Origin of the sequence: Embleya sp. NPDC050154, from assembly GCF_044460165.1 — a bacterium.
Taxonomy (GTDB): Bacteria; Actinomycetota; Actinomycetes; order Streptomycetales; family Streptomycetaceae; genus Embleya.
Map to the genome: position 1 here is coordinate 1 of NZ_JBITJP010000016.1, position 57,522 is coordinate 57,522.

Genomic DNA, 57,522 nt, shown 5'->3' on the forward strand with positions numbered 1-57,522 from the left:
TCGAGTACGAGCAGGCGTACCGACAGTACCCGCAGCAACAACAAACGAAGACCGCCTGAACAACCGCAACACTCTACGAAACCCGGGTCAGCTCACTGCGCCGGAACCACCGTCATTTCGCACGAGAGGGACTGAAAGCAGGGCGAACCACTCATCCGGCCGACTCAAGCACAGGCACAATTCGTGTGGTCGGCGCTCAAGTCGGCGGATGAGCGCTTCGGTTGGCGAACGGCCCGGCACATCCGTCGGCCACGTCTTCCACTCTCTCAGCCATGCGCTACCTGGCAGAATCCTTCGCCTGCGGCGCTTTGCGCTGCGGGCGGCCCGTCGAGCAGTTCCTCGGTCCGGTTCGAGTCGCCGACCGCTTGGGCGTCCACTACGTCGAGGTCCGACCCGTCCGGCATCGATACGAGGTCATCCTTCACGCGTGTGAGGACGTCGACCACGAGAGCGGGGCGACCCGAGGCCACACCGCTCACCTGGTCAGTGGCGAAACGGTAGTTCGCGGTCGGGTGTCTCGTACCACGGTCGTTGCTCCACCCGAACATCTCCGCTCGCGGTGACGGTGAGCCCGAAGCGGTCGACGGCCGGCTTCCCCGCGTCGTTCCAGCGGTGGTAGGCCGACTGGACCTCGGTCCACAGGTCTCGGGGTCCGGCTTGGACCGCCTGGGGGGTGTAGCCGTCTCCGAATGCGGCCACCGCAATGGATTCGCCGTCCCCGGTGTCGGCACCGTAGAGCCACAGGTTCACGCCGTCGGGGTCGACCACGCGCGCAGGGATGCAGCCGGGGACGTGGAGTCCGATGACGAACTCGACGGGCTCGTACAGTGCGCCGGTGATGTCGGCGATCTCGATATCGGGCTTGGACTGGCGTGCGTTGTCCATCCAGTCGTCCGGGAAGGTTGTTCCCGACCAACGGCGGCGCTGGTCCCGGATCTTCATGAAGGCCACGGGGTCGGTGAAGGGGCCGCTCGCATGGCGGGAGTCGTGGACCGTGAGGACGGTGGTCCAGTCGGAGCCGGTGTAGTAGGTGCCCCAGGGCATGACAATGAGGCCGCCGGGGCGGGTCTGTTCGAGCCACGCGGGAGGTGTGGCGCGTACTGCGGCGGTGACGTGGACTCGGTCGTACGGTCCGCCGGCGGGGTGGCCTCGGGCACCGTCGCCGGCGATGACGACGACGTCGGGGTACCCGGCCCGGGCGAGGTTCTTGCGGGCTTGGTCGGCGAGTTCGGCGTCCACCTCGATCGTGGTGACGCGGCAGCCGCGCGCGGCCAGGAGCGCGGCGGTGTAACCGGTTCCCGTGCCGACCTCGAGGACGTTTTCGCCGCCGGTGATATCGAGGTCGTCGAGCATCCGGGCGACCGCGGCGGGGGCCGATGCGGACGAGGTGGGAGTGTCGCCTGGTTCGTCGCCGGTGTGGTGGCCGTCGTCCCACTGGGTGACAAGGACGTCCGCACCGTGGGCGGCTCGGTTCCAGGCATCGCGGCCGTGGTCTCCGGTCGCGTTGCGGTCGGCGAGGGTATAGCCGCTCGTGCCGTCCCAGACCCAGACGCGATCGGGGACGAAGACCGCACGATCGACGGTCTCGAATGCGGTTTCCCAGCCGGAGGGAAGGCCGCCCGCGTCCGCGAGGACGCGAGCGAGCGAGGTCACTTGTCGTCCTTGCGGCGCCTGCCGGGCCCGGGGGGCGAGCTGCCGTCGGGGTGCTTGTCGGGATCGCTCGGCACGGGCGGTGCTTGGCCCGGCTTCAGTGGCTTGAGAGGAGCGTTGCCGCCGTCGTGGTCGCCCATGTCGGTCCCTCCCTTGGTCACGGCGTTCCGAACTCCTCGGGCGCCGTACGGGTGTGGCTTATCGCAACGTACGGGCAACGCACACGGGCGTCAATCACGATCAGCTAGGAAGTGGCGACCCAAAGTCATCTGTTGCCACGGCTGCGACCTCTCGGATCCGTGCCTGTCGGGTCGGACGCGAGTACTACCGTGAAGCAAATGAGGCCGCCCCCACTCACCGGGGGCGGCCTCGCTGTCGCGTCCTGCACGGCCTTCGGGTCACCGTCAGACACACACGGGACTCCGGATGGCAACGGCGTGCTAGTTCGCCAGAGCCCTCACAGCTTGCTCGAACGCCTTGCTGGGGAACATGAGAACGGGACCGGTCCGCCGCTTGGTGTCGCGTACGGCGACGGCACTCGGCAGCGGTCCGACCTCCACACACTGCCCGGTGTTGCCAGTGTAGGTGCTCGTACGCCAGGTGGGTTCTACCGTGGTCGTCGCACGGATGGATTCCATTTGATCATCCTTCTCTAGAGGTATTTCCGGATCAAGTCAGCGCTTGGTCCGGGTTCCAGGGACACCCGCGTCAGCGTCTTGGACAATCGGTTCATTCGGCGTAGATCCAGCCCCGATTTGAACACGGAGCCGCCGGAAACTGATTCGCTGAACCCGACGTCAGGCTCTGGCGGGCAGCGGTAGATGTTGAAGGCACCTGTTTGAGTGCCATCTTCGCCGGCGTCGAACGGGATGATGCGGACGGTGATGTTCGGATACTTCTTCGGTGCCTCGATCAGGCGTACGAGTTGGGCCCGGTGCACCTTCGCGCCCCCAACGCGGAAGCACAGCGCCGCCTCGGTCAGGACAACGCTGAGTTCCAGCGGCCGCTCGTGGGTGAAGACTCGTTGTTGACGACGCATTCGGACCTCGACCAAGGCGTCAACCTGGCTGGGGCCCACCTCTCCGAAACCGACTGCCGTCACGGCCCTCGTGTAGCCCTCGGTCTGGAGCAACCCGGTGACGAGCACCGTTTGGTAATCGAAGCAACTCGTGGCTGTGGACTCCGCGTCGAGTAGGCGTGCGTATCGCGTGTTGATGGCATCGCCGTAGTCGGACCACCACGGTTTCTCTGCGTCCCGGGCCTGGTCTGCGAGCACTTCCAGTTCGTCGCGCTGGACGTCCGTAACGCGGTAGACCTCCATCAACTTTTCGAAGTGTGCCACGCCCACTACGCGGGTGGCGGTCTCGTAGCGGCTGATCTGCGAGGCGTGGCAACCCACTTCCGCGCCCGCCTGTGCGGCCGTCAAGCCTCGCTTCTTACGAAGAGTGCGCAGGAGTTGACCCAGCTTCTTGGCGTTGGCGAGTGCGCCGTCGGCTGCCAGTTCGTCCACGGAGTCCCCCATCACTCGAACACTCCTAGCGTGCCCATCAGAGGGCCGGCTTGAGCGTACTTGGATGGTCGCTTGTGCCGGCAAGTTTTGGCAATGCCCGGCAATGCCTGGCATGCGCTTGACTGGCACCTTTGGCTGGATCCAACCTGAATCGCGTGACGGAGTGCACATCTCCGCCTACGCAAGATCATCTCGATCGGCGCGGTAAGTCACCGTCTGCCGCTTTTCGACATGCCCTGAGCACCATTCAGCAAGGGGAGTTCCCGCCATGTCCACCCAGTTCGAACTGTCGGACCAACCTGCATCCTTGGTCAAACTGCCGATGTCGCGGCAAGCGCCGGGGCTGGCCCGCGTACACATTCGCGGCGTATGCCACGCGGCCCGCATGGACGACGAGCAGACCAATGCCGCAGTGCTGGTGATTTCCGAGTTGGTGACCAACGCGGTCAGCCACGTAGGTTCGGGCATGGTGACGGTGGAGTGGATACGGCGTGACGATCTTCTGCTCATCGAGGTCGGGGACGAAGCACCGCACAAACCCCCGCGCCTTCACCTGATGACCGGCGATGATGACGAGCACGGCCGTGGACTGCCGCTGGTCATGATGCTGACTCGGCAGTTCGTCGTGCTCCGTCGTGACCGAGAGCCGGGCGTCGCCTCGCAAAAGATCATTCGCGTCGCCTTCGATTGCCCGTAAACGGGGAACGATTGCTGCCTCGCGCAGCCGGCCTGGGTCGGCGAGTCGTGAGCCGGCGACCGAAGCGCCCGACAGTCTCAACATCCCCCCGACTACGAGCCGGTCATCGCCGGTACCGCTCACCCCGGGCGGTACCTGCCCGTTCCTGTGTCGCGCGTTTCCGAGGGGCGCGCGACACGACCCGGCCTCCGGGGATGGGCCAAAGCATTCCCGGCGGCCAACCACCGGCCTTCCCGGCCGGGATGTGCGGCAGCACCGCGAAATCCGCGTGTGGCCACCGCAACGACTTCCGCACCCGACGCCCTCCGACGATGCAGGGCGCACGGGTCGCGGGCTCCTCACACACCCCGGGTGAGGATGCGCCAAGTCCCCGGCCGGGAAGGGCCTTTGGGGCACGGCGCGGCCGGGTGATGCGGTCTTGAGGATCGCCCGCATCGCCCGCCTCGCCCGCATCGCCCGCACCACACGCGAGCCGCGCGTCCGGTTCCGACGCGCGTCCGTTTCCCCGGCCACCCCCGCTGCCGGTGCCCGTCCGTCCCATCCGTGGATGCCGCCGGCGCAGGCCGGGCCGTTGTCCGCCTTGGCCGAGGTGGGCAACCGGCGAACGTCACCGCCACCGGCCCGGCCGTGGTGTTCGCCGTCCCAACCATCAGTCCGTGATTCGTCTGGAGTGTCATGAACCAGCTCAACCCGCCGGAGAAGTCCGGCCGAAGGAATGTCCGAGCGGCGAGGAGGTCTCCCCTGGCCACCACCCTCGCCCTGCTCCCCCGCCTGCGTGCATGGGCCGACGGCGGCGCCTTGTCCGACGCGCGTGTGGCGCGGGTGTCGTCCGTGTTCGGTGAGGACTGGCTGGGCAACCTCGCGCCCTTCGAGTGGACCACCGCGGCGCCCACCGTGATGGTGGGCGCGACCACCCTGAACCTGGGCGCCGAGGGGATCGGCCGCCTCGACGGGGCGTTTCGCCTCGCGCTCACCGTCGAAGCGATCAACGACAGCACGGCAGTGCTCGCCCGTTCGCGCGAACTCGCGCTGGAGTTGCCGGTGTTCGCCGATCAGCGCCGCGCCGGCCTCACGTGTGCCGCCCATCTGCCCGCCGACCACCCCGACCGGTCGTTGATCCCCCCGGGCAGCGTCGAAGCCGCCTTGGCCCTGCCCGCCGAAACGGTGGTGTGGTCGATGGGGCCCATGGACATGCGTGTCGAAGAGTCGGGGATCCCGTGGCTGCTGGGATGCGGAATGGTGCCGGCCTACGGGCCGTTCGGGGCGAACCTGGCCGATGTCGTCACCCTGCTCGGACGCCACGAACTCACCTGCGACGCGCTGCGCGAGGCCGTGCGGCACTACAACAAGGGCCTGACCGCCGTTCTCGGTGACGGCGCCCCGTACCTGACCGAGGGCAGGTTCGCGGTCCTGCTGGAGATGGCCGCGACCGGCCCGGTCGCCTCCGACGCCTGCGCGTCGGAGAGGTGGACCGCCCTGCGACCGGACGGATTCAACGTGCTCGTCCTTCTCGGTCTGACGAACCTGCCGACGCCCGGGGGCCCGTCATGAGCCACCCGAACGCCGTCGAACCCGACGTGCGGATCTCCAAGTATCCCAAGCACGGCAGGCGTCACGCCGGCGACGCCAAGCAGTACCACGTGTCGGTCCCCACCGGCCGCGGAACCATCCACGGCCTCACCGAGGTGCTGAGCCTGAACCCGGCGGAAGCCGAGGCGGCCGTTCTCGGGCTGCTGTGCGAGTTTCCGGTCGCCGCCGCGGGCCGGGTCACCGCCGAATACCTGGCCCGACTCCCCGACATGCTGGAGACGACGCCTCTCGACGGCGACGAACTGATCCAAGCCGCCATCCACGCGGTGAACGTCGCGGCCAGGCTCGTGCCGCCCGGGAGCAGTCGCCGCTTACGGGAGGCCGTGGCCTCCACGCTCGGCATGCCCCCGCTCCCGGCACCGAGCGGGAGAACACGATGAGCGCCCCCGGGGCCCGGCCGTACCTCGCGGAGCACCCGGAGTTCGTCCCTCGGGAGACGTTCCGTCCGTTCCTTCCACTCGCCCACTCGGTCAACGCCGTGTACGTCCCGCACCCCGCCAGGCCCATCGTGGTGGCGTGGCGGCACAACATGTTCGACGCCTCGGGCCAACACATGATCCTGTCCGAGCCCCGTCACCTGACGAAGCCGGAAGCCCTGCACTTCTTCCGGGAGTTGCGGGACTCACTGGCGGCCGCGGGCTTCACCCCCGAAGAACTCGGACTCTCGGCATGATCGTGACCAGCGGGAAACCCGCGAGCACCACCGCCTCGGCAGCCTCCTGGCCCCACCACGGATTCAATCGGCGCCGCCGACGGCTGATCGCCATCGAGGGCGGCCCCGCCTCCGGCGTGACCTCGGTCGCCACCCGCGTCGGGAGGGCTCTGGGCATCACGACCATGGCGTGCCCCGACCCCCGGTTCACGGAACTGGCCTGGGATCACAGCCTGCTCAGCCCCACCGCCCGCACCCGGATCTGGCAGGCGGCCCTGACCTGCGCGGCGGAAGACCAGGAACTGCTCACGTACGACACCGTGGTGATGGCCGGCTACACCGCAACCGCGATGGCGGCCCTGTGCACCGATCTCGCCTGGGACACCGACGACCCCAGCAACCGGGTCGCCCACATCCGTGACCACCTTCCACCCGCGCACCTGACGATCCACCTGCGCGTGAGCCCGAACGTGGCACGCCGCCGTATGCGCACCGCCGCCGACCCGTCCGCGCGCTACCTGCACCTCGTGGCCTCCACCCCGGCCCTGACCGAACGCCTACAGGCCCAGGCCCGGATCGCCGAACTCTTCCCCGGCCCGGTCGTCGACACCGACGAACTCACCGCCGAGGAGGCCGCCGCAGCCGTGGCGTCCCTCATCCGCGAATGGCCCGGCCACACCCCACCGGCCCCAGTGGAGGCACAGTGAACGCGCAACCACGTGCACCGGAGCCGATTCGCTGCGTCTCGTACAACATCCGCGACGGCGGCGGCGACCGACTCGCGGCCCAGATCGAGCTGCTCCGGGTCATGTCCCCCACGCTCCTGTGCATACAGGAGGCCAAGGAGTGGGACGCCGGCATGGGCAGGACGATGTACGCGTTCGCGAACGCCTTGGGCCTGGTCGCGGCCCCGCTCGCGTTGTCCGACAGCCACCGCTGCCACCTGGCGATGTTCTACGACCCCACCCGGCTGCGGCCAACGGCGTACGACCCCCGTGCCGACCAGGGGACCGCCCATCACCGCTTGGTGAAGGCCGAGTTCGAGACCACGGGCGGGATCGCGTTCACCGTGCTCCACACCCACCTGGGCCCGTTCAGCCCGGCCAAACGACTCGAAGAGGTCGGCTGGTTCACCGAGGCCGGCGGCACTGGCCACCGCACCGTCCTCCTGGGGGACCTCAACACCCGCCCCCTGCACCGGGGCCGCCTCGACTGGAGCCTGATGCCGCGCCACCTGTGGTCACGACATCGCTCCGCCCGAGGCAACCGCTTCGCGGATCGGCTGGTGCGCCGGTGGTCCGGAGACGACCATCGCGCCATCGCCGAGCTGACATCGGCGGGATTCCGCGACCCCTACGACATTCTCGGCATCCCCCACCCCGTGACCGTCGGCCATTGGTCCCCGGACGAGCCCCAACGCAGACCGGTGGTCTACGGCCTCGTGGCCCAGGACATTGCCGACTGGGTCGAAAACGCCTGGACCGACGACTCCCCGGCCGCGCAAGAAGCCTCCGATCACCTGCCCTTCGTCCTCGACCTGCTGATGCGAGCCCACACGTGACGCCCACCCGCCGACCGCGCATCGGCCCTCTCGCCGTAACCGGCGCCGTCGCCCTGACACCGCGGGGTCGAAGGGGCACGACAAGTGCACTCCGGCCCGGCCGCCGCCCCGCTTGCCGAAACCACCACGAACCGGTCCCCGAAGCGAGAGTCTGAACCCGGGGCATGGGTCATCGAACCCATCACCCCCGAAAGGCAGGAGCGCACCATGGCAACCGTTGTGGAATGCCCGACCCACACCGCCGAACACGGACTCCGCTTTCTCTGGCTCGACATCACCCGCCGATGTCAGGCCGGCTGCGGCCACTGCTACAACTCGTCCGGACCGAGCGGAACCTCGGGCGACATGACCCGCGAGGACTGGCTGAACGTCTTGGACCAGGCCGCCGAGATGGGCGTGCAACAGATCCAACTCATCGGCGGCGAACCCCTGCTCCACTCCGACCTGCCCGAACTGGTGGACCACGCTCTCGACCTGGGTCTGACGACCGAAATCTTCAGCAACCTCATCCACGTCCGCAAGCGAATGTGGCCGGTGCTCCGCAGGCGCGGCGTAACCCTGGCGACGAGTTTCCACAGCGACGACCCCGCCGAACACCGGGCGATCACCCACCACGGATCCCACGGGAAGATCGTCGACAACATCGCGAAGGCCCTCCGCCTCGCCATCCCCCTGCGCGTGGGCATCATCAGGACCCGCGACGACCAACGGATCGCCCAGGCCGAGGCGATGCTGCGCGCCATGGGCTTGCAAAGCATCGGCATCGACCATCAACGTGCCATCGGCCGCGCCGCCGAAGGCGACACCGACGTCGCGTCCCAACTGTGCGGACCCTGCACCCGGCGACAAGCCGCGGCCCTGCCCGACGGAACCGTCGCAGGCTGCACCATGTCCGCCGGGCTCGGCAACGGCGGCAACGTGCACACCTCACCCCTTACCACGATCCTCCACAGCCGGCCTTGGCAGGCCATCGCCGAACGCGCTCCGCCGCCGCGCGCGAATGCCTGCGCGCCCGAGACCTGCACGCCCAAGGAAGACTCCTGCCAACCCTCGCCCGGCATCGACCCGTTCGACGCCCCGGGCGGCGAAGCGTGCGTGCCCCAGACGTGCACATCCAACGAAGACTCCTGCCAACCGTCGCCCGGCATCGACCCGTTCGGGCCGTCGCATGGAAAGAGGACCACATGAACTGGCGACCCCACGCCGCGACACTGGCCGAACGGGTGACGCGCCCCTCCTCGCGCTGGCACCAGCCGATCGCCTGCACACCCCGCCACGTATTCGCGCCTCGCTGGTGGCAGCACATCCCCGACCGGGGATGGACCCTGCGCGACGGTGCCGCACACCCCGACCTGTGGCCGCGCCTGTACCAGGACCGCACGTTCGTCACACGCATCGGCCCCCTGCACGCCGACCACGCCGCCGAAGACGACCACCCCACGGGTCTTCCCACCTCGTCTTCCACACTGCCGACCCTGGTCGTGGCGATGTACCGCCACGCCCTGATCGACGACGGGAACGACGTCCTGTGCGTGACCGGCACCGGCTACGGCACGGCCCTGCTCACTCGGCGCCTGGGCGAGGGTCACGTCACGAGCGTCGACGTGGATCCGCACCTGGTCGACGCGGCCCGGGGCCGGCTCGCCTTGGTGGGAGCCGCCCCCACGATGCTCGTGTGCGACATCACCGGGCCCCTGCCCGGCCGCCACGACCGCATCGTGTCCACGGTCGGCCTGCCCGGCATCCCCTCGAGTTGGCTCGCCAACCTCAAGGAGGGCGGCCGACTGGTCACCAACCTGGCCGGAACCGGTCTGATCGTCGCCGCCGACAAAACCCCCGACGGAGGGGCCAAAGGCCAAGTCCTCCCCGACCGCGCGGGCTTCATGGCGACACGCACCGGCCACGACTACCCGCCCCTACCCGACACCGGCCCCGCCTGGACCGCCGACGCCGACGACGTCACCACCGGCCGATACCCCGTCGTCCGCGTCGACGAGTCCTGGGAACTGAGATCCGCTCTCGCACTCGCGGCCCCCGGCATCGAACACGGCTACGACGAGGACACCGACGGCGTACGCACCGCGGTCATGGTCCACGAGGACGGCTCGTGGGCACGAGCCACCGGCCGACGCGGCGAAGCCCCCACTGTCCACCAAGCCGGCCCACGACGCCTGTGGGACGCCCTGGACGACATCCGCCACCGCTGGCTCTCCGACGGAGGGCTCCCGGAGTACGGGGCCGGTGTGACCATCGCCCCCGACGGCACCATGAACATCTCCCGCGGTCGGTGGAGCACGACGATTCCACCGGCCCCGCAGAGCACAACGGCCGTGTAGCCGCGCCCTGTTCGGGAAAGGAGAGGCGACCTGGAAATATCCCCGAACGACCACCTCGATCGTCCCGACAACCACGTCGGAGACCGAAGAACCCGTCGCCTCTCCTATCCCCACCCACAGTCGGCGGACACTCCCGCGCCACGCCCGCTCGTCATCGACGTCACGCTCATCCTCGACCGCGAGGACGACGCGATCCTGCTGGGCGAACGCCACGGTGAACATCACCCGCTCCCGCCTCGGCCGCTTCGGCCGCTTCGCCCGCCAAGGCGTCCTCACTCAGCCCGGACGCGGCCTGTACCAGAGACGGATGTAACGGCCTCTCAGCGGGCTGGGATCGGCACGGTCGGCGGCCGCCACTCTCGCCTGATCAACCCGAACACCCACGTGTCGGATACCTCGCCGTTCACGATGCATTCTTCCCGCAGCGTCCCTTCACGCACGAATCCGATCTTCTCCAGGACCCGGGCAGATGCCACGTTGCGCGTATCGGTCTCGGCCTGAACTCTATTCAGGTCCAGTGTGTCGAATGCCCACTGCAGCAAGGCGTGCGCGGCTTCCGTCGCGTAGCCGTGGCCCCACACAGCATCGTCGAGGCAGTACCCCAACGACGCGCTGCGGAAGTCCGGATTCCAGTTGGTCAGACCGCACCAGCCGACGAACGCCCCGTCAGAAGCACGGTCGATGGCCACCCGCGCCCCGGCGCCTTCGTCCGCTATCTTCCGGCACATAGCGATGAAGCGGTCAGCGCGGGCCCGTTCGATCCACGGTGCGGAATCCCAGAAGCGCATCACGAGGGTGCTGCTGTGCAGCGCGAAGAGGAGATCCGCATCGGCGTCGGTGAAGGGTCGCAGTCGCAGGCGAGCGGTGTGCAGCGAGGGAGTGGCCAAAGTCATGCGCACCATCGTGCGTCCTCACGGGCCGCGCAGAACACCGAATATCCGACCCCGCTCCGGTCCTCACGACCAAGGCACCACCCACAGGAAGCGGACTCAACGCCCTCGCAGGGGCGAACCGTTTGCGGTCCACGGCTGGTAGGACGGCTTCGACGGCGGGTCGTGGTTCTCACCGACCATCCGACTTCGCGTCGCAAGGACGCCGGATGTCGAAGTCATCGGAACCGCCCGCGCCGCCCCGGCTGCGTGGATTTCACGCTGAGCGCCGATCTGCTGGAGCCCGGCTGCTGGAGCCGGGCTGCTGGAGCCGGGCTGCTGGAGCCCTGCTGCTGGAGCCGGGCCGGATCAACGTCCATGAACGCCGGGAATCGGACGCTGCGCCGGAGCGGTTCCGCGCGTCGGGCCCCAGTAGGGAGCAGTCGGCCGCGGATGTTGGTGTCAACTCCCGGAATCGGTTGTCTCCTTGCGGACGCGGAAGCGGAGCATCGTCACGGCGCCCGACCTGATGGTGCTGAAAGGTTCCAGGTCGATCCTGCCGAGGCCCGGGGGTGAGAAGCGGACACCGTCGCCGAGCAGGACCGGCAGGACGTACACCAGGACCTCGTCGACGAGTCCGCGCTGCAGGCACTGGGCGGCGACGTCGGCACCGAGGATCTCCAGGTTCCCGCCGCCCGCGGCACTGCGGGCCGTGGCGACGGCCTCCTCGATGTCACAGGTGAGGAACGTGACGGTGGGGTCCGGCTCGGTGGGAGGTTTGTGCGTCAGGACGAACTGTGGTCCGCCGTCGTAGGCGGTGTCCTCGTCGGACATGCCCTTGGCGACGTCGTACGTGCCCCGCCCGACAAGCATGGCTCCCGTGGCCGCCATGACCTCCGGGAACATGTCGTCGGACAGGTGCTCGAAGATCCAGTCCATCGCGTGGCCGGGACCGGCGATGAAGCCGTCCAACGACATCGCCCTGTTCACGACCACTTTGTTGGCGCTGGTGCTGGTGTCGGTCTCAGCGCCGGTGCTCACATCACCCATGCGTCTTCTCCAAGGATTCAGCAGGCTTGAATCTGGATCGTAGTCCGGCCGACGACTGTTGGGGGGCCGGTCCGGACCGCAGGCGGCGAGATCGGCGCCGGCAGTTCGTACCCCGACCGACACTGCGTGTGGGCCGAGCGAGCGGGACCGCCGGCGTCTCGAACAGCGCCTTCAACGGGGCGATGCCGATCCGCCGACGCAGGTCACGCAGCGCCTTCTCCGATGGGAAAACACCGCCGACCCTCCGGACCGCGAGTCGACTTCCGCCGGACCAAGCCCGCGCCGACATGCCCGAACGGTCCCAGCACGGGGACGAAGTACACCCTCGCTCGCGACGGCAGTATCCGCAGCCGGTCAGGCCTGTGGGAGTGGGCGCCGCGCAAGAGGTCAGTGATCGTCACGGCGGGGGTTGAAAAACACCCCGGCAGGCTTCGGGCGGAGACGGCGCGGCTCTTCTCACCAGGGAATCGGCCCGTCCTCGGCCAGAAGGGCGCCCGTCGGGCCATCCTCGCCCGCCGTCGCCAGGTCAACCGCGACGGCCGCGCCCTCCTCCGCCGTGCGTATCCCGGTGTGGCGGTTGAGGTCGGTCGCGCAGTAGCCGGGACTCACCGCGTTGACCAGGATTCCTTCGGCGCGCAGTTCATCGGCGTAGAGCACGGTGATCGCGTTCAGCGCGCTCTTCGAGGTGCAGTAAGGGAGGAGGATCGAGGAGTAGGCGGACCACGGGCTGCCCGGGTCGGCCAGGTGGGTGAGGGAGCCGAGTTCGCTGGACATGTTGACGATGCGTGCGGCCGCGGAGCGACGCAGCAGGGGGAGCATGGCGTGGGTCACCGCGATGACGCCGAATACGTTGGTTTCGTAGACCTGCCGGACGGTGGCGGCCGGGGTTTCACTCGGTTTTTGCGGTCCGGCGGCGATCGCGGCGTTGTTGACGAGGATGTCGAGGCGGCCGAACGTGGCGTCGATGTGCTTGGCGGCGGCCTGGATTGAGGTCTCGTCGGTGACGTCCAGCGGAACGAACCGTACGTCGGCGCCGCCCGCGCGAAGCTCCTCGGTCGCCGCCTCGCCACGCTCGGCGTTGCGGGCGCCGATCAGCACGGTGATGCCCAGGGCCGCGAGCCTGCGCGCCGTTTCCTTGCCGATGCCCTTGTTCGCGCCGGTGATCAGAGCAGTCTTCTGCGAAGTCGTCATGGCACCCAGCCTCCCCTCATCCACGAGCGGCAGGGAAAGACCGGAAGACTCTGGATCTATAGTCCACAGATATGAGTGAGCTGGAGGTGCGGGAGCTGAGGTACTTCATCGCGGTCGCCGAGGAACTGAACTTCAGCCGGGCCGCGCAACGCCTGGGGATGGCGCAGCCCCCGCTGTCGAAGGCGATCGCTCGGATGGAATCCCGGCTCGGTGTACGCCTGCTGGAGCGCACGACCCGGCAGGTGAGGCTGACCACCGCCGGTCAGGTGCTGCTCGACCAGGCTCGGATCGCGGTCGACGCGGTGCAGGCGGCGGCCCGGCGTGCACGCCGGGCCGGTCAGCCGACACCCCAGCTCGTCGTGGCGGTCAAGCCGGGAGGCGATGCCGGGCTGTTGCGGGAGATTCTCGCCGCCTATCGGGGAACGGGTTCGCATCTGCCGCCGCCTGAAGTCGTCGTCGGCGGCAGCGGAGAGCCGATCGCCATGCTGCGGGACGGCCGTGCCGATGTAGCGCTGCTGCGCAGCCCGTTCGACGATCGAGGGCTGGATACCCAGACGCTCGTGGTCGAGCCGCGACTGGCCGTTCTCCCCGCCGCGCACCGCCTGACCGGACGCCGGCGACTGCGGCTGACCGACCTCAGGGGCGAACCGATCCCACGCTGGAAAGGGGCCGCCCCCTCCACCACCGCCTACTACACAGGATGCGACGGAGCGGAAGCAGGCGATGGCCACACAGGCCTGGCGCCGGCCGACACTCCTGAGGGGCCGCTCGTGGCGAGCGTCGAGCAACTCCTGGAGGTGGTCGCGCTGGGCCAGGCGGTGGCGTTCCTGTCACTCTCCACCACCAAGCGGCACCAGCGCCCGGACATCGCATACCGGCCTGTCACCGGCCTCAGCCCCAGCGCGGTCATGGTCGCCTGGCCGGAGACCTCGCGATCCGCAGCCGTCGCCGCCTTCGTCCAAGCCGCCCACGACGTCGCCACCCACCACCTCGACCACATGACCGCAGTGGCCCACTGACCGGGGCACTCACCTACGTGTGTGGACGCGGTTCGGCAACGGGTGACCGCGCCGGATCCTCGGGCCCCGACATCCTTGTGGGCCCGGGTGTCGCGGGTGTGTACCGGTGCGGGTCTTCGCCGGACACGCCACGCGGCCCGGTTCCACCGTTGTGCCTTCCTGGCAGTGTCACGAGGGGGATCGTCGTGGAGATCGAACTGGCGGACGCCGTGGCCGCGTTGCAGGACGAGTTGCCGGCAGCCGCGGCGCAGGCGACCGGGGCGGGGGCACGGGCGGTGGAGTTCGCGGTGGGCCGATCGAGTTGGAGTTCGCGGTCGAGTTGAGGCGTGACACCATCGTGAAGGCGGGCTTCAAGGCATGGGTCGTCTCCGCCGACCGCGTAGGCCGGGCCGCCGCGTTGCCTCGGGTTTCCTTTCAACTCCGGCTCCGCTGCGCCCGCCGAGCCACATCGCCTTCCGCACATGCTGTTTCGTGCCGACGCGCCCGACACGCAGGCGGGTAAAGCGTGTTACCCCGGGTAACGCTTCTCGTTACCCTCGCAGGTCACCGCCGCCCCGGGGCGCCGAGGGAGGGCCGTTGAGCGGGGCGCGGAGGTACACCGTGCCCGCGCGGACGCAGGGAGCCGCGCACGTCACGGCGGAGGTGCACCGCCCCCGCGCCGTCGCACGGTGCCGCGCACGTCACCCGCTACTTCGCCCCACGCGTCCTCCGGGCAGCACAGCGACACGATCCGAACTCCCGCCCGCCACGGAAGTGTCGCCGTCTGGGACGGCCGACGTGGCGTGATGGCGGATCCGCAGCCGGCGCAGCGGATTCCACGACGTGACGGGTTCACCCGACACGACACGACACGGGCATCGGCCCGCCGCGGACGCCCCGCCACCCCACGGCGGCGTCAGCCGACCCGACACGATCCGCCATGGGGCCGCCATGCCACGGCCGTTCCACCCCGACACGACACGCGTCGGTCGGCAATGCGTCGACCGGACACGCGGCGACACACCGCGAGGTGTGCGTCACCCGCACGGCGTGCGGTCGCTTCGTGTGACCCGGGTTGGATAGGACGAGGGAACCTCGGCCTTGCGTCCGGGACTTCCCGCGTGGGCGGCTCCGGCTCGCCTTCCACTTACGTCCGGACGTCGCCGACGGCCGTCTCGCGTCCGCACCGTACGACTCTCCGATGTCCCTGCGGGTCCTGCGAGTTACAGTGGCGAACCTGGTCGGGGGAAGGGAACGCCGGTGGAAGAACTGGTCGGGTGGCTACTCGCCGCGACGCTCGGAAGGTTTCTCGAGATCGACGAGGACAAACACTGGGCCAAACAGCTGACCGCCTTCGACCAGGGACACGAGGTGCAGGCCCGCGGCTACGCCATCGGGGATCCGGGCTCCGGACCCTCCTTTCCCAAGCCGCCCGAAGGCCACCTCGGACTGTCCAAGAGACAACTGGCCGTGTACCCCTTCGCGGCGTCACCGCTGCTGCTGCGCCGGACGCTGCCCCTCGAGGGATTCTGCGTCGACGTGCTGCGCGACCGGACCGACGCGGACCCCGCCACCTGGACGCGCGAGTGGCAGGCCGCCGAGTGCACCACACAGGGACGACCACTGCTGCTCCTCACCGACGCGAGGTTCCTGCGGCTCCTTCGGCAAACGGTCACCGCGCCGCCCGGTCAGGACTGACCGCTGTCGAGCGTGTCGGGGCGGGTGCTCGCATGGCGGCCCGCCAGGGCCCGCATGAACTCGCCGACCGCCCACCGTCGTTCGGGTTGGCGCCTGGCGTATCGCGCCGCCCCGCACTCCCGCATCGACCATCGACCATCGACCATCACGCTCCACCACCCGCCACGGACGTGCCGCCGTCCGAAGACGGCCGACGTCTGGATCGTCATCGCCGTCCCCACGGGGCTCTTCATCGCGCGCCCGCCCGCCGACGTCCTGTGGCGGCCCTCGGAGGACCTGCCGCGCCGAATCGGCTCATCCCGACCAAGCCGTGGCAGACATGGGACTTCCGTGGTTCCCGGCCCGAGGTCCGGGAGCGGCGTGCCGGGCGGGGGTGGGGCGCCGGGGAGGCGCGGCGCGCCGCGGTGCGTGCCGTGGGCGATCCGCGTCCGCCGGCCGGCGCTGTGGGAGTTGGGAACCGGCCGGCGGTGTTGGCGGACCGGCGGTGTCAGCGGGCCGTGCCGAAGTTCTGCGTCCAGTAGGAGTTCGGGCCCGCGAGGCCGACGCCGATCTCCTTGAAGGCGCAGTTGAGGATGTTCTGCCTGTGCCCGGGGCTGTTCATCCAGCCGGTCATGACCTGCTGGGGCGTGCTGTAGCCGTGGGCGATGTTTTCGCCGTAGGTCGTCCAGCTGTAGCCGGCGCGGGTGATGCGCTCGCCCGGGTCGGAGCCGTCGGAGCCGGTGTGCGACATGTTGGCGTGGGCGGCCATGTCCTGGCTGTGTTGCAGGGCGGTGGCCGTCAGTTTCGTGTTGACGGTGAGTGCCGAGCATCCTGCCTTGGCGCGCTCCTGATTGACGAGACTCACCACCTCGGCGGCGGGACCCGAGGGCGGAACGGCCGGGGTGGTCGGCTTCTGCGTGTCAGTCGGGGTAGTCGGCTTCTGCGTCTCAGCCGGCGTGGTCGGCTTCTGCGTGTCGGCCGGGGTGGTCGGCCTCTGCGTGTCGGCCGGCGCGGTCGGCCTCTGCGTATCGGCCGGCGCGGTCGGCCTTTGCGTATCGGCCGGCGCGGTCGGCTTCGTCGGGGTGGGGGGCTTGCTTGCCTCGGTGGTCGGCTTGCCGACCGGGTTCGTCGGCCGGGTCGGGGCAGGCTGTGTCGGTGTCGTCGCGGTGTGGGGCTTGGTCGTCCAGGTGGGCTTGCGCCAGTGCGGAGTGTGAGTGGTCTTCGCGGTCGGCTGGGTTCCCCCGGCCGGATCGGCCGCACTGTCCGTCCAACTGGGGACCGGTGTGCCGGGGAGGGACCGGCTGGAGGAGGGGTGCGTGCTCTGGTTGCCGACGTTCCTCGTCGCGCCCGCGACGTTCTTCGACGCGCCCGGGCCTTGGGCTATGCAGGCCATGGCGGCGGTGGGTACGCCGATGATGCCCAGGGTGGCGGCGGCTATGGCCATCTTCTTTTTGTATCGCGTTCTACGGTGCTTCCGCATGCGTGACCTCACTTGGTTTCGGCGTAGCGTCCTGTTTCCGGGGCTGTCGGACGCCGGCGGGCCGCCATTGTTGGAAGTCCGGGAACGGGCTCGCAAGTGTCGGCGCCCGCGTGCGAGGCGGAGCCGGACGGCAGACTTGACTCGAGGCGGACAGTCATGCCTGTGGAGTGGTCACCGGGTGGTGCGAAATTGGTAATCGGCAATCGGAAACGCCTATGGCCATCGAAAATGACGCATGGGATCCCGTTCGCCGGGATGCTCAATTCGACCGAGAAGTGGACTGGTCACCTTCAGTCGGACAAAGCACGATAAGTAGGCGAGGCTCAGAGGGCGCAATGCTTCCGCGACCACTCGCGCGCTCGTGACGCATGTCACTGTTTCAGCAGCGGTCGGAATGTTTCGTGGGCATCGTGCGCCGTATTCCGTGGGACGGCGGCACTCCGTGGCGGCCGGACATGGCCGCCGCCGTCGACGACGACCTGATCGCCGACCCCGAACGCGGCCTGCTTCTTTCCCCGCTGTCCGGCGGAACACCACGTCCTGGCCCTCCCCGACGCCGAGGCCACACTCGACGAGGACCCCGACCCGGTCGCCAACGAAGCCGCCGGCCTCCCCGCCGATCCCACCGCCCCCACCGCCCCCACCGCCCCCACCGCCCCCACCGCTTACCAGCGGAACGCCTGCCGGCGACACCTGCTCATCACCCGCCGAACCCCCGACGAGGACCCACAGCGTTGGTTCGCCCCGTTCCCGGGACGTCGACCCACGCCACCCCCGGCCACCCCCGGCCACCCGGACGCCGCAAGCATCCGCACCCGACCGGGCAGGCCGCGCCTTCAGGTGGTGGTGCGCTCCGTAAAGGACTCCGCGTTCAGGATCGCGAGCGTGGCGGCGTTGCCTCAGCCGGCAGCCGGTCCACGGGGTACAGGTTTCCGGCGTCGTCGGTGAAGTACAGGCCACGAGGGCACAACGGGTGGTCGATCCGACCGTTGTCGGGCTCGCTGGGGTCGTTGCCATAGGGCACACCGGCGGCGGAGCCGAATCCTCATCCCGGCCCCGCGCCGGCTTCGTCGGTGACGGCGGCCTCGGCGGTGAGGCCGCGGCCGCGCGCGAAGGTCGCGGCGAAGCTCGCGTCGTCCAGGACCGTCCGCACGGCGGCGCTGGTCCGGTCGACGTCGCCGCGTTCGGCCGGCGGCAGCGGTGCGCCGACCGACTCCCTGGCCGCCTCGGCCGCGCCGAGCAGCAGGGCCGCGGCCCGGGGGCGGCCCGCGATCGCGTGGGCGCCGGCGAGACCCTCCAGGGCGAGGGCGACGGCGCGGGGGTCGGCGAGGCCGCGCGCGGCGAGATAGCCCTCGTGGTGGAGGTCCCACGCGGCCCGCGCATCACCGCGTTGTTCGGCGAGGAATCCGAGTTCGGCCAGGATGAGCGCAGTCCCGGGGTCGCCGTCTCGCCGGCGGTTCCAGTCGAGCCAGACGCGCAGGTGCCGCTCGGCGGTGGCATGGTCGCCACGCCGCCGGGCGGCGAGCGCGAGGCCGACCTGGGCGAACTGCTCCGCGCGTTGGTCGAATTGCTCGGCGGCGAGCCGCAGCGCCCGTTCGTGGAATTCGTCGGCCGCTTCCAAGTCGCCGGTGAGCAGGGCGATCCGGCCGAGTTGGGCCAGCTTGTGGGATACCTGCGGCCATAGGCGCAGATCCTCGGCCATGCGCAGTCCCTCGCGGTGCAGGCGGGCGGCCTGGGCGTAGTCGCCGACGACCTCGACGGCCATGCCGAGGCTGTCGGTGGCGCGTAGTTCGCCCCATCGGTCGCCCAGTTTGTGGAATCGCGCGACGTTCTCGCGACAACTGCGGCGGAAGACCGCGACGTCGCCGCGGATGAGCTCCTCCTCGTCGAGGGCGGCCTGCGCCGAGGCGATGCCCCAGGGGTCGTCGAGTTCGCGGAAGGCGGTGCCGGCTTCGCGCAGATGGTCGAGGACGACGCTTCGGTCGCCGAGTCCGCTGGTGGCGAAGGCGAGGAAGTACTGAGCCCTGGCTCGCCCGTGCGGGTCGTGCCCACCGTCGAAGGCGCGCAGGGCCGTGTCGATGTGCCCGGTCGGATCGGCGGCGGCGCCGGCCTGGAGTTCGAGCCCGGCCAACCAGGCCCCGGCTCGGGCTCGGGCGCGAGCCGTGGCGTCGGTGGCGGGCAGCGCGAGGGCGGCGCTCAGGGCCCGGCGGGCTTCGGTGGTTCGCCCGCGCAGGAACCAGTACCAGGCCAGCGCGTTGGTCAGGCGCAGGGCGATCTCGCCGGCCCGGTGGCACAGGGCGCTGTCGAGCGCGTTGCGCAGGTTGGCGGTCTCGGTGTCGAGGCGTTCGAGCCAGGCGCGCTGACCGTGTCCGTACAAGTGGGGTGCGGCGCGTTCGGCCAGGTCCGTGTAGTACCGGTCGTGGCGGCGGCGGAGATCCTTCGACTCGCCGGCTTCGCGGGCACGTTCGACGCAATAGGCGGCGACCGATTCGAGGAGGCGGTAGCGCGGACCGGTGGGACCTTCGGCCACGACCACGAGCGATCGGTCGACCAGGCGGGCGAGAGCCTGCACGACGGTGGGGCCGGGGACCGCGTCCGTGGCGCAGACGGCTTCGGCTGCCTCGAGGGTGCATCCGTCGGCGTGTACGGCCAGTCGGCGCAGGACCGCGCGCTCGGTGGCGGTGAGCAGTTCCCAGCTCCAGTCGATCATCGCCCGCAGGGTTTGTTGACGGGCCGGCCCGACGCGGCGACCTGCGGCGAGGACGGTGAAGCGGTCGTCGAGGCGGTCGGCGAGGTCGTGCACGCCCAGGGCACGGACCCGGGTGGCGGCGAGTTCCAGCGCGAGCGGGATCCCGTCGAGGCGGCGGCAGACGGCGGCGACGGCGTGGGCGTTGCCGGCGTCGAGCCGGAATCCGGGCGCGGCGGCCGCGGCACGGGCGACGAACAGCCGTACCGAGCCGGCGCGTTCGAGGGTCTCGGGGCGAGGGTCGGCGGTGGGGTCGGGCAGGGTCAGCGGCGGCACGGGCCACAGGTGTTCTCCGGCCAGGCCCAGGGCCTCCCGGCTGGTCGTGAGGATGCGCAGCTCGGGGGCGGCGCGCAGGAGGCGGTCGACCAGGGCGGCGGCGGCGTCGACGACGTGTTCGCAGTTGTCCAGCACCAGCAGCAGCCGGCGTGGGCGCAGCGCGGCGGTGAGGCGGGCGGTGATGTCCGAGGGGCCGGCGTGGGGTCGGGCCTCGGCGGTGTCGTCGCGGATGTCGAGGGCCGCGGTGACGGCGTGGGCGATGTCGTCGGGCGCAGCGGGCGGGTCTGCGTCGGGGCGGCCGTGTCCGGCGAGTTCGACGAGCCAGGCGCCGTCGGGGTAGGTGTCCGCGACGCGGGTGGCGGCGGCCACGGCGAGGCGGGTCTTGCCGACGCCGCCGGGTCCGGTGAGGGTGACCAGACGGCCGGCGCCGAGGAGTGTGCGCACGTCGTCGATGGCCTGTTCCCGGCCGACCAGGTCGGTGAGCGCTGCGGGCAGGTTGTCGCGGGGGCGGGCGACGGAGGTGACGGGGGTGGAGGCCGGCCGCAGTTCGGCGTCGTGGGTGAGGATCGCCTGGCGCAGGGCGGCGAGTTCGGGTCCGGGGGCCAGGCCGAGTTCGTCGGCGAGGCGGGCGCGGAGTTCGTCGTGGACCGCGAGGGCTTCGCTGGTTCGGCCCGCGCGGTACAGGGCGCGCATGTACGTGCCGCGCAGACCTTCGCGGAGTGGGTGGGCAGCGCTGAGTTCGGCGAGTTCGGCGATGAGGAGGCTGTGTTCGCCCAGTTCGAGTCGGGCTTCGGCTTGCGCCTCGAGGGCGGCCACGCGTTGTTCGTCGAGGCCGGCCGCGGCGGAGCGGGTGAACTCGGCGTCGGCGAAGTCGGCGAACGCGGGGCCGCGCCACATGGCCAGCGCGTCGGCGAGCAGTCCCGCACGCGTCCGGGGGTCGCCCGCGGTGCGCGCGGCGGCGGCCAGGGCCGCGAAGCGGTCCGCGTCGACCGTGTCGGCCGCGGGGTGCAGAGCGTAGCCGGGGGCGCGGGTGACGACGAGATCGCGGCCTCCCGGTTCGGCCCGTTCCAGGGCACGGCGCAGTTGGGAGACCCGGGTCTGGAGCGCCGCGGTGGGGTTGGCGGGCGGGTTCTCGCGCCACAGATCCTCGACGAGACGGTCCACCGACCGGGTTCGGCCGCGATGTGCGAGGAGGTCGGCGAGCAGAGCCCGGACCTTCAGGTCGGGGACCTTGACCGGCGTTCCGTCCGCCGTTCGGACGTCCAGTGGCCCGAGTACCCCGAAGTGCATGGCGCCACCGTAGCAAGGGGCGGGCGGGCGCCCGATGCACGCGATCGGCGAGCGCCACACGGCCGCCCGGAGGCTACCTGAAGCGAACCGGTAGGAGACCTGAAGGCGCGGTCGGCACATTGGTGTCCGGTCCGGCCGGTGTGGTGCTCGCGGGGTCGGAGTCGGAGAGGCGCCTCGGCCTCCTCGTTCTCCGTTCCTGCTTCGTCCCCACCCGTCGCGACCCCGTCCCGGCGCGGCGCATAGACGGGCGCTGCCGAAACAGCATGACGATTCCTTGGGAGATGTCCCGTGTCTTCGCACAGTCCGACGATGTCCGGTGTTCGCGCCGGCCCCCGCGAGTGGATCGGGTTGGCCGTTCTCGCGCTGCCCACGATGTTGCTCTCCCTCGACGTGACCGTCCTCTACCTCGCGTTGCCGCAACTGGGCGCGGATCTGCGTCCGGACGGCGCCGAGACGTTGTGGATCACCGATGTCTACGGCTTCATGATCGCCGGGTTTCTGGTGACCATGGGCACGTTGGGTGACCGGATCGGCAGACGGAGGCTGTTGGTGATCGGCGCCGCCGCGTTCGGGGCCGCGTCGGTGCTGGCCGCCTACGCGACGTCGCCGCAGATGTTGATCGTCGCCCGCGCGCTCCTGGGTGTGGCCGGGTCGACGCTGATGCCGTCCACGTTGTCCTTGATCAGCACGATGTTCACCGACCCCAGGGAGCGGGGCTCGGCCATCGGGATCTGGGCGAGTTGCTTCTCGGTCGGCATCGCGGCGGGTCCGGTCGTCGGCGGTCTGCTGCTCGACGCGTTCTGGTGGGGTTCGGTCTTCCTGCTCGGTGTGCCGGTGATGGCGGTGTTGCTGGTCGCCGCGCCGTTGTTGCTGCCGGAATACCGGAATCCCGAGGCCGGGCGGCTCGACGTGGTCAGTGTCGTCCTCTCCCTCGCGGCGATTCTGCCGGTGATCTACGGGATCAAGCGGTGGGCCGGACACGGTTTCGAGACGTCCGCCGCGGTGGCGCTGGTGGTCGGCCCGGTCTTCGGGTACGTCTTCGCCCGTCGCCAGCGTCGGCTCGCCCATCCGCTCCTGGATCTGCGGCTGTTCCGCAACCGCACGTTCCGGGCCGCGGCGGTGGTCTCGGTCCTGGCGGCGAGCGGGCTCGGCGGGATGTATCTGTTCGTCACGCAATACCTGCAACTTGTCGAGGGCCTGTCCCCGGTGCGGGCGGGGATGTGGCTGCTGCCGGCGGCCTTCGCGTTGATCGCCGCGACGTTGGCGACCACGGTCGTGGCCCGTCGGGTGCGGCCGGGCTACGTGCTCGGCGGTGGTCTGGCCGTCGCGGCGGTGGGGTACCTGCTTCTGGCCCTGGTCGACAGCACGGGTGGGCTGCCGCTCCTGGTGACCGGATTCGTCGTGCTCTACGCGGGGTTCAGCCCGGTGATGGTGCTCGGCGTCGATCTGATCGTGGGATCGGTACCGGCGGAGGAGGCGGGTTCGGCCGCCGCGGTGGCGGAGACCGGCACGGAGTTCGGCTTGGCGCTGGGGATCGCCGTGCTCGGCAGCCTGGGCGCCGCGGTGTACCGGGACCGGACGGACGAGTCGATGCCGGAGGGTGTCCCCGACAGGGTCGCCGACGCCGCGCACGACAGCCTGGCGGGGGTCACGGCAGCGGCCGAAGGATTGCCGGCGGGGCCGCGGGACGACGTACTGGGCTCGGCGCGGGATGCCTTCACGACGGGCTTGAACGTGGTGGGCGGGGTCGGCGCGGCGCTGATGCTCGTATTGGCGGCTTTGGCGGTGTCCATGTTGCGGCACGCGGGCCCGACCGCCGATCGGGACACGGCCGAGAGCTCACCCGACGCGGGGGTGGAGCCCGACCGGGTCCCCGTCACCGCCGGGATCGCCGCGGACCGGGACCGGTCCACGATCCCCGACCCGCCTGCCGGTACACCCCCGACGATCGCGTGAGGCCGTGCGTTGCGGCGGATCGCGCCCCAACCAGCCCCTGAACCCGAACAGGGCACCCGTGAACGCCGGGCGCGTCGGTGTCGCGGGTGGGCGGTGCGCGCTCGAGGAGGTTCGCGGTCGCTGTCGGCGGGTTGTCGTCGGCACCGGGATACGACCGCGTCCGGTCGGCGGGCTCGGGCGCGGTCGGGCCGTTGCCGTGCGGGGGAAGGCGCCGGGACTCCCACCGACCTTGCCCGTTTCGCGGGGCGCCGGCGTGCGGGTTCGTCGCGCCGGCGCGTCCCGCTGCTCGCGGCTCGCTGCTCGCCGCTTGCTGCTTGCTGCTTGCTGCTTGCTGTGGCGCCCTGCCGGGATCTCGGCTCACCCGGTCCCCACCAGCAGGCCCTCCACGTCGTCGTGCACGTCCCCACGGGGAAGTTCTCACGCCGTAGTGGTTCGGCGTGCGGGGCGCACGAATGGCTACGTGACGCGGAAGTTGGCCATCATGGTCATGTCCTCGTGTTCGAGGTTGTGGCAGTGCATCATGTACCGGCCCTTGAACCCGTCGAAGCGGGCGAGGACTTCGACGGTCTCGTATGGGCGCACATCCACCGTGTCCTTCCAGCCCGCGTCCGTGGCGGCCGGTGCGCCGGCACCGCGACCGACGACCGCGAAGTGGGCCAGGTGCAGGTGGACCGGGTGGTGGAAGTCGCTGGACAGGCGCCACAACTCGACGGTGCCCAGCGCCGGGTCGGCGAGGTGCTCGTCGGGGTCGAATACACGGCCGTTGATCGTCCACATCCGTGCGCCTGCGCGTTTGGTCTGTCGGAAGTCGAACGCGCGGGTCCGCACCGCGTCACCTCGTGTCGGCAGCCTCGGCTCCGAAAGCCGTTCGGGAATCCGGGACTCGTCACGGGCCCGACGTACCACCCGGAACCGCATCACCTCGCGGGTGCCGGCGGTCTCGCCGAGCATGTTGCGCACCGTCACCTCGGTGCCGACGGGGTAGCGACCGAAGTCGACGACCAGGTCGAATCGCTCCGCCGGGGAAATCGGCACCCGGTCGTGCCCCACCGGCCGCTCCAGCAGGCCGCCGTCGCTGCCGACCTGCACGAACGCCGGGCTCCCGTCCGGTGGTTCGGGGTCCAACCGCAGCCCGTACCGGCGGGCGTTGGACGCGTTCAGCACGCGCAGCCGGTACCTGGTCGCCTCGACCTCCAGCACCGGCCACGGCGCCCCGTTGACCAGGACGACGTCGCCCAGGACCCCCTCCATGAAGTCGTCCTCGACACCGGGTCTCCCGATCAGGGTGGGGTCCAACGCCGGGTAGCGAAACTCCCCGCCGGCCTCGAACGCGCGGTCGCAGATCATCAGCGGGACGTCGCGTTCGCCGGACGGCAGCGGCAGCGCCTCGTCCTCCGCATCCGTGACCAGGAAGAAGCCCGCCAGGCCGCGCCACACCTGCGGCCCGGAGAAGTCCATCCGATGGTCGTGGTACCACAGCGTTGCCGCCCGCTGGGCGAGCGGATAGACGTAGTCCCTGGTGTGGGCGTGTGTCGTCCACTGGTTCGGGCGCACCACCATCGCCCCATGCCCGCCGTGCCCGCCGTGCCCGCCGTGCCCGCCGTTCTGTGTTGCCTGGTGGACGGCGTTCACGGCCGGGCTGTACCCACCCTTGGAGATCACCAGATCGGTGGGGTAGCCGTCGGACTCGGGCGGGGTCACGCCGCCGTGCAGGTGCGTGGACGTCGGCACCACCAGCTCGTTCCGCACCCGTACCACCGCCTCGTGTCCCGACCGCAGCCGAAACGTCGGGCCGGGAAACGTCCCGTCGTAGCCCCACACCGTGGTCCGCGTCCCCGGCAGGATCTCCACCTCGGCCGCCCGCTGCACCACCTCGAACCGTGACGCCCCCGACCCGTCCACCACCGGAACCGCCTGCGCGGGAATCGGCAACGGCACGGTGAACGGTTCGGGCAACCGCGCCCGGCTGCGCAACAACTCCCCGCTCGTCGTGGTCGTCGAACAACCGACCGCCGCCGACAGGGCCACGCCCCCGCTCAACCCCAGGAATCCCCGACGCGACAAGTATCGGCTCATATCGTCGGCTCCCGATGCCGACGAAACCCGAACGACCAGGTCAGATTCCAGGCCGCGACTCCCACGAGAGCCGTCCCGAGCGGGATGTGCAGGGCGAGATTGCGCGCGCCGCCCGCGCCGATCTGCGTGACGACCAGGACGAACAGCACAGGCGGATAGGCGAGGTACCAGACGGGGCCACGCCCGAACCACCACAGCAGCACGGCCGCGACCATCTGCACCATGGGAAACAGGACCAGCGACCCGCCCACGGCCCCGTGGACCCGGAGCAGATCCACATCACCGGTCACGAACCGGCCCGCCATAATCGCCTGGGTCAAAGTCCCGACCGCGAACAGGACGCCCAGTACGCGCACCACGACGACGGGCCACGCCCTCGGTCTGACACCCGATCGACGCGAACTCACCCGCCCCCGGCCACGTTTCCCTTTCAGCGCGGAGAACCGCGCTTCGTAGCGATCCGGTGGTACATGCATCGCGATCTCCTCGTTCCGGCGCAACCGGATCGCATGGGTGGGGGCATGTCGCCCACCCCGGGGGGATGGTCGTTTTCCCAGGTGTTGAAGCAGCACGACAGGCCCTTCGGGTCGGACGAGTCGCGACCGGACGTGCGTGCGTTGTGAGTCGACGTCCGGCCGGGGCAGCCGGGGCGCGAGGCCGCCTACTCGACGTCGATCAGCGCGGGCATTCCTTCGGTCCCCAGTGGCAGTTCTCGACCCGGGATGCGACAGCCGCGGGGGTGATCGTGCATGTCGGCAGCCGCCGCGGACGGCACGGCGCAGCAGAGGACCGCGACGGCGGAGATGACGCCCGGAAGACGGGTGGTGTTGGAAATGCGCATGGCAGTGCTCCCCTGGTTGTTGCTGCGTTGGGCCGCCGTCGGCGCGTCGAGGAAAGCGCCATCCTTCGGGAAGACGCCGGGACTGTGGGCATGCGGGACCTCGAACCACTCTGAAAACGAGGTGGTTTCGTGGGCCGACCCACTCGGTTGCGGAGCGATTCGAACTGAGATCAGTTTGTTCGACGGCTCGTGTGACGCCCTCATGAGCAAGAACGAAGTGCGCCGGCACCGGACGGAGTAGATCGGCTGCGCCGGCCACAACCGAGGTGGTACACGCACCACGTGCGCTCACAACTCCGACCGTACGAACACCCCGAGGCCGTCTCGGGATGGGTTGGCCGTAACCACGTTCTCCTCCCCGGCCGAACGGGCCCCGCTCGCCCAGGGCGTGAGCGGCGTACGAGCGGGGGCGGATGTCTACGAGCCCTGTGTCCGCGTCAACGCGTACGGGTTGCGGTGATGGCCGTGGTGAGGTCGTCCCACAGGTCTTCGACGTGTTCGCACCCGACACTGAGGCGAAGCAGGCCGGGCGGGACGTGTTCCTGGCCGAGGAGTTTGGCGCGTCGCTCGATCGTGCTCTCGACGCCGCCGAGACTGGTGGCCGAAGTGACGACGCGCACTGCGGCGCAGACGGCGTCGGCGTGCGCCGCGTCGACGAGTTCGAAGCTGTGGCCGCCCGGCGGGCGGAGACGCTGAGCGGATGGTCGGGGCCGAGCACGCGTTCGGTGTCTGCGGCCCATCGGAGGTGTTCGTCGCGTATCAGGGCGCGGGACTTCCGTTCCGCGTCGGCCAAGCCCCTGGCCACGTCGGCGCGGGCCTTCCGCTCCGCGTCGGCCATCGCCGACGGCCACGTGCGTCGAGCCGGCGGCGCGCACGCGCAGGGTCAGCTCGTGGTCACGGCCCAGGACGCGGGAGGCGTCCTCGACGACCTCCCGCAGCAGCTCCCGGCAGAGCAGCACGTCGCCGGCCGCCGCGACGGTCTGCGCATGGATCAGCCGTACGGCGAGGGTGTCGACCGTCCGACCGCCCGCATCCGCGGCCCACTGCGAGGCGAGCTCCGCCAGGCGCTCCTTGCACGACGATGCGGACGCGGCACCGCACGCCTCTACCGCGGCCCGCGCTTTTGCGGTGAGCTCGACGCCGTAGACGTGTTCCCCGGCCCGCCGTTCGCCGCGTTGCTGCGCGCGGGCGCGCCCGCGCGCAACCATGAGAGCACACGGTGCGCGCCGCCCGGCCCGGTCCGCGCCTATTGGACACCGACACCTGCGGCACCTGGCTGTGGCGGGCCCGCGGGACGAGTACGTGCGGTCGAGGAGCACGAATTCGCGCACCCGGGACGCCTTCGAAGGTGCGGTCGGATCCGGTGAGAGGCCCACCAACTACGCTCGGTACCAGACACGTTCACATCGGGGGATGAGCATGGGCAACCGGAACACATCCCGCACGGGCGGGGTCGCCATCCGATGCGCGACCGTGCTCCTGTCGATCACGACGGCCGCCGCCTGCTCCGGCGGCGACAACGGGAAGGCACACCCGAAGCAGCCGAAGGCGGCCCCCTCGGCGGTCGCGGGGTCGGCCGGGCCCGGCTCCGACGGCGCGACCGGGGAGGCTCCCGTCTGGGGCGCGGACAACCTGCCGCCGGGTGTCGACTTCTGGGCCGGGAAGGTGGACTTGACGGTGTTCCTGTGCCGGGTCTCCGACCCGAAGACGGGCGGCTGCTCGAGCGGCGCCGTCACCAACGCCCAACGCGAGGAGATCCTCGCCGCGCTCAAAGCCATGCCGCAGGTCGAGCACGTGTACTTCGAGGACCGGGGACAGGCATGGGAGCTGTTTCGCGCGCAGAACGCCGGCAACCCCCTCCTCCTCGACGCGATGACGGCCGAGCAACTCCCGGAGTCCTTCCGCATCAAACTCAAGGACCCCGCCACCATCACGACGGTGGCGTCCGCGTTCGAGGAACGCCCGGGAGTGGCCTCGACCATGAAGCGGACCCCCTCCGGCCCGCCCGCCTCTCCCCCGGCCCCGCCACGGCGCCGCTGACCCCGGAACGGGCCAGGCGCGCCGTGCTTCGTGAATCACTTGGGCCCTGGCTCGAAACCGCGGGGCGTCGTGACCGACACCGAGCCCAAGCCGGCCGTCGCACCGTACTCGGGCCTCAGCTGCGCAGGGTGTAACCGTGCCCTGGCGGGTGCGCCGACCGGCCCGATCGCCGCGCTCCTGGGATCGACCCGACGCTTCCGAGGCGTTCGGGACGACGTCGCGGAGGCGGTGAAGGCCCGGTTGGAGCGGTCGCGGGTGCTCCACCGCCCCGGCCACCGCTTCGCGCGGTGATCGAGGAACGGGTGCTGAGGCAGCGGTACGACGACGCCGCGACCATGGCCGGTCCGCTCGGGCACCTGCTCACGGCGATGGCCTGTCCGCAGGTCGCGCTCGGCGTCATACCGTTCGGCGCGGCACGCGAACACATCCGGGGCGTGGCGTCGTTCACCGTCTACGACGAGGACCGGGTTGCCATCGAGTGGCCGAGAGCCGAGGTCGACATCACCGCTGCCGGCGACGTCGAGGACTGCGTGCGGGCTTTCGCCGAACTGACCAAACTCGCCGCCGTACACGGGACCCGGGCGCGCGCGCTCGTCGCTGCCGCGACCGATGCCCTGGAGTAGCCCGTTCGAGTGTTCCCCGCGGAATTTTGTGGAACTTCCTGGCCGCCGGGCCCGGCGCCGCGTCACGGTGGACGCATGGCCGCATCCGGCAGGTTCCCGAGGTCCGCGCGCTCGCCCCCCGATCACCGACATCAGGTTCCGCGTGTGCTCGATCGAGGCGGACGGGTCGGTCCGCGACGGTCCGGCGGGGAGAGCGCCGAACGTCCCCGGTCAGCCTTGCGACAACCACTGTGCCGGTCACCGCATCGCCCTCATCCCCGGGGATCCCTGTCGTGCCCTCGCGATCGAGGGATCGCGCCATGGTCGAACTCGGTTTTCGGACTCTGCGCCGCGGGTCACCGAGACGCGCCTCGGTGGGCCGCCCGCAACGCGAAAGGACAGGTCGGCGCCGCCACCCCTGGCAGGCTCGGCCGCGCCGACATCGGATGGCCCACCGCCTGACGATCCCGCGGAGGGACGCATGGACTTCGGCACGTGGCCGCGCCTGCTCGTCGTCGACGTCGAGGGCAACGGTGCCCAACCGCCGGACCTCGTCGAAGTCGCCGCAATCCCTGTGGCCGATGGCCAAGTGCGCTCGGAGTCCGCGCGCTCCACGCTCGTCCGCCCGCCGCGGCCGATCACCGCCTTCGCGACGGGCGTTCACCACATCACCAACCAGGACGTCGAGAAAGCCGCATGCAGGCCGAGCAGTACGACACCGCACACACCACCGACGAAGAACCGACGCGTGGCGGCCGACCACCAGACCCGGGCGGGAAGTCACCCGTCTGAGCGAACCGAGCCGGGCGTGCGGTCGGCCCCTGCGGCACCCGCGGGCCGAGTCCTGGACGGGCCCGCGTTCCGCGTCGGGCGTTCGGCGTGCGGCGTTGCTGTCGATCCGGCTCGGGCGCGAGTTCGACGTCCGGGATCCGCCGGAGCTCGTACGGTGTCTGCGCGAACTCGGCGGGGTGTTCAGCCGCGCCGGGCGCGGATGAGGTCGCGATACCAGAGGAAGGACGCCTTCGGGGTGCGGATCTGGGTGTCGTGGTCGACGTGGACGAGGCCGAAGCGCTGGTGGAATCCCTCGGCCCATTCGAAGTTGTCCAGCAGGGTCCAGGTGAAGTAGCCACGGACGTCCACACCTTGGGCCACAGCGGCGTCGACGGCCCGGAGATGGGTGTCCAGGTAGTCGATACGGTCGAGGTCGGGGACGGTGCCGTCCGCGGTGACGACGTCGTCGACGGAACAGCCGTTCTCCGTGATGTAGACCGGAGGGAGCGTCGGGTAGCGCTCCTTGAGGCCGACGAGCAGTTCACGCAGGCCGTCGGGGACGACGGGCCAGTCGAAGGCGGTGCGGCGGTAGCCCTCGATGGGGGCCTCTTCGAACGGCAGGCCCTCGGACGTCGGGGCCTGAATCCGGGTCGGGTTGTAGTAGTTGATGCCGAGCGCGTCCAACGGAGCCGAGATGAGTTCGAGATCGCCGTCCCGGACGGAGCCGCCGAGGGTGGCGTCCGCGCCGTAGGCCGACAGGTCGGGGTAGGCGCCCGTAAGGATCGGGTCGTTGAACAGGCGGTTGTGCAGGTTGTCGTAGGCCTGCGCGGCGGCGCGATCGCCGGGGGCGTCCGAGGCGGGCCAGACCGGGGTGCAGTTGTTGGCGATCATCACCTGAAGGCCGCGTTCGCGCAGCTCCCTCAGCGCCAGACCGTGGCCGAGCAGCTGGTGGTGGGCGACCGGCAGGCAATCGAGGAACAGGGTGCGGCCCGGTGCGTGGGTACCGAGACCGTAGCCCCAGACCATGTGGATGAACGGTTCGTTGAGCGTGATCCACTTCCGGACGCGGTCGCCCAGCCTGTCGGCCACGATGGCGCAGTACTCGGCGAAGCGGTACGCGGTGTCGCGGTTGAGCCAGCCGTCGTCGTCCTCGAGGCCCTGCGGGAGGTCCCAGTGGAACAGGGTCGGGACGGGCTCCACGCCGCGCGCGAGCAGACCGTCGACCAAGCGGTCGTAGAAGTCCAGGCCCCGGAGGTTGACCTCGCCTCGGCCGGTCGGCTGGATTCGGGGCCAGGCGATCGAGAAGCGGTAGCCGGTGAGGCCCGCCTCGGCCATCAGCGCGAGGTCCTCCTCGTACCGGTGGTAGTGGTCGCAGGCCACGTCACCGGTGTGCCCGTCGCGGATCACGCCGGGGCGGGCGGTGAAGGTGTCCCACACCGACGGGCCACGGCCGTCCTCCTTGGTGGCGCCCTCGATCTGGTACGACGCCGTCGAGGCGCCCCAGATGAAGTCCGCGGGCAGATGGTCAAGCGCCACATCAACCTCCAAAACATGAGTAGTACTCATGTTAGTGCGGATCGATGGGATGATGGAAGCGTGAATCAAGATCGCACCTCGGGGACGCTGCGCCGGCGGCCCGTGCAAAGGCGCAGCGCCGAACGATTCGAACGGCTGTTGGACGCCTGTGCCGAGCTCCTGGACGAAGTCGGCTACGTCGCGCTGACCACCAAGGATGTCGCCCGCAGGGCCGAGGTGCCCATCGGTACCCTGTACCAGTTCTTCTCCGACAAAGAGGGGCTGATCGGCGCGCTCGCCGCCCGCAACCTGGGCGTCTTCCTCGAGCGGGTCTCGGCCCGGCTGGAGAGCGAGCAGCCCGAAGACGTCTCGGGCATCGTGGAGGTGACCGTCGACGAATTCGTCACCATGCGTCGGACGATCACCGGGTTCGGCGTGGTCGACTTCGGAGCGGAGGGCCGGGACCACACCCTCGATCCGGCCCTGGACAACAACACCGCGGTCGCCGGACGGCTGCTCGGACTGACCGCGGCCCTGACCGGGGCTCGGGACGACGCCGAACTGGAGATCGTCGTCCGAGTGGCCCTGGAGTGCGCGGACAGCCTGCTGAAACTGGCCTTCCTCACCGATTCGCAGGGCGATCCCCGGCTGATCGCCGAGTGCAAACGAGTCCTCAACAGCTATCTGAACGATCGAATCCGTGCACTGACAACACGGTAGTGGCATGACACGCTTGACCGTTGGTGGCATGACACACGCTTGGCCGCCGAAGGACACGAACGGCGCTGCGGCGACTGCCTACACGAACGCGGCACCCGCCCCCCGCCGAGCCGCGCGCGTCCGATGTGACCGTCCGGCGCCATCCGACCGTGCCGCGGGAGCGCGGACCGCTAACGAACGCTCGTGACCTTCCAGACCAGTGCCGCGCCCAGCACGGACATGGCCGCGGAGCAGAGGAACAACGAGCGGTAACCCCCCAGTTCGCCGAGCACGACCGAGGCGATCGGGGGGACGAGCACGTACGGCAGGGAGGTCATCAGGTTGGCCAGCGCCATATCCTTGCCCCGGTTCCCCGAGGCCGGGAGCACTTCGGTGACCAGAGCGGTATCGACGGCCAGGTACACGCCGTAGCCCAAACCCAGAATCACGGCCGCGACCAGCGTCATGGTCCAGGTGGGCGACAGGGCGAGCGGGACCGCGGCGACGGCCATGGTGACGCCGCCGAGGAACACCGGCATGCGGCGCCTGCCCAGCCTGTCGGAGAGCCAACCGCTGAGGACGACCGTCGAGATCGTGGCCAGGCAGTTGACGCCGATCACGATGAGCAGGCCGTCCTCGGTGGACTGGCCGGGGAAGAGCTGTTCGTAGTGCAGGACATCGTCCAGGAAATACGGCAAGTACAGCGTGCCCAGCCCGTAGCCCAGACCCATGACGAACCGGGAGCCCATCGCCCAGACGAAGTCCGGGTGTTCGCGAGGGCTGATCCGGTAGCCGGCCAGGAAGCCGCGCAGCGAGAAAGACTCGCGGTGGCTGCCGGGCAGCGGCGGGTCCTGCGAGACGACCGCGAACAACACGATCAGTAGCGGGAAAGCGGCCATCAGCACGTACTGCGCGGAGAACCCGACGACGAGGCCGATCGACAGCCCGCCCACGATCAGGCCACCCGCCTGCGGGACCGTGGCCCAGCCCAGCACCACGCCGCGCTGCCCGACCGGGACCCGGTCGGGCACCACCGGGGCGAGCCCGGCACCGATGATCATGAAGCCGGCGGACAGTACGAGAGAGCCGAGTGCGACCCCGACGACCGTCGTCTGAACGCCGGTGCAGACCAGCGCCGCCATGCAGGCCAGCGAGCCCGCGATCATCCACGGCCGGCGGCGACCGAACCGACCGGTGGTGCGGTCGCAGAGCGCGCCGGCCAGCGGCGCGACGACGATTCCCGAGATCGCGCCCATCGCGCTGACCCAGGCGTAGCTGCCGACCTTTCCGTCCGGGTCAATCCTGGCGATCTGTTCGGGCATCAGGAACGTGGTCGACACCAGCATCGGGATGTACATCCCGGCGTTGGCCAGGACGTACAGGACAACCCAGCCGGGACCGACCCTGCGGGTCGGCTCGGCGAGGGCCTCGGGCCGTACGGGGGCGAGGGTCATCGGGGCACTCTGCCGAGGTGGACGAGCTCGCTCGTCCGGTCGAAGGACAGCAGCGGCGGGAGGCCGTGACCGAGCAGGACGGCACCTTCGTGCACGGCGCCGGTGGCCTCGTCCCGGTACCGGGCGTCGGGATCCAGGCCCTTGAGCCGGGTGCGGGCAACCGAGCGCATCAGCGCGGACGGCTGGAATTGGAAGACGACGACCTCATCCCGGGTGAGGTACTGCACGGCGTGGTCCCCCAGGCGGTATTGGACACCGCCGTGCACCACGGGCCGGATCCGCTTGTACTGCTCGACCAGCGTCCGGGACCAGGCCATGTCCTCCTCGCTCCAGTTCCGCAGGTCGCCGCCGATGCCCATCGCTCCGGCCATCGAGACATGGAAGCGGTATCGGATCGAGGTCGGGCGGGCGGTGAAGCTGTTCGGGCTGTCGGTGACCCAGGCGCCCATGGTCCGGGCGGGCAGCATCTGACAGTGTCCGTGCTGGATCGCGACCCGGTCGGCGGCGTCGGTGTTGTCGGACGTCCAGACCTGGTCCGCGCGGGCCAACACGCCCAGGTCGGCCCGGCCGCCGCCGCCCGCGCACGACTCCAGGTACAGGCCCGGGCGGGCGGCGCGCAGCCGGTCCATCACCTCGTAGACGCCGCGTGTGTGCTCGATCCACACCCGGTCGGGGTCGGCGGCCCCGGGTTGCCCGGCCTCGCTGAAGGGCCGGTTCATGTCCCATTTGAGGAAGACGACGTCCAGCTCTGTGACCGTCCTGACCAGCCATTCGACCGCCCATTCACGGACGTCGCGGCGGGCGAAGTTCAGTACGTGCTGCTTACGGCGCTGGGTACGGGCGCGGCCGTCCTGGCACAGGATCCAGTCGGGATGCGCACGGAACAGGTCGCTGTCGGGGTTGACCGCCTCGGGCTCCACCCACAGGCCGAAGCCCATGCCCAGCGCACGAACGTGGTCGGCGAGTGGGCTCAGACCGTCCGGGAAGCGGTCCGGGTTGGGCCACCAGTCGCCGAGCCCGGCCATGTCGCTGGTGCGGGCGCCGAACCAGGCGTCGTCCACCACGAAGACCTCGACACCGATACCGGCGGCCAACTCGGCGAGTTCGGTCTGCTGCTTCTCGGTGATGTCGAACTCGGTGGCCTCCCACGAATTGAAGATCAGCGGGCGTTCGGCCGGACGGGCGGGCAGCACCCGGCGTTCTATGTAGGCGTGCCAGCGGCGGCTGGTGCCGCCGAAGCCGTCGCAGGCGTAGAGCCCGGTGAAGACGGGGGTCTCCAGGCTCTCGCCGGGAGCCAGTTTCCAGACCAGGCCCTCGTGGCCGAAGCCGCCGGTCCAGGAGGCGCGGCCGTAGGGGTCGCGGCGCAGGGTGATCCGGCGGCTGCCGCTCCAGGCCAGGGCCGCGCTCCAGACCTCGCCGTGCTCCTCTGCGGCGTCGTGCGCGTCGAGCATCAGCCAGGGTCCGGCGTGTTGTCCCGTGATGCCGAGGCGGCTGGTGAGCACGGTCTCCCCGACGGGCAACCGGTCGCGCTGGAGCTGGAACTCCCGGCCCCACTCCCCCACGACATGACTGACGCGGTAGTCGTCACGGGCAGGCAGTGTCCAGGCGGCGGAGTCGAACCGCATGACGTCCACGGCCTCGTCCGCGGTGAGGACGGCCCAGCGTTCGATCTGGTCATCGCCGTCCCGAATCCGGTAGTTCAGGTCGAGACCGAGGGAGCGGACGCGGTCGGTGAAGTGGAGCGTGAGCCGGCCGTCCTCGGCCGTGTGCGAGACGAACCTCCACTCGAAGCCGCGGACGCCGTCCTCGAACCGGACGGTCAGCGACGGCGCCCCGAAGCGCAGTGCGCCCTCGACCGCGTACTCCTCACCGCCGGGATCGTCGCCGCCGGGATCCTCGGCGGGTAGGTCAGCCGCTATCACGACGGCCTGCTCCAGGGTCAGCGGCCGACCCCAGTGCACGTGCCGGGGGACGTCGTCGGCGTCCAACCGGAAGGCGTAGGAGGTGCCGGGCGTGCTCAGCAACCACAGGCGGGCTTCGGAGTGATGAGAGATCATACGGAACCCTTAAATATGAGTCGCGCTCATGTTTCGCTCACATGTTAGGTACGCGCACCCACGACGCCAAGCCCTTGACGGGGGCTGTTGTCGGGAAAGGGGGGGATGATCGCTCCCCAAGGGCGGGGCATCCCAATGCTCGGTCCGAGTCCCGCGGCACCGGCGCGAGCCCCGCGTGGGCAGCGAGGTGCCCGGCGTCTCGGCCCGCCGACGTATCGCCGACCACGGCAAGGAACTCGGCAGCCGCGGCCATCCTCGTCGGTCCCCGCCGCACGACGGATCCGACGCAGACTGGCAATGCCGTCGGTGACCTCGCAGATCAGGGTCCGGCTGCGCACCAGGCGCAGCGACACGGGCCCCTTGGACAGTCCCCGCCGACTTCCGTTCCTTCGGTCGCGGGCAGGTAGCGGGCCGCCGCGGTGAGGGCCGGCGTCGGGGGAAGGGCACGAAGCAGCGGCCCCTGCTGCAACTGACGGGCCCGGTCGTGCTCCGCGTCGTAGAGCCGGGCCCGCGCGAGGGCTTGGGCAACCAGCAGCGGGGCGGGTGGGAGTTTCGCGTCGCCGAGCCTCGGGGCGATGCCGATCCCTGGTCGCACCGGCAGCAGTTCCGGCGGAGCCTTCGACCGATCGTCGATCCGCACCCGCACCCGCACCCGCGCGTAGAGTGCGGCAACGAGGGTGTCCAGTCTCCGTGTTCGCACACCGAGCCTGGACACCCTCACCTCGTGTCCGCGGGGACCCCTTGCATCAGTCGTCCAGGGGCCGTGAAACCACCGCTGAGCACACGGTCGGTGGTGACGTGACCGGGTGCACAGCGATCACGCCGGTTGGAGTTGCGGTTCCACCTGCTCCGCCGGCGCGGCCTTCGGGTCCCACACATTGGTGGTCCGCGCATAGGCGTAGATGACCGAGGTCATCGCCAGAATGAGCAGTGGTCCAAACACCCACGGATATCTGGCCATCTCCATCGGCAGATAGCGGTACGACACCAGGAGCACAGCGAAAACCGTCGCGCCGTAGATGACCAGACAGATTCCTTGCCAGTCCCAGCCCCGGTCGAGCGAGCGCATTGCAGTCTCGATCGTGAGCGCAAAAACCACACCGGCCACGAGGTCCACGCCGTAGTGGTAGCCGAATCCCAGCGTGGCCGCGAGCGTGGCAATCAGCCAGAACGTTCCTGCGAATCGGATAAACCGCGAGCCCTTGCGAGAGTGAACGAAAATTATGGTAGCCCACGCCGTGTGCAGGCTGGGCATGCAGTTGCGAGGGGTGATCTCGTCGAACTGCATCGAGAGTGGGGTACTGATCGGCGGCGGCGTGTTCGGCCACAGGTCGGCCATTGCCCAGGGCCCGCCGTCGGGGCCGTAGGCGAAGACCGGTCCGACCACCGGGAAGATCATGTAGATGCTCGGCCCGAGCAGGCCGATGGCCAGGAAGGTGCGCACCAGGTGATGGCCCGGGAAGCGGCGCTCGACCACTACGTTTCGCAGTTGGTACAGCGCAACGATGGCCGCTGCCAGCGGAAGCTGACCATAGACGGTGCCGAGCACATCGGAGCTGATCGGGTCGGTGGCCGCGACCATCCGGCCGGCCAGCCACGACGGGTCACCCAGCGCGTGATCGGCAGTCGCCACGTACTGGTCGAGCACAGCCGGGCGGGTTTCCGACGTGATGAGCAGCCAGGTAGCGCCGGTCTTGTGGCCTGCCACCAGTAGCAGTCCCAGTCCCGCGCCCTTCAGCATCAGGACGCGTTCCCGGCCGGTGCGGCGCGTGAGAGCAAAGACCGCGCAGCCAAAAATCACCCACAACGCGCCGTTACCGTAGTTCATCCTGGCGTCGACCACCCACCGCACCAGCCAGAAGACGATGTCGATGCCGATTGCCGCACTCACCGCAATAAAACGTTGCCGCCAGGTGAGCACCACCATCGTCAACGTCAACCCGGCATACAGCAGCTGCCCCGAACGGGGAGCGAATATCACCTCGCGCGCCTGGCTGGTGATCGGCCCCGGTAGGCCGTAGCGACGGGCGAACATCTCCATGGTGATGAGAAATCCGAGGACCGCCACACCCACTGCGACCCACGAAATCGCCTGCGGCCGGCGCTGCACGGCGACCATGGTTTTGCGACGTATTCGCGAAAATATTCGCGGTATTATGAATGTCAATTACTCGGCCAATTTGTTAGATTCCAGTAACAGATCAAAGTCCACCGGCGCACTGAAGCCGGGCTCCAGTATCGCGGCCACGGCCTGCTCCGGGTTCTCGGGGGTTCGCCACACATCGACCGGGCGGGTCCGGTCGATCGCGCAGGGTGAATCCCGGTCTCAGGACAGGTTCGCTTCGGGGGCGAAGGCGGGCAGCTTCTCGAGACTGCTGCGCACGGCCTCGGCGCCGTACTCGAACATCCGCCGCTCGTACTCGCTGGTCCGGCAACGGCGCCGGCACCAGGACCAGGAATGGGTACTCAGCCGCGAGGAGTTGTTTGACCGCTTCACCGCACTGCCTGCCGAGAAGTTCCCGCAGACTCGACGCCATGCCGCCGAGTTGATCTCCGGCACCGGACACGAGCGCTTCGAGTTCGCCCTCGGCCTGCTCATGAACAACCTGCGGCCCGCATCCGGTTGACCGGCGGAGCGCGGTGGCCACATGGACGCTTGGCGGCTTGGCCGTCGTGCTCACCGACTACGTCGGCAGCGACGTCATCCGTCATAGCGAGTTCTCCGGGTCACACCACGACGCGCGACCCACCCAGCCGTCAACACTGCCGGCGACGTCGACGTCGACCTCGTCGGGACCCTCGCAAAGCCGGGGCACTACTCCGAACGCGGTGTCGCGCGCGAACACAAGTCGTCGACGGCCGACCGCGCCGCTTCCACCGAACCGGCGGGGCCGAGGCGGATTCGGAAATCGGCTCGGCTTTTTCGTTATGCCTCTCCGGCCACCCGGTCTCCTATGTGTCGGCCGCTCCGGGCCGGCTCACAGCAAAGGGGCGCAGGTACGTGAACAACGACTCCCGCACCGCATCAAGGCGGCGCCGTTCGGGCCGGCGGCGCGCGGCCGGGTCCGGACACCGCCGGCGCGGGCACAACACCGCCCGCGCGGTGGCGATCACGGTGGCCGTGGCGGCCGTCGCGACAGCGGCCGCAACAGTGGGCGGCAGTGGTGGTGACCGCACGGCGGCCGACCGCAACTCGCAGAGCGCCGCGCTAGCGTCGGGCGACTCGCCCGCCCACGCTGTCGCCGCGACCAGTCCCGCAGCGGTGTCGACGGCGGGCACACCCAGCCCGATACGCACCGATCCCCCATCGGCCGCCTCATCGCCGTCCGGTTCCGGCGGCAGCACCCCGGCGGGGGCCACCACCGCTCCCGGCACCCAGCGTCCACCGGGCGAAACCGGCCCGGACTCCCGGAACACGTCGCGAACGGCGAAACCGTCGCACCCGGCCACCACCGCGGCCGGTTCTGCGACGCCGTTCGCCCGGCAGGTCGTGGAGTTGACCAATGCCGAACGCGCCAAGCACGGCTGCGGGCCGCTCACCGACAACGCCAAGCTCCAGGCCGCGGCGCAGGGGCACAGCCACGACATGGCCAAACGCGGCTACTTCGACCACATCAATCCGGACGGCGCCGATTCGAGCAGACGTATCAGCGCGGCCGGCTACCGATGGAGCGCATCGGGCGAGAACATCGCCGCCGGGCAGGCGTCCCCTGCGGCGGTGATGAACGCCTGGATGGCCAGCCCGGGCCACCGGGCCAACATCCTCAACTGCTCGTTCAAGGACATCGGCGTGGGAGTCGACTTCGCCCCCGGCGGCCCCCGCTGGACCCAGAACTTCGGAGCCCCCCAGTGACGTGACCTGCCCGCACGGGGGCGAAGCGCGGGGCGTCGGTGAAGGATCCGGCGCGGCAGGCACGGTAGTTCGGGCGAATCCTCGTGATCGGTGTTCGTCGTCCCGTCCCGCCGATTATCAGCTCGGCGGGACGGGACGATCGACGGGGTCCGTCGTACACGGTCGAGCCCGATTCGAACCGTCAGGCAGCGTGGTTGCCCCGGCGCCTGCGCAACAGGATGCCGCCGCCGACCAGGATCGCGGCGGTGGCTAGGAGTCCGCCCACCGCGACCGTGCCGGTCTGCGCGAGCGACTTGCCGCCGCCTCCGGTCGTCGCGGGCTTCGAGGTCGTCGGGGCCACCGAGTCCGAGGCGGTCGGCGACGCGGACGACGAAGGACTACCGGTACCGGCCGACGAGGTGACGGGCGCGGGGGTCTTCGTGCCGTCGACCGGCGGCTTGCTGGTCGAGGGAACCGTAGTGGTCGGCGGCGCGGTGGTCGGCGGGTTGGTCGTCGGGGGCTTGGTGGTCGGCGGCGTTGTCGGCGGCTTGGCCGGGCAGGCATGCGAGAGGTTGAACCACTTCACCTCGCCACCCTTGACCTGGGCGACCGCGGAGGTCAGCGTGGCCCCGGCCGGCGACGCCACGTACGCGTGCTTGTCGCTGGGAGGACCGAAGGTGGTTATCACCTGCTGACCGCCCGGCTGGAAGGTCACGGTCAGCTTGACGAAGTCCGTCCCGTTCGTGGGAAGCACGAAGTGCCACCCGTCCTTGTCGGCCGGGATCGTGTTCGGGCACTCACCCCGCTCCACCCCATCGCTGGTGGCGGTCAGTGGGAGCTTCTGGTGCAGGTTTACGGTGTACGTGTCGCCGGTGGCGAAGGCCGGTGCCGTGCCGGCGGCCAGGACGAGCGGCACGGCGAGTGCGGTGGCCCAACGCGTTGCCTTGGAAGGCGAAGACATGGTGATACCTCTTGGGCAGAAGTAAGTTGCGGCCCAGGGAATCCGTCGTGCCGCCCGGCACGAGAGCCGCAGCCGAGACCTCTCGACACGCTCGCCCGGAAGACCGTTTCGTCCGCCCGGAACCGAAAAGACCCTCGATGAGGGGAGCCGAGATTCCCATCACGGAGAGTTCCGCGTCAAGATAGAATTGTCCGAGTAGCAGTAGATATCCGCTTTATCCACCTTGCTCGGGTATAACGATTTCCTACAACACGGTATTTTTTGGCCGTCGTAGCACACCCGGACGCGTTGACCGGACCCGATTTCACGCCAATATGCTCCATTTCAGCACATCGCGAAGCCCTGCGATGCCGAACGAACCATGTGGGCCAAGCATTTCCGGCCACTGAACGCGCGCCGCACCCTCGACACCTCCTCGATCCACGCACCTCGAGGCGGCCGAACGGCGACAATCCGGCGCTGCGGCGAAGTCGACGCGGCGAGCACGTTCGCCTCTCGCGAGGTCGACGGTGTCGTCCGGGCCGACTACTTCGGCGGTGACATCCGCGCGGTCTCCTCGTCGACACCCTCCAGACAGGCCGGACCCGGGCACTGGTTGACTGGCTGCGTGAGTACCGATCTTTGGCAGGTTGGCGGGCTCGATCTCGACGGCTACCTCGCGCGGCTCGGCCTCCCGGCGCGGACGCCGGGGCGGGAGGCGCTGGACGAGTTGCACGAGGCGCACGTACGGACGTTCACGTTCGACAACATCGACGTGTTCCTCGGGCGGCCCGGCGGCATGGACCTGGCGGCCGTACAGGACAAGTTCGTGGGCCGAGGCCGAGGCGGCTACTGCTTCGAGCACTCGACGCTCTTCGCGGCCGTACTGGAGCGGCTGGGCTATGACGTACGCCGCCGTCTCGGGCGTGTCGGCGACCCGGCGGACGGCAGCCTGCAGGGCCGTACCCACATGGTCGTCGAAGTGGCGCTGGACGGGCAACGGCTGCTGTGCGACCCGGGATTCGGGATGAGCGTGCTGCGCCCGATCCCGCTGGCGGACGGCGCGCAGGACGACCACCTCGGCTGGCGCTACCGGGTCGACCACTCCGACGGCGTGTGGGAGATGCGCCGCCGGCGCGACAACAGCTGGCTGATGATGCACTCCACCGACGAACTGGCAGTACTGCCCGTCGACGTCGAGATCGGTCACTACTACACGAGCACCCATCCGAAGTCGCACTTCAAGCGCACGCTGATGGTCACCCGCCACCTGCCCGACCGGCATGTCACCGTCACCCACGCCACGCTCACAGTGCGCCGGGCCGATGCGCCCACCGAGCACCGCCCGCTCCGCGACGGCGAACTCGCCGACTGGCTGCGTGTTCTGGAGGTCCCGCTCACGACGGACGAGGAAAAGCGCCTTCTCGAGCGGGCCGCGGAGGCGGTTGCGGCAAACACGTGATCACACGCCTGCCTCGCTGCCCGGCTCCGCTGACGGTTCAACGAGTCCGGGGCGTGACCACCGGCTTTTCCGCAGGTCGGGAGCCTCTTCACGCTGTGATGTGTCGATCGGTGCCGTGGGATAGCCAGGCAGGCAACGACCGGAGAAGCACGTGATCGATCGACGTCGACGTCTTGCCGGGGCCGGACGGTCGGCAAGAGCGAACACCACGCAATCGCGCCGACACCCCGGCTGGGTCGGCGGGCTGACGATCCATGTTCGACCTCGCCGTACGCCGCTCACGCAGGACCTCGCCGTGGTCGGCGACAAACCACGCGACCCGGCCGCGCTATGGGGGCCGACGGTGGTCGATCGTCCACTGCCGACCCGCACCTGATGTTGCGTCAGGGCCGGGCCCTGGGCGCCGGGCGCAGCGCGAGCGGTTGGTTTCACGGACCCGGACCCGGCGGGCCGCTCCCGGTCGGCCCGCCGGTCCGTGTGCTCAGCCGGCCGGGCCGGGCCGGCTCACCTGGGCATCGACCACGTCGGCCGGCACCCCCGGCGGGCGCCGCGTACCGTCCAGGATCGGGTCGAACGTGGTCTCACCGTGGAGGTAGCGACGGAAGAACGCCGAGGCGTACGCGGACGTGAGAGTGCGTTGAGCGGGCTCGGTCAGCTGGATCTGGTCGAGGTTGCGGTCGTCCTGGGAAAGGCAGGTACCGGGCTTGCTGCCCGGTACCGCGTCGTCTTCCGCGCTGACCTGGCCGCTGCTCGGCGACCACTGGGTGTTGAAGAAGGCGTGATTGGCCCCGCGTACGGTGAATTTGTGAATCGGGACGGTGTTCCGCCCGGCGTTCCACTCGAAGTAGTTGCCGCCGCGCACCGCGTCGCACGTGCCCCACATCACCGCGAACGGGATGTGGGTGACCGGCTCGTTGTCCCAATTGCTGGTCGGCGCCAGACCGAACACACCCTTCACCGTCACACCCGCCGGCCAATTGCCCCGGCGGAGGTCGGCGGCCTGCTGCATGACCCCGCCGCCGCCCATCGAATGGCCCATCGTGCCGACGTTCGCCATGTCCAACCGTCCGCGGAAGTCGATCCGACGGGGCCTACCGTCGCGCGGATCGGTGAAGCGGTGCGCGAGTTCGCCGCCACCGGTCGCGGACAACTGTTGCCACATGGCCAGATGCCGATTGAGCAGGGCGGCCCGGGCGTGGTACACCGTGGGCGCCTGTCCGAACGACGTCGCGTTGATGCCATTGGTACCGATCGACACCACCACGAAACCCTGCGCGGCCAAGTCCCGGGCGAGGTAGTCGTATCCGCTCTTGCTGGAGATTTGCCGTACCCCGGGCGCACACGGCCAACCGCGCAGCCTGTCGCCCGCGACGTCGGCCAACTTCTGCTGCCGCTCGGCCTCGACGGTGTCGCCGGCGGCAATGGCCGCGTCCCTGGCCTTGAGCGCCGCCGCGAGGTCGACGGAGGCCGGGCGGTCGGCGCAGGTGTCCCACAGGCCATGCTGGATCACCACCAGCGGGAAGCGCCCGCGCGCCAGGTCGGTCGGGTAATGCACCACCCCGGCAAGCTCGTTCGCCCCCAGGTACTGGCCCGCCTCGACCGGCGGCGGCACGAATGCCCGATCGCCGAGGTTGTACTGCACCGACGCGACCCGGTGCGAGCCGGCTTGCACCGCGCCCGCTGCCTCCGCCGCCTCCGCCGCCTCGGCCGGCGCCGGCGTCGGCACCACGAGCAGCGCCGCAACGCCCGCTGCGGCCAGGCACGTTCTGACCCAACCACTACCGATCGTTGCTCGCCGCAAGTCGCGAAACCTCATGCATGCCTCCATGTCTCCGCGCACCGGCCATCTCGACGACTTCCGGTGATCTCATAGGCATACGTGAGTGGGACGCCGAAGGGTTGCACCGGACGTCGAGCCACCTGTCTGCGCTTCGTGCGCGGGACGCCGAGCCCGCCCGCATCGAGTCGCGTCCCATCGCGTCGCGTCCCGTCCCATCGCGTCGCGTCGCGTCGCGTCGAATCCGCAACGCGGCCACCGCGAGCCGGCAGTCGTCATCGGTACCGTGACCGGTAACTACCCGGCCAACGAGCACATCGCCTGCGGTCACCGACCCCGAGGCCCGCGACATGTCCGGTTCCGTCGTAGGCGGGTGGGTCGGCTTGCTGCCGGAGACGGGTCTCGCCCATGTGACCGGCCGCCGAGTGGTGCTCAGCCCGGCCGAATGAGGAAGACGTAGGCGGTGCCGGTATAGACGACGGCGTGGTCGGCGCCCACCGGCCGGGGCACGTCCGAGACGGTGCGTTGGAGAACCGCTTTCGTGCGCAGGTCGACTGCCGTCGAGGGATGCTCGCGGGAGTACAGGACCGGGCCGACGACGGCGACCGGTTCCAGGCGGATCTCGTCCTCGGCCTGCTGCCACAACAGCCTGCCCGTGTCGGTCCGCCAGGCGGCGACGGTCTTCGTCGTCGTGACCACGACGACGGTTCCGTCGGCGTTGGAGAGCCCGGACTTGGGCGTGCCCGGCAGTGTCGGGCCGGTCGCCAGCAACCTGCCGGTGGCAGGGTCGTTGACGCCGTAGGTGACGGTGGCGGGTGACGTGCCGAAGTCGTACCAGCCGACGATCAGTCTGTCGCCGTCCTGCTTGACGAGGTCGGGTTGCGCGGTGGCGGCTGCACCGGCCGGCCGGGTGAGGTTCTGCGGCGCCCACAGGACGGCTCCGGTGGCGGCGTCGAATCCGGTCAGAGCCTTCATCGTGTGAAGGTTGGATCCCGCGGTGTCGCGGCGGTGGACGACCACCCCGGAGGCGACGGTGGCGTCCTCGTCGATGCAGGACCACTCCCGACAGGGGATCCGCCAGCCGGGAGCGTCGCTGCCGGCGTCGCTGATCACCAGGGCACCGGGGCCGCCTCCCTTGCCGTGCTCGGTGACGATGCGCCGGCCGTCCACGATGAACGGCTTGTCCCGGCCCGGGTGTTGCCCGTGGGCAATGCGCTGCCCCTTCTCGTCGAGGACGTCGACCTCCCAGGCCACCTTCTCCGGCGAGATGCCGTCGGATGGTGTCCTTCTCACCGTCTCGGTCACCAACGCGGGGCGACCGTGCCAGGTGGTCGGGGCCGGCTTGCCGGGCACTTCGACGGTCGCGTGCCTCGCGCCGGTCGCCGCGTCGCGGAATTCCACGGTCATGGCGTCCCCGTCACCCGCCCGGGGCGTGATCAACGCGACGCTCGCGCCGACGGGTTCGGCGTGCGCGCCCTGGCCGATCAGTTGCGCCGACCACAGCGCCGGGCCGCGTACGCCCGCCGGTGGCTCACCGGGAAACGCGACTGCCGCGGACGGCCGCCCAGCGCCGCCCGACACGGCTCCCGCTTCGGCGGAACTACTCGCCCGAGGGCCCTTGGGACCCTCGCCACCGGAACCGGAGCATCCCGCGACCGCCAGACTCGACACCACGCCGACCGCGAGTAACCCCACACGCCTTACGAAGCACACCCTCACCCCGGCTCGCCACCTACCTCGTCCCTGTTCGAGCACCGGCACCCCGGCCGACAGCGCAGGCACCGCCGGGCCCCCTCCGGTGAACTCGGAAATCACGTTGTGCCGTCTCACGTGTTGCTTCCCCGCTTTTCGAGCGTGCCTTTCGAACTCCGTCGCCGCTTTCACCGCCGGCCGATCGATACCGACGAATCGGTTCTCGCCTCGTCGGCCCGCGTCCGGGACGGGGCGTCCGGACGGCCCGGCGGGCCGGCCACCGGAGGTGGTGGTCGTACGCTGCACGGATCCATCCGTCGCTCCGTGGCCGACGACCCCATTCGATCGGAGTCTCGAACGCGGCGCCTTGGCGTGACGTGCCAGGAAGTTGGCACTACGCGCCGGCTACCGTGCTGTGACGCAGAGCCTGATCCCGGTAGTCGCTGGGGGTTGTGCCGTAGTAGGCGCGAAAGGCGCGGGTGAAGTCGGCGGGACGAGGAAAGCCCCAACGCGCCGCGACGGCATGGATGGGCAGGTGCCGCTTGGCGGGGTCCGCCAGATCGTGTCCACAACCCTCCAGACGCCGCGTACGGATCCACGTGCGCACACTCGTTCCATGCTGTTGAAACAGTCGGTGCAACGTGCGGATCGACATGTGGTGAGCCACCGCCACATCGTCGGCGGTGAGCCCCGGGTCGCCCAAGTGCTCTCCGATGAACGCGGTGACACGTAGAAACATGGAACGATGCCGTGTTTCCGCCGAGACATCCGTTTCCCGGTCGAGATGGTGGGCCAGGAAGGCCGTGGCTAGGTCGAGGGCGACCGTGCCCAGTCGCGCCGTGTCCTGCGGCGTGTAGTGGATGTCGCCGTCCGCCAGGTGCAGCAGGAAGTGTGCGAGCAGCCCTCCGATGCCGTCGCCGGCCGGGAACGTCCGAGCGATCGCCCGGTCGAGGTGCCGGGCTCGTACGGGAAGCAGCGTGCGGGGAAACTGAAGGAGAAGCGACTCGCCGTCGGCATAGGCGTCGAACGGATGCGAACTGTCGAACAGCAACAGCTCTCCCGGCCGCGCCGAGGCGGTCTGCCCGTTCTGTTCGATCACGTGTGGGCCCGATCCAACCAGCGCGATCTGGAGGCATTCGGGATCCGAGGCGCGAATCAACGCCGGCGATCGCACGGTCCGAAACGAGGAGTACGACATGCCCGAGAGTTGCGTCGCTCCCAGTTGCATGGTTGTGAACCAACCGCTGAATACCTCGATGTCGACCAGCCGGAAAGCCGTCGGCATCACGGCACTTCGGGTGAAATCCGCCCACGCGTCGAGGGCGTGTCCCGCCGCGAAGTCGGCGCTGTCGAAGACCTTCTCCACGATCTCGCCTCCACAGGGCAGGGTACCCGTGCGTCGCCCCGGACAGGCACGCACGTGCGCGGTCGTGGACCCGGTCGTCATGACGTTGATCCGCACAGCCGGCTCGGACTATGGACAGCAAACCGCCCGCCGGCCGCAGAGGCGAACACTTCAGGGCCCGCTTCCGGAGCCCGAGCCGGCCTCGTCTTGTCAACAGGGCTTTCAAGCCCGGGCGTACTCAAAGGCTCGGCTCGCGCCCCTTGAACGTCAGCCACCCGACGTTCGCTTCCCATGGGGCCTACTCGTCCCGCGGCAACTGCGCCCATCTGCGGAAACGCCACATCGCGGTGCAGGGTGACGGAGCCGTCATCGGCGCGGACAAGGGGTCGCGGTCGGCCCGGGGCGTCTCGGAGCCCGGCGGTCGTGTTCCGGTGCGGCGGGAGCGCGCCGAACCCGCGACGCGCAACGCTCGGTGGACCGCCCGTGAGCGGCCTCCACGCACGACCCGGCGTCGCGTCCACCGGAAGATGGTGGAGACCCGGGACCGCCGGGCCACACCTGCGTACGTCACCTGCATACGTCCATACGTCACGAAGGTGCCAGGACCGATCGGACGGACGTCCCGCCCCGGTACATCGCCACCGGCGTCGCGCCGGCGACCTCCGGGTGCCGGCGACGACCGGCCCGCAACCGGCCGCCCCGAAGCCAAGTCGTCGAGGTCGGCATGGTGTCCGGGCTCCTGGTGGCTCGTTTCCGGAGTCACGGCCGAGGACCGATCACAGATCGGCGGCGTCGATCCAGCAGATCGTCGCCACCAAGTCCCGAGCTGTGCCGCTGGCTTCGGCCGCGAGCAGAGCCCACTCCCGGTCGTGGGGGCGTCGAGACCTCGGCCACGAGTACGTCCCAGCACGCCTGCGAGGACGGAGAGCCGATCAGGGGGTCGGTATCGACGTGCGCGACCGTCGTGCGCGAGGACGCGCGGGCGGTGGCCGGCGCGGCGCGGAACTCGGCGAGCCCACTCACCCGGAGCACATCCGCGCCCAGGCTCGCCGCGTTCGCGGCCAGGTCGACCGGCAGGATCTCACCGAAAGCCGCCGCCCCCGCCGCCCGATCCCAGTGCCATGCGCCGTCCTCTCCCCACGCCGACCCTGTCCGCCTTCGGCCTCCTCGTCCGGTCCGGCTATCGACTCGTGGCCGGCGGGTCCAAACTGGCCAGGACCGTTCCGTCGGCCGCGTAGGCGACCGCCGTCAGTCCTCCACCGCCGACGGGCAGACTCGACCCGTTGCGCGGCACGACGGGGCCGTCGAGGTAGTACACACCCCAACCGGGCGAGCCCCCGAGCGTGAGCACGTGCGCGTCGAGGGTCCGGCCGGCGACATTCACCGTGACCCGCACCGGCGGGCTCGTGCCGTAATAGCGAAAGGAGCCGGTGTACAGCGCTCCGTCGGGCCGGCCGAACCTGCGAACGTTGATCGCGCCGAACCCTGGGCGGGACCTTTCTCACCCGGTGCCAACGGCGTCGTAACCACGTGTCGACCGTCGGCTGTCAGCCAGATGGTGTTGCCGAGCCCGTCGGCGATGCGCTGTCCGGGCGCAACCACCCGAGGCGGGGCCGAGGCGGGCGCGGGGGCATCGGCGGACACGGGCACGGCCGCCCGCGACATCGCGGGAGTTCCCCGCTCCGGCCTTGGCCGCGTTGCCCGAGCCCGCATTCCCGGAGGCGAAGGCCACCCCGCCGACGGCAACCACCGCCGCCGCACCGACGACGGCCGCTATCGTCCGCCTGCTCAGGCGAGGCCTGCGTGAAGGAGTCGCCGCGTTCATCGAAGTCATCGAGAGTCTCTTCCGATCATCAAAGCCGGCAGGTCACATCCGCGCGGGTCGCAACCCGGCGACCCGCGGGCGGCCGGATCGTCGACCCGACCTCCCCTCTGACGGCAACCACCGCCGGATCGTTGCCCGAGGCAGGACTCTTTTCGAGGACCGATCCCGACGACCCGTCGAGCGCGACGCGGCGGCAGGCACGGCCCACGGCTCGGCCCGGGTATTCCACCGGTGCGGGTGCGGTGGCGAAGGCCCTCATGCGACGGATCGGGCAACGCAACGAGAAGGGCACGCTCACCACCGTCGGGCGGGCACACCATCACCTTGTACAGGAACAGCCGGCGACGACCGCCGTGACGAAAGCACCGCGCGTGGGAGAAGGTGCGAAGGACCAGGACCGAGCATGGAATCCGCCGCGCGGATGGAGAATCTCGTCCAGGGCGGTTTGTCCGTCGTCGACCGCGACCTCCTCGTCATCGGTCAGGGGCACCGAGGCGAGCCTTCGCCGGAAGTTGCTCTTGGCTTGCAGTAGTTGGGCCTTGGTCGACTCCTTGAGCGTGTAGAAGTCGCAACCGGCGCAAGCCATGTGCGGACCAGTACTGCTCGAGAAACGTCAACCCGCAAGGCCGTCCGACCCGATGGGGAGACAAGGTCTCCGAAGACCAAGCGTGACCGTACCGGCTTTGCCGACAGGTCCGGGCGCACCATCGAGCGAGCCCAGAGGCCAAGCCCGACGCCATCACCTTCGACGGCACCGGCATTCGCCAACACGACGTCCGGGCCGTCTCCTTTGGATCTTGGTTCAGGGGACTCCGTATGCCGCCTGCCCCACGTATATTGGGATGGTGGACGAAGCCGAAGCGAGCGGTCGGGTATGGAGGTACGAGGTTCGCGTGCGTCCGACGACCGAGCAGGATCGGGATGCGTTGGCACGGCTTGTCGAGGTGGACGCGGACCCCTTCGAAGTCGAGTTGTACGAGCGAGCGGCGGATCCCCAAGTGCTTTCGATCGATCGCGCTCAGAGGTCGCGGGCCGGGCAGTACGTCAGGCATGTGCGGCGGCTTCTGGAGCGGCAGCAGCACAAGGGCTGTTGACCAGTAGCCTTCGGATCGAGCGACAGCCCGACCGGCGTCTTGACCGGCCCGTCCGCGCACGGCAGAGCATCCGCCGGCTTGAGCAGCGCGTCCGAGCGCCGGGCCGGACAGGCAGACAGGCAACTCACCCTGGACGTACGACAGTTCCGCGAGCGCTTCAGCGCGTTCTCGCCTGTGCGGCAGACAGCCTCGGGCGCCACGGGCCTTCGCCCCGATCCGTCATGTGGCTCTTGGTCGAAGCACAGCATCAGGCGTAGGCCGCCCACGTCACATGTGATCGCCGAAAGCCCGGACACCTGCGCGGCAGGCTGCCATCGAGGCGTTCCCGGTTGCTATCCGACCAGGCGGCGGCGCCAGTCCAGGGGGCTGACGGTGATCGCCCGACCGGGGTCGCGGTCCCACTCGACGGCCAGGCCGGCCGCTTCGAGCGCGGCCACAACCTCGTCGCCGACGGCTGCGGTGGTCTCGGACGAACCGTCGAAGCCGCCGTAGAGGAGCGACAATCCGTGGCCTGCCGCCGCCGAGTCCGTGCACTGGGTGTGGAAGTAGACGTATCCGCGGGCGCCGGGCCCGCTTTCGCCGCCGATCTCGGAGTCGCCGCAGGTGCGGCAGCAGGTGAAGTGCTCACGGGCGGTGATGCCGGCCTGCTGAAGGACGGCGAACGCGCGGGCAAGCCGTTCCGGGTCGGTCTCGCCCTGCCACTCGGCCTGCTCCGCGACGCGCTCCAACCACAACCGATCGGCCAATGCCGCCCCCTGTTCACGCGAAACGGGACGGCGATCCTTGGTGACCAGGTACTCCTCGGCGAGTTCCGCCAGTTCAGCGCGGGAGGCGTAGCCACCGACCAGTTCCTCGCGCACCCGCCTCTCCAACAGCTCGTACTCGCCTTCATCCAGGTCGAGCGGCGGCACCTCACACGACGGACCCATGTCCAGCACCGCCCAGGCCAGACCGGCGTCCCAGCCGGACTCCTTGCGGGCCCAGCCGGTCATTGCCGCGATCACGGCCTCGGGATTGGCGACCGTCACCTGGAAGTGCCGGTCGGCGGCGCCGTCGCGGTGCTCCAGCGTGTAGTCCCCGCCGGCCGCGTGCCAGACCTGAGCGAAGACATCCGGCAGGTCGGGCACCCGCTGGACCACCAGGAATCGATCACCGTCACCGCCGATCCGCCGAACCAACTCCGCCAAGTCCTCGGCGGACACACGGACATACCGCCGCCCGCTCTCCGTCCCCACCACGATCTCGAGCATGCCCAGACTCTGACACAACCCCCTGACAACAACGCACCGGCCTCGGGGGGCGAGCGGCAAGCCGACACTTCCCGTGTCGCAGCGACCGCCATCTCGTATGGATGGGCTGGAGGGGCGACCGGGCCTCGGCCGTGGCATCCCGACCGGCACGCTCGGACCCATAGGCGCCCACGCTACGGGGACGCCGAACACGGACCCCCTGGTCGGCGCCGTCCGTATGCAGGCCGAACGAAGTGATTCACGCGTCCGGCCGACGTCGCCGAACGCACCGAAACAGATCTTCGGCACCCAGTCCTGGCTCACCGCCTCGGCGGGCCCGCCGCCCGCCTACCCCACACAGCCCGCGCCCCCACCTCGATCGCCGCCGCCAGGTCGGTGAAACGCGGCACAAGCGGATGAAGAGAAGCCGGTTGCCCGTTCAGCGCACCTCGCGCAGCAGCCGGGTCAGGGCGTTGCGACGGTGTGCCGGTAGAGCGCCGCGGCATTTCCGTGAGTCATGCGCTCGACCTCCTCGTCCGGAACGCCGGCGAACTGCCGAGCGAGGACTTCCTGGCTGTCCGGCCAAGTGGAGTCGGGGTGCGGGTAGTCGGTTTCGACCATGATGTGATCGACACCGATGAGGTGCCGCAGCCGCATGGTCGCGGGGTCGGAGAGCACGGTGAACCAGAAGTTGCGGCGCAGGTAGTCGACGGGCGAGTGGGTCCCGAAGTCGGCGCGGTAGTCGAGGTCGCGGCCCATGAACTCGATGCGGTCGATGAACATCGGCACCCATCCGATACCTCCCTCGGACAAGGCGATCTTGAGGTCCGGGAAGCGCACCGGGATGCGGGCGAAGAGCCAATCGGCGGCGGTCGCCATCGAGTTGATCGGGAACAGCACGCCCAGGACCGCGGCCGTCGAGTCGCGGGAGGGGACGATCGTCTCGGAGGACGAACCGACGTGGAGGTTCACGACCGTGCCGGTCTCCTCGCACGCGCGGAAGAACGGATCCCACGCGTCGCTGTACAGGGACGGCAGCCCGAGACGCTCCGGGTTCTCGCTGAACGTGACGGCGACGAAACCGCGTTCGGCGTTGCGCCGGACCTCGGCGGCGGCGAGTTCGGGGTCGCCGAGCCAAGGGAGCTGACAGGCGATGAATCGTTCGGGGTACGGAGTGATCCAGGCGTCGAGCAGCCAGTCGTTGTAGGCCCGCAGGGAAGCGAGCCCCAGGTCGTGCTCCCTCATGGTGAGAAAACGTCGTCCGGCGAAGCCGAACGGCGCCGACGGGAAGTTGAGTTGTGCGGCGATGCCGGCGGCGTCCATGTGGCGTACGCGTTCGCCCGCGTCGTATGTCGCGGGGTGCAGCTCGTCGAAGTTGACCGGGCCGAGGTAGCCCTTGCCCGCTTCCCAGCCGCGGATGGCGTCGGAGCCGAGCAGCGGGACGCGTTCGTTGTCGAACACCCACCAGTCGTTGCCTGCCGCGTCGCGTTCGAGGTGCGGCGCGGCGTCTCGCATGCGCGCGGGCACGCGGTCGCGGAACAGGTCGGGGGTTTCGATGAGATGGTCGTCGACCGAGATGATGTGGAATCGGTTCGTGCCGGTCGGGACTTCGCCGCGCAGCACGAGGTCGCCCTTCGGACCGGCGTAGGCGAGGATGCGTTCGAGCAGGTCGGCCATGGGATGCCTCCGGAGATTCGGGGTGCGGTGATCAGGGCGCGCTGATGGGGGTGCCGAGCGGGGCCGCGTGGCCGTCGAGTTCAACGACCGCGCCGTCGCGGCGTAGGAAGAGGGCGTGCGGCGTCGCGCCGGTGATGCCGTGTTCCTCGAACGAGTGCGAGCGGTCGATGGTCGGTTCGCGCGCTTCGGTGACGCGGCGGGTATGCCGGTGGAAGCGGCTGGACCGGTCCGTGTCCGTGACGCGGATCGTGATGGGGGCCGAGCGGTCGCAGGGCATCGTGCTCACTCCGCGTCCCGGGCGCCGCTGCGCAGGATGGTGCCGGGCAGGCGGTCCAAGCGGTCGGTGACCTGCGTGCCGTGCTCGCGGATCGCGACGCCGGCCACGAGGATGTGGTCGAGTCCGGTGGGCGCGTCGGCGATGAGGCGTTCTCCGTCGGCGGGCAGGTCGCGCACCCGTCGGGTCGGGCCCGGGGAAAGGGCGTCGTAGTCGACGACGACGAGGTCGGCGTGGCCCCCTGGGCGCAGCCGTCCGCGGTCGACGCCGAGCACGTCGGCGATCTCCCCGGTGAGTTTGTGGATGCCGTGTTCGAGCGGCAGGACGTCGCGGTCGCGGACCCAGTTGGCGAGGAAGTCGGTGGGCATGACGGCGTCGCAGATCTGTCCGACGTGCGCTCCGGCGTCGGACAGGCCCATGATGCAGCCTTCGCCGCGGATGAGTGTGGTGACGCCGTCCTTGTCGTCGTTGGCGAAGGTGACGGTGAAGCGGCTCGCCAGAGCGTCGTCGAGGGCGAGGTCGCAGATGACGTCGAAGGGCGTGGTGTCGCGTTCGGCGGCGATCGCCGCGACCGGCGCGCCGACCAGGTCCGGGCGCGAGGGCGAGTGTGTGACCGTGATGGTCTGCCAGCGCGGGTCGAGCCACCGGCCGCTCTCGAACTCGTCCCAGGCACGCGCCCTCCAGGTCCGATCCCGGAAGACGGTGTCGCGGCGGTCGACGGGCACGGCGACCAGGTCGGCGAACGCGGGCAGCGCGTAGAAGGATGTCGGCTCGGCGACGGAGAACTCCTGGGTGATGGGTCGACAGGTGACCTGCGCCCAGACGTCCGCGCCGTCACGGCGGCCCCGCAGATGATCGGCGAGCTTGTCCCGGTACGGCGCCCGGGAGGCCGTTCCCTCCGGGTAGGTGAGGATCGACGTCCAGGTCAGCGGGCGGCCGAGGCGGCGCTGGAAGTCGTACACCCAGCGGTAGTTCTCCCCGGTCGCGATGTGCACGATGCCGAGGCCGACCTCGGCGGTGACGGACGCGAGCGCTTCGACCTCCTCCTGGGTGGCGACCATGGACGGGACCAGGCGGCCGCCGTCGCCGAGGTGGAAGCCGGCGCGGTCGCTGGAGAATCCGAGGGCGCCGCCGCGGAGCGCGTCGGCGACGACAGCGCGCATCCGGGCGAGTTCGTCGTCGGTGGCGGGGCGTTCGTACGCCTCCTCGCCCATCACGTACGTGCGGACGGCGGTATGCCCCACGAATCCCCCGAAGTGGATCGCCGTCCCGCGCCGCCGCACGGCGTCCAGGTATTCGGGGTAGGTCTCGAAGTCCCATGCCACCCCGGCCGCGAGGGTCGCGCCGCGCATGTCCTCGACCATCTCCAGCGTGCCGAGCAGCGAACGGCGGTCCTGTGGACGGGCGGGGGCGAGGCTGTAGCCGCAGTTGCCGGCCACGACTGCGGTGACCCCGTGCCACGACGACGGCGTGAGGAGCCCGTCCCACAGGACCTGCGGGTCGTAGTGGGTGTGGATGTCGAGGAAGCCCGGCACGACGAGGCGCCCGGTGGCGTCGATCTCGTGCCGGCCCGTCACGGTGTCCTCGATCTCGGTGACGCGCCCGTCGCGGATGCCGATGTCGGCGCGGCGCGAAGGTCCGCCGGTGCCGTCGACGACCCTCCCACCGCGCACGGCGATGTCGTTGGTACTCATGTCTGTTCTCCCGGTCGTTGCGTTCGGCGCCGGACGCGCCGGAGGTGAGTGCGCCGGAGGTCGGTGCGCACCGCGCCCGGACGGTGGTCTGTGGTGGCCGCCATGACGTCCACGACGACCGGCGGGTCCTCCGGCGTGCCGCGGCGTCTCTGCGAGCCTGCGGAACGCCGGGGAATCCCCGACGGCCTCGCCCGTTCCTTGCCCGCAACGTATCCGGAGCAGATGCCTAAGGCAAGAGTTGCCCTAGGCATTCCTTGAATGTGAACAGGCACCTCGGACCAGGGGAATCACCGGTCAACCGGTCAACCGGTACCGTTCTGCCATGGTTGATCGCCGTGCCCCCAGCACACCGAACGCTTCCCGACCCCCGGCCGAACCCGCCGCCGCGGACGCCGGCGGCGAGGATTCCGGCGACCGTGTGATCCGGGCCATCCAGCAGTTCTCCCGCAGCCCGGCACACGCCGAGCTGGCGCATTCGCTGTACGGCTCCGGCGGAAAGGAACTCACTCCCACCCAGGTCGACGCGCTGGAAACCCTCGCGTCGCGGCCCGAGTGGCGCATGCACGAGTTCGCGGAGGCACTCGACATCGACCGGGGCGCGGCCAGCCGCACGACCGACCGCCTCCTCAAACTCGGCTTGGCCGAACGGCGGCCGGACGAGGGCGACCGGCGGTACGTCATCGTCCAGGCCACCGCCGCGGGTCGCCGCATCAGCCGCCGGATCCAGCGCGACCGCTACGCGCTCATGCAGGAGGTCCTCAGCGGCCTTTCCGGCCGCCAGCGCTCGGAACTGGCGGAACTGCTCGAATACGTCACCGCCGCCATGGAGGCGACACTGAGCCGCCGGGCGGCCGCGGGAGAAACGCCGACCTGATCGGACATGCCCCGGTTCGAACGTCGGCGGATGCCGAACCCACGGATGAACAGCCCTTCCCCCGAGCACTCGGTGCGGAATCCGGGTGGAGCCGTAACGCCGGAACCACCTACCAAACCCGACGGGGAATGGTCTCCGACGGCACCGCGGACCAGAGCCGGGCCCGCCGTCCGGCCCCCATGTCCCAGACGCGTCCGAGCACTCGCGCGGCCACCGGCAGAACGCCGACGTCGATGTCGGTGGGGGGCGAGCCGGGATTCGCAGGGCGAGGGCGCGGGACACGGCGCGCACCGGGGCCACGGCTGCCCTTACGGCATGATGCCGCCCAGGGGTTGCTCGGTCCAGATGGTCTTCCCCGTGGGGCCGTAGCGGCTGCCCCACCGGGTGGTGAGTTGGGCGACCAGGAACAGGCCTCGCCCGCCTTCGTCACTCCACTTGGCACGCCGCAGCCGGGGCTGGGTGTTGCTGGGGTCGGACACCTCGCACACGAGCATCTTGTCGCGGATCAGGCGTAGCACCACCGGCCCGCCGGCGTAGCGGATCGCGTTGGTCACGAGTTCGCTGGCGACGAGTTCGGTGGTGAAGGCCGCGTCCTCCAGCCCCCACGCGGTGAGTTGTCGGGTGACCAGCTCACGCGCACCGGCGACGGCGGCCGGATCGGCGGGGATCTCCCAGGCCGCGACGTCACGGGAGGCCACGGTTCGTACCCGCGCCAGAAGCAGGGCGATGTCGTCGGCCGGGTTGGCCGGGCCGATCTTCGCGACCAGTTTGTGGGCGGCTTCGTCGAGGTCCCGAGCGGGGTCGTGAAGCGGGGCCAGCCTTGGCGGGCGGTCGCTGCCGCTGTCGGCGAGTGTCAGTCGCCGATCCAGGCGTCGACCATCTCCAGATGTTCGACCACGGGCTCGGGGGGGCGGAAACCCAGCGCCGCGGTGACCACACGATCCACGACCGGATGCAGGCGCTCCCCGGCAAAACTCCTCCAGTGGGCCTCCGACTCCCAGACATCCGTGTACCGCAGCCCGCCCGGTGTGCGGTGGACGAGGTGGGCCACCAGCCCCGGGGGCTTCTCCGACCCCAACACCTCCTTGATGCGTGCGTAGGTGGCCGGGTCGATCGGCACCTCGAAGGTGAACGCGTACGTCACGGAACCACATCCCTCATATTCAACCGAAGCTCTTTCGGATGAATACGATTAGCATCGACCGTGTGGACAGAGAGCACAAGAGGCAATACGACACCAGCCGCCGCCGAGCGGCGGCGCAGGAGACCCGTCGCGCGATCCTGGACGCGGCCACGCGGCTGTTCGTCGAACACGGCTACGCGGCGACCACCATGGCGCAACTCGCCGAGTCCGCGGGCGTCGCGGTCGACACCGTCTACACGGTCGCCGGCCGCAAACCCGCGCTGTTCCTGCACCTGGTGGAGGCCGCCGTCTCCGGCACCGACGACGCCGTTCCCGCGGCTCGACGCGACTACGTGCGCGAGATGCGCGCCGAGCCGGACGCGGCCCGCAAACTTCGCCGCTACGCACGGGCCATCCGGGGGATGCACGCCCGACTCGCACCGCTGCTGCGCGTCGCCCGCACCGGACCCCCCGAAGTCGCCAGGATCTGGCAGGACATCACCCTGCGCCGCGCGGACAACATGCGACTGCTCGCCCGCGACCTGGCAGCCACCGGACAACTGCGACCCGAACTCGACCCGGACGAGGTGGCCGACGTCATCTGGGCCACCAACTCGCCCGAGTTCTACTGCCTGCTGGTCGAGGACCGCCGCTGGCCACCCGAAAGGTTCGAACAATGGCTCGCCGACACATGGTGCCGACTACTCCTCATCTGACAAGCAAGAGCGGCCGGCAACGGCGTCGACGACGCGGCCGGACACCCCGCCGGCCGTCCATCGTTCCCGTAGCGGAAGGCTGACGCGGTGCTTGACCTCTACTGGACTTGAACACTGGCCCTCCTCCGGTGGATGCGCGCGTTCAACCAGGCCCACCCGGACGATCCGGTCCGCCTCGTCGGGGCCGGCCTTCACGCGAACCCCCGCACCCGGTCGCCGACTGGCTCGCCCGGACCGCCAAGACCCGGGTCGTCGGACCGCGCCACGACCCGGCCCACGACACCGCCCACCACATGACGGGAGGATCCCTGGCCGAGTGGTTCGACATCCTCGCCCACCTGCGGCACGTGACCCCGGCCCGCCCGCTCCGCCGCCTGTAGTCCC

52 protein-coding genes and 1 pseudogene are annotated in these 57,522 nt (G+C 70.0%); 21 read left to right on the forward strand and 32 right to left on the reverse strand.

Going from position 1 to position 57,522, the window contains the following annotated elements:
- Window positions 1–266: 266 nt before the first annotated feature.
- From ACIBSV_RS29950 to ACIBSV_RS29970, 5 genes are all read right to left on the reverse strand, one after another.
- Window positions 267–425: a hypothetical protein gene (locus ACIBSV_RS29950; RefSeq protein ID WP_395868455.1), complete on the reverse strand. Its 159-nt coding sequence runs from the start codon at window positions 423–425 to the stop codon at window positions 267–269.
- Between the two features lie 58 nt (window positions 426–483).
- Window positions 484–1,653, reverse strand: a complete 1,170-nt coding sequence (locus ACIBSV_RS29955; protein ID WP_395868457.1) for a methyltransferase domain-containing protein — start codon at window positions 1,651–1,653, stop codon at window positions 484–486.
- Entirely contained in the window at window positions 1,650–1,811 is a 162-nt protein-coding gene (locus ACIBSV_RS29960; RefSeq protein WP_395868459.1) for a hypothetical protein, read from the reverse strand. The genes ACIBSV_RS29955 and ACIBSV_RS29960 overlap by 4 nt, the downstream gene beginning before the upstream one ends.
- Window positions 1,812–2,090: 279 nt before the next feature.
- Window positions 2,091–2,288 (reverse strand): DUF397 domain-containing protein, encoded by a 198-nt coding sequence (locus ACIBSV_RS29965; RefSeq protein WP_395868461.1) that lies wholly within the window; start codon window positions 2,286–2,288, stop codon window positions 2,091–2,093.
- A gap of 14 nt (window positions 2,289–2,302) precedes the next feature.
- Window positions 2,303–3,160: a helix-turn-helix domain-containing protein gene (locus ACIBSV_RS29970; protein WP_395868464.1), complete on the reverse strand. Its 858-nt coding sequence runs from the start codon at window positions 3,158–3,160 to the stop codon at window positions 2,303–2,305.
- A gap of 268 nt (window positions 3,161–3,428) precedes the next feature.
- On the opposite strand from ACIBSV_RS29970, the gene ACIBSV_RS29975 reads away from it, so the two are divergent.
- The 8 genes from ACIBSV_RS29975 to ACIBSV_RS30010 all read left to right on the forward strand — a co-directional run bounded on the left by ACIBSV_RS29975 (window position 3,429) and on the right by ACIBSV_RS30010 (window position 9,996).
- Complete coding sequence (locus tag ACIBSV_RS29975) at window positions 3,429–3,857, forward strand: ATP-binding protein (protein ID WP_395868466.1); 429 nt, start codon at window positions 3,429–3,431, stop codon at window positions 3,855–3,857.
- A 675-nt stretch (window positions 3,858–4,532) separates the two neighbouring features.
- The gene (locus tag ACIBSV_RS29980; protein WP_395868468.1) at window positions 4,533–5,408 is read left to right on the forward strand and encodes a hypothetical protein; all 876 of its coding nucleotides are present in this window, start codon (window positions 4,533–4,535) and stop codon (window positions 5,406–5,408) included.
- Window positions 5,405–5,827, forward strand: coding sequence for a hypothetical protein (locus ACIBSV_RS29985; RefSeq protein ID WP_395868470.1), 423 nt, complete (start codon window positions 5,405–5,407; stop codon window positions 5,825–5,827). Before ACIBSV_RS29980 ends, ACIBSV_RS29985 begins: the two co-directional genes overlap by 4 nt.
- Complete coding sequence (locus ACIBSV_RS29990; protein ID WP_395868472.1) at window positions 5,824–6,120, forward strand: hypothetical protein; 297 nt, start codon at window positions 5,824–5,826, stop codon at window positions 6,118–6,120. Before ACIBSV_RS29985 ends, ACIBSV_RS29990 begins: the two co-directional genes overlap by 4 nt.
- Entirely contained in the window at window positions 6,117–6,806 is a 690-nt protein-coding gene (locus ACIBSV_RS29995) for a hypothetical protein (protein WP_395868474.1), read from the forward strand. Before ACIBSV_RS29990 ends, ACIBSV_RS29995 begins: the two co-directional genes overlap by 4 nt.
- Window positions 6,803–7,660: an endonuclease/exonuclease/phosphatase family protein gene (locus tag ACIBSV_RS30000; protein ID WP_395868476.1), complete on the forward strand. Its 858-nt coding sequence runs from the start codon at window positions 6,803–6,805 to the stop codon at window positions 7,658–7,660. Before ACIBSV_RS29995 ends, ACIBSV_RS30000 begins: the two co-directional genes overlap by 4 nt.
- Window positions 7,661–7,744: 84 nt before the next feature.
- The gene (locus ACIBSV_RS30005) at window positions 7,745–8,848 is read left to right on the forward strand and encodes a radical SAM/SPASM domain-containing protein (RefSeq protein WP_395868478.1); all 1,104 of its coding nucleotides are present in this window, start codon (window positions 7,745–7,747) and stop codon (window positions 8,846–8,848) included.
- Entirely contained in the window at window positions 8,845–9,996 is a 1,152-nt protein-coding gene (locus tag ACIBSV_RS30010; RefSeq protein ID WP_395868480.1) for a protein-L-isoaspartate O-methyltransferase, read from the forward strand. Before ACIBSV_RS30005 ends, ACIBSV_RS30010 begins: the two co-directional genes overlap by 4 nt.
- 320 nt (window positions 9,997–10,316) lie before the next feature.
- On the opposite strand, the gene ACIBSV_RS30015 is transcribed toward ACIBSV_RS30010, so the two are convergent.
- From ACIBSV_RS30015 to ACIBSV_RS30025, 3 genes are all read right to left on the reverse strand, one after another.
- Window positions 10,317–10,889 carry a GNAT family N-acetyltransferase gene (locus ACIBSV_RS30015; RefSeq protein ID WP_395868873.1) on the reverse strand — a complete coding sequence of 191 codons (573 nt, stop codon included), beginning with the start codon at window positions 10,887–10,889 and terminating at the stop codon, window positions 10,317–10,319.
- Window positions 10,890–11,327: 438 nt separating this feature from the next.
- Window positions 11,328–11,915, reverse strand: coding sequence for a dihydrofolate reductase family protein (locus ACIBSV_RS30020; protein WP_395868482.1), 588 nt, complete (start codon window positions 11,913–11,915; stop codon window positions 11,328–11,330).
- Window positions 11,916–12,371: 456 nt separating this feature from the next.
- A complete protein-coding gene (locus ACIBSV_RS30025; RefSeq protein WP_395868484.1) occupies window positions 12,372–13,106 on the reverse strand; it encodes an SDR family oxidoreductase in 735 nt (244 codons plus the stop codon).
- A gap of 71 nt (window positions 13,107–13,177) precedes the next feature.
- Here ACIBSV_RS30025 and ACIBSV_RS30030 point away from each other — a divergent pair, with 71 nt between their 5' ends.
- The 4 genes from ACIBSV_RS30030 (at window position 13,178) to ACIBSV_RS30045 (ending at window position 15,802) form a co-directional block, all read left to right on the forward strand.
- On the forward strand, window positions 13,178–14,125 hold the full coding sequence (locus ACIBSV_RS30030) for a LysR family transcriptional regulator (RefSeq protein ID WP_395868486.1): 948 nt from the start codon (window positions 13,178–13,180) through the stop codon (window positions 14,123–14,125).
- A 185-nt stretch (window positions 14,126–14,310) separates the two neighbouring features.
- Complete coding sequence (locus ACIBSV_RS30035) at window positions 14,311–14,448, forward strand: hypothetical protein (protein ID WP_395868488.1); 138 nt, start codon at window positions 14,311–14,313, stop codon at window positions 14,446–14,448.
- On the forward strand, window positions 14,445–14,627 hold the full coding sequence (locus ACIBSV_RS30040) for a hypothetical protein (RefSeq protein WP_395868490.1): 183 nt from the start codon (window positions 14,445–14,447) through the stop codon (window positions 14,625–14,627). The genes ACIBSV_RS30035 and ACIBSV_RS30040 overlap by 4 nt, the downstream gene beginning before the upstream one ends.
- A gap of 737 nt (window positions 14,628–15,364) precedes the next feature.
- Window positions 15,365–15,802, forward strand: coding sequence for a hypothetical protein (locus ACIBSV_RS30045; protein WP_395868492.1), 438 nt, complete (start codon window positions 15,365–15,367; stop codon window positions 15,800–15,802).
- A gap of 487 nt (window positions 15,803–16,289) precedes the next feature.
- Here ACIBSV_RS30045 and ACIBSV_RS30050 read toward each other — a convergent pair whose 3' ends face one another.
- Window positions 16,290–17,225, reverse strand: coding sequence for a CAP domain-containing protein (locus ACIBSV_RS30050; RefSeq protein ID WP_395868494.1), 936 nt, complete (start codon window positions 17,223–17,225; stop codon window positions 16,290–16,292).
- 1,081 nt (window positions 17,226–18,306) lie between these two features.
- A complete protein-coding gene (locus ACIBSV_RS30055) occupies window positions 18,307–21,573 on the reverse strand; it encodes a BTAD domain-containing putative transcriptional regulator (protein WP_395868496.1) in 3,267 nt (1,088 codons plus the stop codon).
- Window positions 21,574–21,882: 309 nt separating this feature from the next.
- Between ACIBSV_RS30055 and ACIBSV_RS30060 the strand changes: the two genes are divergently transcribed.
- Window positions 21,883–23,529, forward strand: a complete 1,647-nt coding sequence (locus ACIBSV_RS30060) for an MFS transporter (RefSeq protein ID WP_395868498.1) — start codon at window positions 21,883–21,885, stop codon at window positions 23,527–23,529.
- 456 nt (window positions 23,530–23,985) lie between these two features.
- Here ACIBSV_RS30060 and ACIBSV_RS30065 read toward each other — a convergent pair whose 3' ends face one another.
- The 4 genes from ACIBSV_RS30065 to ACIBSV_RS30080 form a co-directional block, all read right to left on the reverse strand.
- Window positions 23,986–25,605: a multicopper oxidase family protein gene (locus ACIBSV_RS30065; protein WP_395868500.1), complete on the reverse strand. Its 1,620-nt coding sequence runs from the start codon at window positions 25,603–25,605 to the stop codon at window positions 23,986–23,988.
- Entirely contained in the window at window positions 25,602–25,964 is a 363-nt protein-coding gene (locus tag ACIBSV_RS30070) for a hypothetical protein (protein ID WP_395868502.1), read from the reverse strand. Before ACIBSV_RS30070 ends, ACIBSV_RS30065 begins: the two co-directional genes overlap by 4 nt.
- A gap of 302 nt (window positions 25,965–26,266) precedes the next feature.
- Entirely contained in the window at window positions 26,267–26,446 is a 180-nt protein-coding gene (locus ACIBSV_RS30075; protein ID WP_395868504.1) for a hypothetical protein, read from the reverse strand.
- A 437-nt stretch (window positions 26,447–26,883) separates the two neighbouring features.
- Window positions 26,884–27,654 (reverse strand): PLP-dependent transferase, encoded by a 771-nt coding sequence (locus ACIBSV_RS30080; RefSeq protein WP_395868506.1) that lies wholly within the window; start codon window positions 27,652–27,654, stop codon window positions 26,884–26,886.
- Between the two features lie 205 nt (window positions 27,655–27,859).
- On the opposite strand from ACIBSV_RS30080, the gene ACIBSV_RS30085 reads away from it, so the two are divergent.
- Window positions 27,860–28,486, forward strand: coding sequence for a permease-like cell division protein FtsX (locus ACIBSV_RS30085; protein ID WP_395868508.1), 627 nt, complete (start codon window positions 27,860–27,862; stop codon window positions 28,484–28,486).
- Between the two features lie 182 nt (window positions 28,487–28,668).
- Window positions 28,669–29,109 carry a Scr1 family TA system antitoxin-like transcriptional regulator gene (locus tag ACIBSV_RS30090; RefSeq protein WP_395868875.1) on the forward strand — a complete coding sequence of 147 codons (441 nt, stop codon included), beginning with the start codon at window positions 28,669–28,671 and terminating at the stop codon, window positions 29,107–29,109.
- Window positions 29,110–30,060: 951 nt separating this feature from the next.
- Here the strand turns inward: ACIBSV_RS30090 and ACIBSV_RS30095 are convergent.
- On the reverse strand, window positions 30,061–31,395 hold the full coding sequence (locus ACIBSV_RS30095; RefSeq protein WP_395868510.1) for a GH1 family beta-glucosidase: 1,335 nt from the start codon (window positions 31,393–31,395) through the stop codon (window positions 30,061–30,063).
- A 60-nt stretch (window positions 31,396–31,455) separates the two neighbouring features.
- On the opposite strand from ACIBSV_RS30095, the gene ACIBSV_RS30100 reads away from it, so the two are divergent.
- Window positions 31,456–32,094 carry a TetR/AcrR family transcriptional regulator gene (locus tag ACIBSV_RS30100; protein ID WP_395868512.1) on the forward strand — a complete coding sequence of 213 codons (639 nt, stop codon included), beginning with the start codon at window positions 31,456–31,458 and terminating at the stop codon, window positions 32,092–32,094.
- Window positions 32,095–32,264: 170 nt separating this feature from the next.
- On the opposite strand, the gene ACIBSV_RS30105 is transcribed toward ACIBSV_RS30100, so the two are convergent.
- The 5 genes and pseudogenes from ACIBSV_RS30105 to ACIBSV_RS30125 form a co-directional block, all read right to left on the reverse strand.
- The gene (locus ACIBSV_RS30105; RefSeq protein WP_395868514.1) at window positions 32,265–33,527 is read right to left on the reverse strand and encodes an MFS transporter; all 1,263 of its coding nucleotides are present in this window, start codon (window positions 33,525–33,527) and stop codon (window positions 32,265–32,267) included.
- The gene (locus tag ACIBSV_RS30110) at window positions 33,524–35,584 is read right to left on the reverse strand and encodes an alpha-galactosidase (protein WP_395868516.1); all 2,061 of its coding nucleotides are present in this window, start codon (window positions 35,582–35,584) and stop codon (window positions 33,524–33,526) included. The genes ACIBSV_RS30105 and ACIBSV_RS30110 overlap by 4 nt, the downstream gene beginning before the upstream one ends.
- Window positions 35,585–35,714: 130 nt before the next feature.
- Window positions 35,715–35,825 (reverse strand): annotated as a pseudogene (locus ACIBSV_RS30115) (transposase); the annotation flags it as partial.
- 78 nt (window positions 35,826–35,903) lie between these two features.
- Window positions 35,904–36,284, reverse strand: coding sequence for a hypothetical protein (locus ACIBSV_RS30120; protein ID WP_395868884.1), 381 nt, complete (start codon window positions 36,282–36,284; stop codon window positions 35,904–35,906).
- 117 nt (window positions 36,285–36,401) lie between these two features.
- On the reverse strand, window positions 36,402–37,703 hold the full coding sequence (locus tag ACIBSV_RS30125; RefSeq protein ID WP_395868518.1) for a phosphatase PAP2 family protein: 1,302 nt from the start codon (window positions 37,701–37,703) through the stop codon (window positions 36,402–36,404).
- Here ACIBSV_RS30125 and ACIBSV_RS30130 point away from each other — a divergent pair.
- On the forward strand, window positions 37,702–38,211 hold the full coding sequence (locus ACIBSV_RS30130) for a hypothetical protein (RefSeq protein ID WP_395868520.1): 510 nt from the start codon (window positions 37,702–37,704) through the stop codon (window positions 38,209–38,211). The two genes, ACIBSV_RS30125 and ACIBSV_RS30130, sit on opposite strands and share 2 nt — an antisense overlap.
- Window positions 38,212–39,074: 863 nt before the next feature.
- Complete coding sequence (locus tag ACIBSV_RS30135) at window positions 39,075–39,437, forward strand: CAP domain-containing protein (protein ID WP_395868522.1); 363 nt, start codon at window positions 39,075–39,077, stop codon at window positions 39,435–39,437.
- 181 nt (window positions 39,438–39,618) lie between these two features.
- On the opposite strand, the gene ACIBSV_RS30140 is transcribed toward ACIBSV_RS30135, so the two are convergent.
- Entirely contained in the window at window positions 39,619–40,377 is a 759-nt protein-coding gene (locus ACIBSV_RS30140; protein WP_395868524.1) for an LPXTG cell wall anchor domain-containing protein, read from the reverse strand.
- 607 nt (window positions 40,378–40,984) lie between these two features.
- Here ACIBSV_RS30140 and ACIBSV_RS30145 point away from each other — a divergent pair.
- Window positions 40,985–41,818, forward strand: a complete 834-nt coding sequence (locus ACIBSV_RS30145) for an arylamine N-acetyltransferase (RefSeq protein ID WP_395868526.1) — start codon at window positions 40,985–40,987, stop codon at window positions 41,816–41,818.
- A 481-nt stretch (window positions 41,819–42,299) separates the two neighbouring features.
- Here the strand turns inward: ACIBSV_RS30145 and ACIBSV_RS30150 are convergent, their stop codons facing one another.
- The 9 genes from ACIBSV_RS30150 to ACIBSV_RS30190 all read right to left on the reverse strand — a co-directional run bounded on the left by ACIBSV_RS30150 (window position 42,300) and on the right by ACIBSV_RS30190 (window position 54,425).
- Window positions 42,300–43,634, reverse strand: coding sequence for an alpha/beta hydrolase (locus ACIBSV_RS30150; protein ID WP_395868528.1), 1,335 nt, complete (start codon window positions 43,632–43,634; stop codon window positions 42,300–42,302).
- A gap of 393 nt (window positions 43,635–44,027) precedes the next feature.
- Window positions 44,028–45,176 carry a PQQ-binding-like beta-propeller repeat protein gene (locus ACIBSV_RS30155; protein ID WP_395868530.1) on the reverse strand — a complete coding sequence of 383 codons (1,149 nt, stop codon included), beginning with the start codon at window positions 45,174–45,176 and terminating at the stop codon, window positions 44,028–44,030.
- A gap of 505 nt (window positions 45,177–45,681) precedes the next feature.
- A complete protein-coding gene (locus ACIBSV_RS30160; protein ID WP_395868532.1) occupies window positions 45,682–46,653 on the reverse strand; it encodes a helix-turn-helix domain-containing protein in 972 nt (323 codons plus the stop codon).
- 1,159 nt (window positions 46,654–47,812) lie between these two features.
- Window positions 47,813–48,028: a hypothetical protein gene (locus ACIBSV_RS30165; protein WP_395868534.1), complete on the reverse strand. Its 216-nt coding sequence runs from the start codon at window positions 48,026–48,028 to the stop codon at window positions 47,813–47,815.
- Between the two features lie 748 nt (window positions 48,029–48,776).
- Window positions 48,777–49,043 carry a hypothetical protein gene (locus ACIBSV_RS30170; RefSeq protein ID WP_395868536.1) on the reverse strand — a complete coding sequence of 89 codons (267 nt, stop codon included), beginning with the start codon at window positions 49,041–49,043 and terminating at the stop codon, window positions 48,777–48,779.
- 840 nt (window positions 49,044–49,883) lie between these two features.
- Complete coding sequence (locus ACIBSV_RS30175; RefSeq protein WP_395868538.1) at window positions 49,884–50,801, reverse strand: DUF6891 domain-containing protein; 918 nt, start codon at window positions 50,799–50,801, stop codon at window positions 49,884–49,886.
- A 444-nt stretch (window positions 50,802–51,245) separates the two neighbouring features.
- Complete coding sequence (locus tag ACIBSV_RS30180) at window positions 51,246–52,457, reverse strand: amidohydrolase family protein (RefSeq protein WP_395868540.1); 1,212 nt, start codon at window positions 52,455–52,457, stop codon at window positions 51,246–51,248.
- A 31-nt stretch (window positions 52,458–52,488) separates the two neighbouring features.
- Window positions 52,489–52,743, reverse strand: coding sequence for a hypothetical protein (locus ACIBSV_RS30185; protein ID WP_395868541.1), 255 nt, complete (start codon window positions 52,741–52,743; stop codon window positions 52,489–52,491).
- Window positions 52,740–54,425, reverse strand: a complete 1,686-nt coding sequence (locus ACIBSV_RS30190) for an amidohydrolase family protein (protein WP_395868543.1) — start codon at window positions 54,423–54,425, stop codon at window positions 52,740–52,742. Before ACIBSV_RS30190 ends, ACIBSV_RS30185 begins: the two co-directional genes overlap by 4 nt.
- A 322-nt stretch (window positions 54,426–54,747) precedes the next feature.
- On the opposite strand from ACIBSV_RS30190, the gene ACIBSV_RS30195 reads away from it, so the two are divergent.
- Window positions 54,748–55,299 (forward strand): MarR family winged helix-turn-helix transcriptional regulator, encoded by a 552-nt coding sequence (locus ACIBSV_RS30195; RefSeq protein ID WP_395868545.1) that lies wholly within the window; start codon window positions 54,748–54,750, stop codon window positions 55,297–55,299.
- 308 nt (window positions 55,300–55,607) lie between these two features.
- Here the strand turns inward: ACIBSV_RS30195 and ACIBSV_RS30200 are convergent, their stop codons facing one another.
- Window positions 55,608–55,997 (reverse strand): ATP-binding protein, encoded by a 390-nt coding sequence (locus ACIBSV_RS30200; protein WP_395868547.1) that lies wholly within the window; start codon window positions 55,995–55,997, stop codon window positions 55,608–55,610.
- Between the two features lie 155 nt (window positions 55,998–56,152).
- A complete protein-coding gene (locus ACIBSV_RS30205) occupies window positions 56,153–56,443 on the reverse strand; it encodes a hypothetical protein (RefSeq protein ID WP_395868549.1) in 291 nt (96 codons plus the stop codon).
- A 62-nt stretch (window positions 56,444–56,505) separates the two neighbouring features.
- Between ACIBSV_RS30205 and ACIBSV_RS30210 the strand changes: the two genes are divergently transcribed.
- Entirely contained in the window at window positions 56,506–57,138 is a 633-nt protein-coding gene (locus ACIBSV_RS30210; protein WP_395868551.1) for a TetR/AcrR family transcriptional regulator, read from the forward strand.
- Window positions 57,139–57,522: the final 384 nt, after the last annotated feature.

What these genes read in the sequence shown, in the direction of transcription:
- ACIBSV_RS29980 (WP_395868468.1), top strand. Translation starts at nt 4,533, where the DNA reads ATGAACCAGCTCAACCCGCCGGAGAAGTCCGGCCGAAGGAATGTCCGA.
- ACIBSV_RS30150 (WP_395868528.1), bottom strand. Translation starts at nt 43,634, where the DNA reads ATGAGGTTTCGCGACTTGCGGCGAGCAACGATCGGTAGTGGTTGGGTC.
- ACIBSV_RS30030 (WP_395868486.1), top strand. Translation starts at nt 13,178, where the DNA reads ATGAGTGAGCTGGAGGTGCGGGAGCTGAGGTACTTCATCGCGGTCGCC.
- ACIBSV_RS30105 (WP_395868514.1), bottom strand. Translation starts at nt 33,527, where the DNA reads ATGACCCTCGCCCCCGTACGGCCCGAGGCCCTCGCCGAGCCGACCCGC.
- ACIBSV_RS30175 (WP_395868538.1), bottom strand. Translation starts at nt 50,801, where the DNA reads ATGCTCGAGATCGTGGTGGGGACGGAGAGCGGGCGGCGGTATGTCCGT.
- ACIBSV_RS29965 (WP_395868461.1), bottom strand. Translation starts at nt 2,288, where the DNA reads ATGGAATCCATCCGTGCGACGACCACGGTAGAACCCACCTGGCGTACG.
- ACIBSV_RS30080 (WP_395868506.1), bottom strand. Translation starts at nt 27,654, where the DNA reads ATGGTTGCGCGCGGGCGCGCCCGCGCGCAGCAACGCGGCGAACGGCGG.
- ACIBSV_RS29995 (WP_395868474.1), top strand. Translation starts at nt 6,117, where the DNA reads ATGATCGTGACCAGCGGGAAACCCGCGAGCACCACCGCCTCGGCAGCC.
- ACIBSV_RS30050 (WP_395868494.1), bottom strand. Translation starts at nt 17,225, where the DNA reads ATGGCCATAGCCGCCGCCACCCTGGGCATCATCGGCGTACCCACCGCC.
- ACIBSV_RS30085 (WP_395868508.1), top strand. Translation starts at nt 27,860, where the DNA reads ATGAGCATGGGCAACCGGAACACATCCCGCACGGGCGGGGTCGCCATC.
- ACIBSV_RS30110 (WP_395868516.1), bottom strand. Translation starts at nt 35,584, where the DNA reads ATGATCTCTCATCACTCCGAAGCCCGCCTGTGGTTGCTGAGCACGCCC.
- ACIBSV_RS30025 (WP_395868484.1), bottom strand. Translation starts at nt 13,106, where the DNA reads ATGACGACTTCGCAGAAGACTGCTCTGATCACCGGCGCGAACAAGGGC.
- ACIBSV_RS29985 (WP_395868470.1), top strand. Translation starts at nt 5,405, where the DNA reads ATGAGCCACCCGAACGCCGTCGAACCCGACGTGCGGATCTCCAAGTAT.
- ACIBSV_RS29975 (WP_395868466.1), top strand. Translation starts at nt 3,429, where the DNA reads ATGTCCACCCAGTTCGAACTGTCGGACCAACCTGCATCCTTGGTCAAA.
- ACIBSV_RS30060 (WP_395868498.1), top strand. Translation starts at nt 21,883, where the DNA reads ATGTCCGGTGTTCGCGCCGGCCCCCGCGAGTGGATCGGGTTGGCCGTT.
- ACIBSV_RS30020 (WP_395868482.1), bottom strand. Translation starts at nt 11,915, where the DNA reads ATGGGTGATGTGAGCACCGGCGCTGAGACCGACACCAGCACCAGCGCC.
- ACIBSV_RS30140 (WP_395868524.1), bottom strand. Translation starts at nt 40,377, where the DNA reads ATGTCTTCGCCTTCCAAGGCAACGCGTTGGGCCACCGCACTCGCCGTG.
- ACIBSV_RS30055 (WP_395868496.1), bottom strand. Translation starts at nt 21,573, where the DNA reads ATGCACTTCGGGGTACTCGGGCCACTGGACGTCCGAACGGCGGACGGA.
- ACIBSV_RS30180 (WP_395868540.1), bottom strand. Translation starts at nt 52,457, where the DNA reads ATGGCCGACCTGCTCGAACGCATCCTCGCCTACGCCGGTCCGAAGGGC.
- ACIBSV_RS30195 (WP_395868545.1), top strand. Translation starts at nt 54,748, where the DNA reads ATGGTTGATCGCCGTGCCCCCAGCACACCGAACGCTTCCCGACCCCCG.
- ACIBSV_RS30010 (WP_395868480.1), top strand. Translation starts at nt 8,845, where the DNA reads ATGAACTGGCGACCCCACGCCGCGACACTGGCCGAACGGGTGACGCGC.
- ACIBSV_RS30065 (WP_395868500.1), bottom strand. Translation starts at nt 25,605, where the DNA reads ATGAGCCGATACTTGTCGCGTCGGGGATTCCTGGGGTTGAGCGGGGGC.
- ACIBSV_RS30075 (WP_395868504.1), bottom strand. Translation starts at nt 26,446, where the DNA reads ATGCGCATTTCCAACACCACCCGTCTTCCGGGCGTCATCTCCGCCGTC.
- ACIBSV_RS30130 (WP_395868520.1), top strand. Translation starts at nt 37,702, where the DNA reads ATGGTTTTGCGACGTATTCGCGAAAATATTCGCGGTATTATGAATGTC.
- ACIBSV_RS29990 (WP_395868472.1), top strand. Translation starts at nt 5,824, where the DNA reads ATGAGCGCCCCCGGGGCCCGGCCGTACCTCGCGGAGCACCCGGAGTTC.
- ACIBSV_RS30125 (WP_395868518.1), bottom strand. Translation starts at nt 37,703, where the DNA reads ATGGTCGCCGTGCAGCGCCGGCCGCAGGCGATTTCGTGGGTCGCAGTG.
- ACIBSV_RS30015 (WP_395868873.1), bottom strand. Translation starts at nt 10,889, where the DNA reads ATGACTTTGGCCACTCCCTCGCTGCACACCGCTCGCCTGCGACTGCGA.
- ACIBSV_RS30170 (WP_395868536.1), bottom strand. Translation starts at nt 49,043, where the DNA reads ATGGCTTGCGCCGGTTGCGACTTCTACACGCTCAAGGAGTCGACCAAG.
- ACIBSV_RS30190 (WP_395868543.1), bottom strand. Translation starts at nt 54,425, where the DNA reads ATGAGTACCAACGACATCGCCGTGCGCGGTGGGAGGGTCGTCGACGGC.